The sequence below is a fragment of the Streptomyces sp. NEAU-174 genome, from assembly GCF_052665095.1.
In genome coordinates, this window is record NZ_JBQTCE010000014.1 from 1 (window position 1) to 57671 (window position 57671).

Sequence of the window (57671 nt, forward strand, 5' to 3'; positions counted from 1 at the left end):
CAGGCGAGCCGCTTGAGCGCCCACCGCGGCGGAATGCCGGTCCGTGACTTCGACCTCATCTCTGGGGCCAGCGGCGCCGCGGCCCCGCTTCTGACGCGCGATCCCCGCGGGACACTGCCGCAGCTGCTGGCCGCCCTCGTACGCCTGGTCGCCCCGAGGGACGGGCCACCGCTGTGGGCGACCCCTCCGGAGCTGATGAGCAACGAGGCCATGCGGCGCTCATACCCGGCCGGCAACCTCAACTGCGGTCTGGCACACGGGATTCCGGGACCGCTGAGCATCCTGGCCCTGGCCTTGGGGGAGGGGTACGAAGTGCCGGGCCAGGCCGATGCGGTGCGCCACGTGGCCGACTGGGTCGCGGGCCAGCGCAGTGACGATCGCTGGGGCATCAACTGGCCCTGCGCGATGCCCCTGCCAAACGGCCAGAACCCGCCGAACGGCCGGAAGGGGCGTGCGCTCGGCCACTCGGAGTCCAGCCGGCGGCCCGCTCCGCCCGTCCCGGCCCGCAGCGCCTGGTGCTACGGCGCTCCCGGCGTGGCCCGCGCGCTCTGGCACGCCGGACAGGCATTGGACGACGACGGCCTGCGCCGGCTCGCGGTCGATGCCATCGCCGCCGTACTCCGCCGCCCGCCAGGGGCCCGCGACATCGACTCGCCGACCTTCTGCCATGGCGTGGCGGGGCTGCTCCAGGTCGTCCTGAGATTCGCCGCCGACACCGGGCTGCCACTGCTGACGAAGGCCGTCGACCCACTCGTCGATCAACTGCTCGCCGCCTACGCGCCCGAGCGCCCCATGGGCTACGCCGACCTGGAGCAGGGACGGAACCCCGTGGATCGCGCCGGACTCCTGGACGGCGCGTCAGGCATCGCCCTGGTACTCCTCGCCGCCGCCACCGACACCGAGCCCACCTGGGACCGGTTGTTCCTGCTGTCATGACCTCCTGTGAGTACCGGCCGCTCGGGTGGGCGCTGGTCCGCGCCCCCCTGCTGCCGTTCCGCACCCCGGCCGTATCGGCGCCACCGGGTCCCGGTGGCTCTCTGCTCCCCACGGATCCACGGGCTCGCCTCGCGGTCCTGGTGGCCAGCCGTGACCTGACCGCGGCCCTGGAGCGCGCCCGCCCTGACGATGCCGCGGCGGCGCGGGTGCGGCGCAAGCTCATCCGATACCTCATCCGCATGAGCACCCGGCCGACCCCCTTCGGCCTCTTCGCCGGTGTCGGTCTGGCTCATTGGGCCGACGCCACCGACCTGGCCCTGACGGCGGAGCCGCCGCGTACCCGCACCCGTCCGGACATGGCGTGGCTGCTGGACCTGGTCGCCCACTTGGAGCAGGACCCCGTCGTCCGCGCCGAGCTCCGGCTGGTGGCGGACCCGGCGGTCACCGTACGCGGAGACCGCGCGTGGCTGACGGACGGCTCGGCCTCCGAGACCTCCATCAGGGCCACCGCGGCGGTTCTCCGGGTACTCGAGGCGGCCCGGCTGCCCACCCCGGTCGGCCACCTGGTGGAGGCGGCCGGACGGCTTCCCGGCGCGACGCCCGAGAGGGCCGCCGTACTGGTCGACCGCCTGTGGTCCCAAGGATTCCTGTTCTCGGAGCTACGGCCGCCGCTGACCGGTGGCGATCCGGCGTCCCATGTGCGGCGGTGCCTGCGGGGCGTTCCGGCCGCCCGGGACGTCACCGATCGACTCGCGGCGCTCACGGACGACCTGGCCCGATGGGACCGGCTTCACCTCGAGGCCCGCGCCCGGCCCTGGCCCGGCCTCCTGGAGCGCGCGAACAGCCTCCACCCCGTTCCGGACGGCGACCCGGTCTTCCAGACCGACATGGCGCTCCCACTGCGATGCGCCGGTCTGCACACGACCGTGGGAACCGAGGCGGCACGCGCCGCCGAACTCCTGCTCCGCCTGAGCCCGTATCCGGCGGGGAGCCAGGAACTGGACGGCTACCGGCGGGCCTTCCTCGCCCGGTACGGGCCGGAGCGTCAGGTCCCGCTGCTGGAGTTGCTCGATCCGGACACCGGGCTCGGCCCGCCCTGGGAGCACGCCCCGCACAGCTCGGTCGAGCCGGGAGAGCAACAGCGTGGCCGACTCCTGCTGGACCTGGCCCTGTGTGCCAACCGTGACCGCCGCGCGGTGCTGGAGCTGACCGACGAGCACATCGACGGCCTCACCATCGCCCCTCCGGCGCCCGCGGACTGTCCCCCGTCGCTCGACCTGTCGCTGCTGGTCGCGGCCACTTCACCCGCCGCCCTGGACGCCGGGGACTTCCAGCTGGTCGTCGGCCCCAACCCGGGAGCGCCCGCGGCCGGCCGCCACCTGGGCCGGTTCGCCGACCTGCTGGGCCCCGACGCCCACCACGCGCTGGAGGAGGCGGCTCGAGCCGAAGAGGAACTCCAGGCCGACACCCTTCCGGTCGAGGTCGTATACCAGCCGGACCCCGCCCGCTCGGCCAACGTCGCCATCAGGCCCGCCCTGCGGACCCATGAGACCGTCCTCGCCACCCAGCCCGGAGTGGAGCCGGAGCGCGTCGTACCACTGGAAGAACTGGTCGTCGGGGTCCGGTCCGGGCGCTTCGTCATCGGCTGGCCGCCCCGGCATGCCGAAGTGGCCGGAGTGCAAGGGCATATGCTCAACCCCTGGCGCGCACCCGCCCCGGCCCGCTTCCTGCTGGCGGCCGCCACCGATGGCCGCCGCCAGTTCGCCTCGTTCTCCTGGGGTCCCGCCGCCGGTTCGCTGTTCCTGCCCCGGGTCCAGCGGGGTCGCGTCGTCCTCGCACCGGCGCAGTGGCGTCTGGACCGCACCGGCTCGCTCGCGGTGGCGTCCGACGGCCGGTTCCACGCCGAGCTGGCCGCCTGGCGGGCCGACTGGCACGTCCCGCGCCATGTCTATCTGACGGTCGGCGACAACCGGCTCCTGCTCGATCTCGAGGAGCGCGACACCGCCGAGGTGCTACGGGAAGAACTGCGAAGGGACTCCGAGGGCCGGTCGATGCTCCTCCAGGAGGCGTTGCCGGGGCCCGAGCACGCCTGGCTGCCGGGCACCGCGGCCAGTGGCCACATCTGCGAGATCGTGGTGCCACTCGTTCGCCGTACGCGTGCTCCTCAGCAGGACCCGCTCGCATCGGCCGCACCGGCCGCGCCCGCCGTCCCGCCCGCTCACTCCGTTCCGTCCGAGGCCCGGCTGCGCCCTCCGGGCAGCGAGTGGCTGTATCTGAAGCTCTACTGCGGCTCCTGGCGGCAGGACGAACTAGTGGCCGGTCCGCTGCGCACCTTCGCGGAGACCGTCACCGCCGCCGGCTTCTGCGACGGCTGGTTCTTCCTGCGCTACGCCGATCCGGAGAGCCATCTGCGCATTCGCTTCCACGGCGACCCGGCGACACTTCTGGGACCACTGGTCGAGCAGGCCTGCTCATGGGCCGCCGACCTGATGCGCGCGGGCGACTGCGCCAGGTTCTCCTTCGACACCTATGAACCCGAGATCGAGCGGTACGGCGGTGAGGACGGCGTTCGCGCGGCGGAGATGGTCTTCGCGGCGGACAGCCCGATCGTCGCGCGCCTCCTGCATGCGAGCGGCGCGAACCGGCTCTCCCTCGATGCCCTGACCCTGGCGGTCGTCACCGTCGACGACCTGCTGGACGCTCTGGGAATGTCCGAGGAACAGCGCGTGGAGAACTACCGGACAACGGCCTCGGCGTCCCGGTCCGGCGGTGCCGTGTACCGGGAGCGGAAACAGGGACTGCGGCGGGCCCTCGGCCTTCCCGGGACGCTCGACCCCACCCTCGCCCCGCTCCTGGCCGCCCGCCGTGCGGCCCTGGCCCCCGCTGTTGATCTGCTGACAGCCCTGCGGGACATCAACCGGCTCCACCGCCCGTACGGAGATCTCTGCCGCGCCCATGTGCATATGCACCTCAACCGCCTCCTCGGCGCGGACCCCGCCGAGGAGCACACCGTCCTGGACCTTCTCCGCCGCACCCGCGAGGGTCTCGCCAGGTCACCGGTCGCCCGCTGACCCGGGCCCTTCGCCGGAGGCGGTGGTTCAGGCCGCCGGGGGGATCGGCACCGTGGCCATCTCGGTCGCCTGGCGCAGCGCCTCGACCATGCTGCCCGCCTCCGCCGTGCCCGTTCCGGCGATGTCGAAGGCGGTGCCGTGGTCGACGGAGGTGCGGATGACGGGCAGGCCCACGGTGAGGTTGACACCCGCCTCGATGCCCAGGACCTTGACCGGGCCGTGGCCCTGGTCGTGGTACATCGCCACGATCAGGTCGTAGTCGCCGCGTGAGGCGAGGAAGAAGGCGGTGTCGGCGGGGAGCGGGCCGCGGGCGTCGACGCCGTCGGCGCGCAGCTTCTCCAGGGCCGGGACGATCTTCTCGGCCTCCTCGCCGTAGCCGAACAGGCCGTTCTCGCCCGCGTGCGGGTTGATGCCGCAGACGCCGATCACGGGGTTCGGGGTGCCGGCGCGGACCATCGCCTCGTGGCCGCGGCGCACGGTGCGCTCGACGAGGCCGGGCTCGATGCGGTGGACGGCGTCGATCAGGCCGATGTGCGTGGTGACGTGGATGACCTTCACCTTCTCGGTGGAGAGCATCATCGAGACCTCCTCGGTCCCGGTCAGATGGGCGAGGAGTTCGGTGTGGCCGGGGTAGAGACGGCCCGCGGCGTGCAGGGCCTCCTTGTTGAGCGGTGCGGTGCAGATGGCGTGCACCTCGCCCGCCACGGCGAGCTCGGCGGCGCGCTCGATGTACGCGTACGCGGCGCCCCCCGCGACCGTCGACAGCTTGCCCCAGGGCAGCTCGGCGGGGAGCAGGCCGAGGTCGACCACGTTGACGCGGCCGGGGGTGAACTCCGCGTCGCGCGGGTGGTCGACGGCGGCGATCTCGCAGTCCAGGCCGAGGACGCGGGCCGCCTCGCGCAGCCGCCGGGCGTCACCGATGACGACGGGGCGGCAGCGGGTCAGGACGGCGTCGTCGAGCAGGGCCGCGACGACGACCTCGGGGCCGATACCGGCACCGTCGCCCATGGTGACGGCAATGAGGGGGAGGGGGGTGGACATGAGAGCAGCTCCTAGGCGGGAGGCGGGAAGCGGTGGCGGACGGCAGGAGAGGCGGACGGCGACGGGTTCGGGTGGCGGCCGTGGTGGCAGCCGGACGGGGCCGCGGCGCGACAGCGGTGCGCGGCGGCGAGTACCCGGCACCGTCGATGGACAACACGGTCGGGCCCAGTGAGGATCATGGCATAGGCTGCGTGAACTGCGCGATACATCTTGCGTGATTTACGCAACCGTGCGAGCGTTCCCATGGCGCCGACGGCCATCACCCATGGACCGTGTCGCCGTCGTGGGCGCGACGCTGACCGGCTGACCCAGCGGATCGCATCGCACCACACTCGGCCGCCGCGCGGCGCGTCGCCGGAAACCGCCGCGGCGACCGGTCGGGGCCACGGAGCCGCATGGCGCCATGCGCGCCATGCGCGCGATGCGCACATCACGCGTGTGATCGCCTATGAGCACGACCGCACCACCCGCGCCTCACCCGCACCACCGCCTCATCCGCACCACGCACCACCCGCGCCACGCACCACCGGCACCACCCGCACCACGCACCACCCGCCTCGGAAGGAACCCGCCCGTGACCGTCGGCCTCGCACTCCCGCATGTGCCCGTCCCGCTGTCCCCTCTCATCCTCGGGACGATGACCTTCGGCGACACCGCCGACCGCGCGACGGCGGCCGCCATGGTGGACGCCGCGCTCGACGCGGGCATCACCGGCGTGGACACCGCCAACGGCTACGCGGGCGGCGAGAGCGAGCGCATCCTCGCCGAGCTGCTGCCCGGCCGCCGCGACCAGGTGGTCCTCGCCACCAAGGCCGGTATCCCGCACCCCGACCAGGGCGAGCACGCGCCGCTCTCACCCGAGGGGCTGCGCGCCGCGCTCGACGGGAGCCTCAAGCGTCTGGGCACCGACCACGTCGACCTGTTCTATCTGCACCAGCCGGACCGCCGGACACCGCTCTCCGCGACCCTGGCGACCGTCGCCGAGTTCGTACGGGCGGGCAAGGTCCTCGCCCTCGGCGTCTCCAACTTCGCCGCCTGGCAGATCGCCGAGCTGAACCGGGTGGCCGACGAGGTCGGGGCGCCCCGCCCGGTCGTCGCCCAGCAGCTCCACAACCTCCTCGCGCGCCGCATCGAGGAGGAGTACGTGGAATTCGCCGCCAGTACCGGACTGCGCACGGTGGTCTACAACCCGCTCGGCGGCGGCCTGCTCACCGGCCGCCACCGCTTCGATCAGGTTCCGGAGGGCGGGCGCTTCGGCGACTCCAAGGTGGCCGCGATGTACCGCGAGCGGTACTGGAACGAGGAGGTGTTCCAGGCCGTCACCGACCTCGCCCGCATCGCCTCCGAGGCGGGGCTGCCGCTGACCGAGCTGGCCCTGCGCTGGCTGCTGTCCCGGCCCTCCACCGACGCGCTGCTGCTCGGCGGCTCCAAGGCCGAACATCTGAAGGCCAACATCGCCGCCGCGTCCGCGGGCCCGCTGCCCGCGGACGTCCTGACCGCCTGCGACGAGGTCGGCGCCCGGCTGCGCGGCCCGATGCCCGCCTACAACCGCTGACCCCGCCGCCCACCTCGCAACGTCGCAAGGGAGACACCCATGGCCACCGGCCGCACCTCCGCCCAGTTCATCGCCGCACTGCGCAATCGCGAGCAGCTCATCGGCTACTGGTCCCTGCTCGACTCGCCGATCGCCGCCGAGCGCCTGGCCCGCGTCGGCTACGACTACCTGGCCTTCGACGCCCAGCACGGCCTCTTCGGCTACCAGGGCATGCTGCACAACCTCCTCGCCACCGACACCAAGGGCAGTACCGCCGTCGGCATGGTGCGCGTCGAGGCCAACGACCTCACCTACATCGGCAAGGCGCTCGACGCGGGGGCGAGCGCCGTGATCGTCCCGATGATCAACACCGCCCAGGACGCCGCCGACGCCGTGGCCGCCGTCCGCTACCCGCCGCTGGGCCGCCGCTCGTACGGCCCGATGCGCGCCCAGCTCCGCATCGGCCCGAACCCGGCCGACGCACACGACCAGACCGCCGTCCTCGCGATGATCGAGACGGCCGACGGACTGGCCAACGTCGAGGAGATCTGCCGGACCCCCGGCCTGGACGGCGTCTACATCGGCCCGTCCGATCTGCGCCTGGCCATCGGCGGCGCGACGTCCACCGACCCCGCCGTACAGGAGGAGTTCGAGCAGGCCCTCGTCCGCGTCCGCGAGGCGGCCGAGGCGGTGGGCATCGCGGCCGGGATTCACAACGCCGACGGTGAGAGCGCCGCCCGTCGCCTCGCCGAGGGCTTCACGTTCGCGACGGTGGCGTCCGACGTCGTGCACCTCCAGCAGATCGCGACGTCCCACCTCCGGGCGGCGCGCGGCGAGGCCCGCTGATGCCGACCACGCTCATCACGACACCCACCTTCGCCCGGCATTCGGCGCGGCCCTGGCAGATCCTGGAGGCGGCCGGAGCGGGTCCCCTGCGCCCCCGCGAGGACACCGCGCTGCCCACCGCCGAACTTCTGTCGCACGCGGCCGAGGCGGATGCGCTGATCGTCGGCATGGACCCGATCACCGCCGAGGTGATGGACGCCGCGCCCCGCCTCAAGGTGATCGCCAAGCACGGTGTCGGCGTCGACACCATCGACGTGGCCGCAGCCCACGCGCGCGCGATCCCGGTGGTGTGCGCGCCGGGCAGCAACTCGCGTGCGGTGGCGGAGTACACCTTCGGCCTGCTGCTGTCCGCGGCCCGCTCGCTGACCGCCTCGCACACCGCGGTGGCGGCGGGCGGCTGGCCGAAGCTGTTCGGCCCCGAACTGCACGGCAAGACGCTGGGCATCGTCGGCTTCGGCCGCATCGGCCGCCTGCTGGCCGGCTACGCGCGCGCCTTCGGGATGGAGCTGCTCGCCCAGGACCCGTACGTCCCCGAGGCCGACGTCCGCGCGCACGGCGCGGAACCGGCCGCGCTCGACGCCCTGCTGGAGCGCGCCGACGCCGTCAGCCTGCACACCCCGCCCGACCCGTCCGGCGCGCCGCTGCTCGACCGCGCCCGCCTGGCGGCGATGAAGCCGGGAGCGATCCTGGTCAACGCCGCGCGCGGCGGCCTCGTCGACGAACGCGCGCTCGCCGATCTGCTCGGCTCCGGGCACCTCGGGGCCGCGGCCCTCGACGCGTTCGGCACCGAGCCGCTGCCGGCCGACCACCCGCTGCGCGGGGCCCCGCGCACCGTGCTCACCTCCCACATGGCCGCCTGCACCCCGGAGGCCAACCGGGCCATGGGCGCGATGGTGGCCGAGGACGTCGTCCGCGTACTGGCGGGTGAGGAGCCGCGCCACCCGGCGCGCTGAGACACCACGGCACACGGCATCACGGCACGCCCCCACACCACCCCTGCCCGCATTTTCCGGATACCGGCGACGACGCCGGAAGATCCTCTAAGGACCCGCTATGTCCACCACGACCGACGGCGCCACGGCGGCGCCGCCACCCGCGCAGGCCGACCCGTACGCGCTGCGCGCCGAAGACGCCCGCCCGGCCCCCGAGACCTTCCGCGGCCGACTGCGCCACCTCGGCCCCGGGCTCGTGCTGTCCGCCGCCGTCGTCGGCTCCGGTGAGCTGATCACCACCACCTCGCTCGGTGCGAAGGCCGGGTTCGCCCTGCTGTGGCTGGTGATCGTCTCGACCGCGGTCAAGGTGTGGGTGCAGATGGAGCTGGCCCGCTGGACCATCCTCAACGGCCGCCCCGCGCTCGACGGGTTCCGCGACGTCGGCCCCCGGATCGGCCCGCTGAGCTGGATCAACTGGCTCTGGATCGGCATGGACTTCGCCAAGATGTTCCAGCGCGGCGGCATCATCGGCGGCACCGCGGCCGCCTGCTCGATCCTGCTGCCGATCCGGGGCGGGTCGCTGAGCACATCGTCGCTGACAATCTGGGCGATCATCGTGACCGGCGCCGCCATTCTCATCCTCCAGACGGGCAAGTACCCCGTCGTCGAGCGGGTCGAGGTCGTCGGCATCACCCTCAAGACCATCATCACCTTCGGCCTGGCCCTCGCCCTGCCGTTCACCGCCTTCGGCTACGGCCCCGAGCAGTTCGCCGACGGGCTGAGCTTCCAGATTCCCGCGGGCACGGTCGGCATCGCGCTCGCCATGTTCGGCATCACCGGTGTCGGCGCCGACGAGATGACGACGTACACCTACTGGTGTCTGGAGAAGGGCTATGCCCGCTGGACCGGCCCCGACGACGGCAGCGAGCAGCGCGCCCGGCGGGCCGAGGGCTGGCTCAAGGTCATGCGGCTCGACGTGGCCGTCTCCTGGGTCGTGTGCACCATCTGCACCCTGTCCTTCTACGTGATCGGCGCCTCGGTGCTCCATCCGCAGGGCCTGGTGCCCGAGGGTAACGAGATGATCACCACGCTGTCGCACATCTACACCGACACACTCGGCCCCTGGGCGGAGTACCTGTTCCTGGCCGGTGCGATCGCCGTCCTCTTCTCGGTCACCGTCGCCTCGTCGGCCAGCGTTCCCCGTCTGTGGACCAACACCCTCGGGCTGCTCGGCGTGGTCGACTGGCACGACATGCGCATCCGCACGCGCACCATCCGCATCCTCACCTGCTGTCTGCCTCCGGTGTGGATGTGCATCTTCCTGTGGGTGCAGTCGCCGGTCCTGATGGTGCAGATCGGCGGCATCGGCGGTGGCATCTTCCTGCTCGCGGTCGTGGTCGCGGTCTGGCGCCTGCGCTACACCGGTGTCCCGCCCCGCTTCCGCGCCAACCCCTGGCTGACCGCCGCCCTCGTCATGAGCAGTGTGGCGATCGCCTTCCTCGGGGTGTACGGAGTGCTCGACACCCTCGAACTCACGCCCGGGAGCTGAACCGGCGACGGGACGTGCTCGTGCCGCCCCCGCACCGCACACCGCCCGACCCCTGTCGCCCCGCCATGCCGGTGCCCGCCCGCCTTCCGAAGGCGGCGGTGCCGGGCGAACACGGCGGGGCGTCGGTGGTGAACTGCCGCTTCCCCACGCCGAAGCACACGGGTCCTGGGCGCCACGGTACGCTTCGGACCATGTCAGCGTTCCGGCTCTCGACGACGTCGTACGTGGTTCTCGGGATGATCGCCATGCGTGGCCCGTCCACCCCCTACGACCTCAAGCGCGCGATCGGCCGGTCGGTGGGCTACTTCTGGAACTTCCCGCACGCTCAGCTGTACGCGGAGCCCAAAAGGCTTCAGGGGGCCGGGCTTCTGGATGTGCACGAGGAGGACACCGGGCGGCGGCGCAAGATCTACACGATCACCGAGGCGGGCGACGCCGCGCTGCGGGCCTGGCTGGCCGAGCCGGTCAAGGAGCACTTCGAACTGCGCGACATCGCGGAGATCAAGCTCTTCTTCAACGAGTTGGCGGAACCGGACGACGTGGCGCGCCTGGCCCGGGACCAGATCGAGCAGCATGAGCGGCGCATCGCGGAGTACGAGGAGATGCAGCGCCGTTACGGCGGGATCGAAGAGGTCTCCAGCCGTATGGTCACCCTCGAACTTGGTCTGGGCATGGAATACGCCGCTCGTGAGTTCTGGCGCGGTGTCCAGGAACGCGTCGAGCGCGGTGAGTTCTCGTCCATGAAGAGGCGGCCGACCGCCCGGTAACACCGGCGCACAGCACCCCGCCGCCATGCCCGCCGGGCATGGCGGCTTCTTGCGTGCGGGCATGCCCGGAAGCGCGGTCGGCGCGGGCGTCGTCTTCTCCGGACCGTTGACACCTTCCTCAGGTCGGCGTAGTTTCCAACCCCACGATGGTCCGAATCATACGGTGCGACTCGCACCGTTCGATTGGGAAGCTTCCGCCGAGCGCCGGCAGGCGCATGGGGAATGGAGAGGACCGCGATGGATCTGAGCACGGTTCTGCGCTGGACGGCCGAGCGCCATCCGCGTCGCCGGGCTGTCGGCGGCAGGACCCCGATGACGTACGGACAGTGGGACGCCCACACCAATCAGCTGGCACGGGCGATGGCCGAACTCGGGGTCCGCCCGCGGGAACGGGTGGTGCTCCTGAGCGCCGGAGGCGAACCACTGGCCAGCCTCCATCTGGCGGCGCAGAAGCTGGGAGCCGTCTCCGTGCCCCTGTCCTTCCGCTTCGCCCCCTCGGAACTCGCCTACTGCGTATCCGACGCGGAGCCGGCGCTGGTGATCGCCGACGAATCCACCTCGGCTCTCGCGCAGGAGGCGCTCGCCTCCGTCGAGGCGGTTCCGTGGATCCGCTCGGGAGACCCGGCCGAGGCGACCATCGAGCGCCTGGCGCGCGACCAGCCGGACGGCCCGCTCGACGTCCGGGTGTCCGAGCGGGACATCAGCGTCATGCTGTACACCTCGGGGACCACGGGCCGGCCCAAGGGCGTGCCGCGCACACATGGCGCCGAGTACCACGCCTCGGTCGCCCACCTGCTACAGAGCGGACAGTCGCTCTTCGACACGACGCTCGGCGTGATGCCGCTGTTCCACACCATGGGGCTGCGCACACTCATCGCCACCGTTGTCGCCGCGGGCACCTGGGTCCCCCAGACGAGGTTCGACGCCGGGGAAATGCTCGACCTCATCGCCCACGAGCGGATCAGTTCGCTCTACCTGGTGCCTACCATCTACTGGTCGCTGTTGCGCACCGGCCGCCTGGGACAGGCCACCTCCGTGCGCAAGCTGGCCTACGCCGGCGCTTCGATGACTCCGACGCTGGTGCGGCAGTTGGCGGACACGCTGCGGCCGGAGTCCTTCGTCAACCACTTCGGATCCACCGAGATCTACACCTTCACCGTCGGGACCGACGTCATCGCCAAGCCGGGATGTGCGGGCCGGGCGGGGGTCTTCTCCCGGGTCCGCCTGGTGGAGCCGTTCCCGGACGCCCCGCCCGATGCCGAGGTGGCGCCGGGCGAGCAGGGGCAGATCGCCGTCTCCATGCGCAACCCGGACGCCTTCGCCGGCTACTGGCACCGGCCCGACGCGAACACCAAGTCGATCCGCGGCGGCTGGTACTTCCCCGGTGACCTCGCCGTCGCCGACGAGGACGGCGACCTGTGGGTCACCGGACGCGTTGACGACATGATCAACTCCGGGGGCGAGAACATCTATCCGGACGAGATCGAGGACAAGCTGATCGGCTGTCCGGTGATCAGCGAGGTCGTTGTCGTCGGGCTTCCCGACGACCGCTGGGGACAGGCCGCCACCGCCTTCTTCGTCCCCGAGAGCGGGACGACCCCCGACCACGCGCTGACCGAGCTGCGCTCCTATGTGCGCGAGGGCTCCGGACTGCCGTCCCTCAAACGCCCCAAGCGCCTCATCGCCGTCGAGGAGATCCCGAAGTCGGGCGCCGGCAAGATCCTCCGCCGTCGGCTGAGCTCCGGCGACTACCACCCGCTGGCCGACAGCGACACCGCGACAGACAGGTGAACCACGTGACCGCGACCACGGAACGGCCGGGGCGGCCGACCGCACGGATCGAGGACCCCGCACTGCTCACCGGCCGGGGCCGCTTCCTCGACGATCTCGACCCGCTGCCGGGCACCCTGACCGCCGCGGTCGTCCGGAGCCCGCATCCGCACGCCCGCATCCGCGGCGTACGGCTCGAACGGGCGCGGCGGCACCCCGGCGTCGCCGCCGTGATCGGTCCCGATGAGGTCGCCGCGACACTGCGGCCGTTCCCGCTCTCTCTCAAGACGCCCATGCCGTACTACCCGACGGGCACCGACAAGGTCCGGTTCGTCGGTGAACCGGTCGCCGTGGTGGTGGCGGCGGACCGCTACCTCGCGGAGGACGCCGCCGAACTCGTCGAGATCGACTACGAGCCGCTGCCCCCGGTGGTCGACGCCGAGCAGGCCCTCCTGCCCGACGCCCCACGGCTGCACGAGGGCGCCGACAGCAATGTGGCGACCGACCGGACCTTCGAGTTCGGCGATGTGGACGGCCACTTCGCCACCGCCCACCACGTGGTGAAGGGCAAGTACACCTTCCCGCGGTACTCCTCCACCCCGATGGAGTGCTACGCGGTCGTCGCCCACTGGCAGGACGAGGCCGACGGACCGGGCGTTCAGGCGTGGGCCAACTTCCACGGGCCGTTCTCCATGGTCCCGGTCCTGGCCGGGGCGCTGGGCGTACCCGCCTCCCGCGTCCGGCTGATGATCCCCGCCGACAACGGCGGCAGCTTCGGCATCAAGGCCGGCATCTACCCCTACGTGGCCCTGATGGCGCTGGCCAGCAAGCACGCCGGCCGCCCGGTGCGCTGGACCGAGGACCGCATCGAGCACCTGCTCGCCAGCTCCGCCGGATCCGACCGTGTGATGTGGTTCGAGGCCGCGGTCTCCGCCGACGGCGAGGTGCGGGCACTCCGCGCGGATCTGGTGGACAACGTCGGCGCGTATCTCCGCCCGCCGGAGCCCAGCACGCTGTACCGCTGCTTCGGCAACATCACCGGCGCGTACACGATCGACGCCGTGCGGATCCGCTCCCGCGCGGTCGTGACCAACAAGACCCCCACCGGACTCAACCGTGGATTCGGCGGCCAGCAGTTGTACTTCGGCCTGGAACGGCTGATGGACAAGATCGCCGGGGTCTGCGGCCTGGACCCGGTCGAGCTGCGGCAGCGCAACCTCGTGGGCAGTGACGACTTCCCGTACACCACTCCGACCGGCGGCGTCTACGACTCGGGCGACTATCGGCGCGCCCTGGACATGCTGCTGAAGAACGCCGACTACCAGGCACTCCGGGAGGAGCAGCGCGCGGCGCGGGAGCGCGGTGAGTACTACGGCATCGGCGTCGCCACCATCGTCGACCCGTCGGCGACCAACATCGGCTATGTCAGCCTGGCCACCCCGGCCGAACAGCGCACGGCGGGGCGCGGCAAGTCCGGCTCCACCGAGCACGTACGCGTCAGCGTCGACCTCAATGGCATCGTGTCCGTCCTGCTGGGCACTGTGCCGCAGGGGCAGGGCCACGCCACGGTCGCCCAGGCCGTGATCGCCGAACAGCTCGGGCTGCCGCTGGACCAGGTCCGTCCGGTGGTCGAGATGGACACCGCCACCACCCCCTGGACGGTGACCTCCGGCAGCTATTCGTCGAGGTTCGCCCCCTTGCTGACCAGCGCGCTGGTCGAAGCCGGCGAAAGGCTGGCCGAGACGGTCAAGGTCGCCGGTGCCACCTTGCTGGACGTCCCGGCGGACCGGGTGGAACTCGCCGACGGCAGGGTCCGGGTCCGGGACCAGCTCGAGCGGTCGGTGCTGTTCCGGCACGCGGCCGGGCTGGTCCACTGGGACCCCGGAGCGCTGCCCGAGGGCACCACCGCGCGGCTGTACGAGGAGGCCGCCTTCACACCCCCTCAGTCGAAGGCCGCCAGCCGAGGCGACCAGATCAACTCGAGCCTGTGCTACGGATTCGTCGCCGAGCTCGCCACCGTACGCATCGACGCCGAGACCCGGCAGCTCCGGCTCGAGAAGGTGGTGACCGTCCACGACCCGGGCACCATCCTCAACCCCACGCTCCTCGAAGGCCAGATCCACGGCGCGCTCGCACACGCCATAGGCGGTGCGATGTTCGAGGAGATGCGCTACACCGACGCCGGGCAACCGACGGCCACGTTCATGGACTACTTGTGTCCCACGACGGCCGAGACACGGTACGCGCTCCACAGCGACCACCTCGAGACCCCCTCACCCCTCACCCGCCTCGGCGCGAAGGGCTGCGGCGAGGGCAGCAGCATGAGCCTCCCCGCCGCGATCGCGGGCGCCGTCGCCGACGCGCTCGCCCCGGCGGGCGTGGACATCACCACCCTGCCCCTGCACGGAAACGTACTCAACGAGCTGCTCAACGGCAGTGACAGCGAAAGGGATCTGTGACATGGCACTGACCGGAGGCCGGATCGGGCTGGACCACGGCCACGACGGACGTGTCGCCTACCTGACCCTCGATCACGGCACGTACAACATCGTCACCATGGAGACCCGCCAGGCGATGGCCGACCGCTTCGCCGAGATCGACGCGGACGAGAGCATCCAGGTCGTGGTCGTCCGGGGCGAGGGCGAGCACTTCACCTCGGGCGGCGACATCCCCGGCTTCATGGAGATGGAGCCCGTCGACTTCACCGATCTGGGCCAGAACATCACGGCTCCGTCCCGCAGCCCGAAGCCGGTCATCACCGCGGTCGACGGCTACTGCTTCGGCGTCGGCTTCGAGCTCGCGCTGTCCACCGACATCCGTATCGCCACCGAGCGCAGCGAGTTCGCCCTTCCGGAAATGCGCCTGGGCATGATCCCCGGCTCCGGCGGCACCCAGCGCCTCGCCCGGCTCATCGGTCTCTCCCGCGCCAAATACCACGTCATGACCGCGACCCGCATCACGGCGCGGCAGGCGGGGGACTGGGGTCTGGTGTCGGCCGTGCTGCCCGATCGCGCGGCGCTGGACGCGGAGGTCGAACGGGTGGTGAAGACCATGCTGGGCTACTCGCCGCTGGCCCTGCGCACCGCCAAGGAGGTGCTCGACAAGGGGATCGACGCACCGCTCTACTCGGGGATCGAGCTGGAGCGCAAGGCGTACGCGATGCTCCGGTCGAGCCACGACTTCGCCGAGGGCGTCGCCGCGTTCGGCGAGAAGCGGGCCCCGAAGTTCCAGGGCCGGTGATCTGATCCATGAAAGCCGCACCGTTCGCCTACGTCCGGCCCTCGCGCCTCTCCGACGCGATCGCCGAACTGGCGGAGACCCGCGGGGGCGGCAAGGTCATCGCGGGCGGGCAGTCGCTGACACCGGTGCTCGCCATGCGGCTCGCCCGCCCCGACACGCTGATCGACATCAACTCCATCGAGGAACTCGGCGCGCTGACCCGCTCCGGTCCCGCCCTGCACATCGGCGCGACCGTGACGCAGCGCCGGGTGGAGCGGGACCCGCTCGGCGCGAGCGTTCCCCTGCTGCGCCTGGCGCTGCCCTGGGTGGGCCACCGCGAACTGCGCAGCCGGGGGACGGTGTGCGGCAGCCTCGCCCACGCCGACCCGGCCGCCGAGCTGCCCGCCGTGGCCTGCTGCCTCGACGCGGAGCTGACGCTGACCGGACCCAACGGCGCCCGGCGCGTGTCCGCCCGGGAGTTCTTCCACGGCGCGATGACCACAGCGCTGACCCCCGACGAGATCCTCACCTCCGTACGGCTGCCCGTGGCCGCCGAGGGGGAGGGGTTCGGGTTCGCCGAAATCGCCCGTCGCCACGGCGACTTCGCGCTCGCGGGCGTCGCCGTGCGGGTGCGTCTGCGCGCGGGCCGCCCGGAGGCGACGATGACCGCCTTCGGCGTGTCCGACCGGCCGGTCACCCGCGATCTGTCCGAGCCGCTCGCCGCCGCGCTCACCGGCGGCGACGACGGCCTCGCGGACCGGCTCAGGGAGCGGCTCGCCGCCGTCGTCGAGGAGACCGTCGACACCGACGGCGACATCCACGCGTCCAGGGACTACCGGCGCCGGCTGCTGCTCGCCCTGACCGGCCGGGAACTGTCCAAGGCTTACGAGCGCGCCCGCGACGGCGCCGAGGAGGTGGCCACATGACCGTCGGCGAAGCCGGGTCCCGCGAGGCGGGACCCCGTACGCCGCGCCCGGTGAAGGCCGGTGCGGACGACCCGGTCGAGGTCCGGATGACCGTCAACGGGACGCCCACGGCGCTGAGCCTCCCGGCGCGGGTCACCCTGGCCGACGCGTTGCGTGACCACCTCGGCCTCACCGGTACGCATGTGGGCTGCGAGCACGGGGTCTGCGGTATGTGCACCGTGCTCGTCGACGGCGCGGCCGCCCGCGCCTGTCTGCTGTTCGCCGTGCAGCTGGACGGGACGGACATCGTCACCGTCGAGGGTCTGGGGCGGCCCGACTCCCTGCACCCGCTCCAGGAGTCGTTCGGCCGTCACCACGCCCTTCAGTGCGGCTTCTGCACGCCCGGCTTCCTGATGAGCTCCTACGACCTGCTGGTCAACAAGCCGGACGTCACCGAGGAGGAGCTGCCGGAGGAGCTGTCGGGCGTCATCTGCCGCTGCACCGGGTACCGGAACATCCTCACCGCGGTGGACGAGACCCGGCGCGCACACCCCGAGGGCATCCCCGGGCCGGGCAACCGCGTGCGTACGGCGCTGGTCGGCCGGGCCGGGCAGGGCGCGGACGCGTCCGGCGGTCCGGACGAGGCCGCGGACACGGCGTCGTCGGGCGTCCAGGACATCGTGCTGCCCAGCGGTGATCCCACCATCGCGGTGCGGATCACCACCGAGATCGACCTGTCCGAGGACCGGGTCTGGGGCGTTCTCGACGACATCTACCTGCTGGCGCGCTGCCTGCCGGGTGCGGAGCTCACCGACGACCACGGCGACGGACACTACGCGGGCAGGGCCCGGGTCTCCGTGGGCCCGATCAAACTGGCCTTCAACGGGGTGGCGCAGATCCTCGAACACGACCGCGCGGCCGGCCGGCTGCGGGCGATCGCACAGGGTCAGGACACCGGGGGAGCGCAGACACAGGCGGACATCACCCTGACCACCGAGGCCACGGAGACCGGCACCGCGATGCACGCCGACGCCAAGGTCTATCTCACCGGCCGCATCGCCCAGTTCGGCCGCGCTCTCGCCGGAGACGTCAGCCGCCGGATGTTCGAGCAGTTCGCCGACGCCGTCACCGAGGCGGCGACATCCGGGCAGGCGCCGTCCGGGCCGGTGAAGGCCCCCAGCGCCCTGAGCCTGGTGTTCGCGCCCCTGCTCGACCGGGTCAGGCGGCTGCTGCGCGGTGCCGGAAAGCGCGCCCGCCCCGAGCGCGGATCGTCCGACCCCGAGCACGGATCGTCCGACCCCGAGCGTGGATCGGCCGATCGTCGGCCGTGACGCACGAGCGTTGACAGCGTCTGATATCTCGCCTAGCTTCCAATATATTGATCGACCATCCTAAACATACGGTCCGTTGAGTATGGCGACGCGCCGTTCGCGAAGAGGTCCACGATGACCGGAACTTTCCACGCACGCATTCCCTACGAGTCGCTGGACCCGCTGACCATCGGCGTCATGGACGACGAGAGCAACGTCCGCCGCGAGGAGCTCGAACTCGCCATCCCCGAGCGGAACCTGCTCGCCGCGATCTATCCCGACGAACCCCCCGCGGTGAAGAACACCACCGACGAGGCGCGGCGCGCACTGGCCAATCCGGTGGCGGGGCCGAGTCTGGCGCAGTTGCTCGAAGGCGGCCGGAGCATCACGGTCATCATCGACAACCAGTTCCGGCCCACCCCCGCCTCGAAGATCCTTCCGGCGGTGCTCGACGAGATCGAGCGGGCCGGTACGACCAGGGCGACCGTTATCACCGGCAACGGCAAGGTCATATCCATGTCGCGGCGCGACATCGAGCAGAAGGTGGGCCGGGACAACCTCGCGCGCATGGCCCGGCTGGGTATCCCGCTGCTCCAGAACGACCCCCTCAACTACGACGCCTACACCCACCTCGGCATCACCTCGCGGGGTACGCCCGCCTGGGTGCATGAGTCCGTGACCAGCCACGACGTGGTGATCGCGATCGGACAGGCACAGGCCAATCACTGGGGTTACGGCGGAGGCGGCAAGCTGGTCATGCCGGGGGTGTGCGCCGACATCACCATCGAGGCCAACCACGGCAACTTCGTGATGTCGCCCCAGACGCATTACGGGGCCCTGGCCGGGCCGATGCGCTCGGACATCGACGAGATCGCCACGATGGCCGGTCTCACCGCGACCCTGGACGTCCTGCTCGACACCCGCGGCAAGGTGATCGAGATGAACTTCGGGGCACATCCGGTGTCGCACCGCAGGACCATCGAGCGGTTCAACGAGATCTACGCCTTCGACAGCCCGGTGGCCGAGAGCGGTCCGGCCGACATCGTCATCTGCGGGGTGTTCGCACCCACCGACCATCTGTTCTTCCACACCGGCTGGGGCTGTATGTCCGCCGACCACGTGGTGCGCGACGGCGGCACCGTCATCTACACCAGTCCCTCGCCCGGTGTGCGCACCGAGACGGGCTTCTTCCCCGGCCTGGCCCTGATGGACCTGATGAAGCCCTACATGCCACCCTCCGAGGCCGGTTACCACCGGCTGCTGGGGGACATCCACGCCCGTGAGATCCAGATGTGGGCGGGCTGCATCTGGGCCCCGATCTACGAGGTGATGGTGCGCAAACACCTGACCCTGGTCACCCTCGAAGAGAACCTCGCCATGGCGGAGGACATCGGCATCGACGCCACCACCTCGCTGGACGCGGCGTTCGCCGCGGCGATGGAGCGCCACGGCCCCGACGCCAAGGTGGCGATCCTGCCCTTCGCCCGGTACCAGTTGCCCCGGGAGCTGGTCCGGCTGGACGCCCAGCCGCTGCGTTTCCCGCAAGAGGCTCTCCGGCAAGAGGCTTTCCCGCACGAGGCGCCGAGGTGAATCCGGACGGGCCACCCCGGCCACCCGTCCGGGGCTCGACCACGATCACGGAACTGATCAGGAGGCATCCCGACGGCTCCGCGATGCGGTTGCTGTCCGCGATAGGCGTGGGCTGTGTCTACTGCGGTGGAGCCCCACGGGAGCCCATCACCCTGGCCGCCCGCCGCCATGGCCGTGATCCGGGGGCATTTCTGCGGGTGTGTCAGGCGCTCGACGACGGGTGGCCACCGGACGAGTTGATCGACGCCGCGAAGGCGAAGAAACCCAAGGAGGGCTGACCGTGCACACCACCACTCCGCTGGAGGCCCTGACCGCGCGCATCGGCGCCGTCGGCAGTGCCATCGTGGCCTTCTCGGGCGGCGTCGACTCGTCACTGGTGGCGGCGGTGGCGGCGCGGGCGCTCGGGTCACGGACGCTGGCCGTGACGGCCGTGTCGTCCGCGCTCGCCACCGGTGAGCTCGAGGGCGCGCGCGCCGTGGCCGCCTCGGTCGGCATCGCCCATGAAGTCGTCGACACCGCCGAGCTGGCCCGGGAGGGCTACCGCCGCAACGACCGTTTCCGTTGCTACCACTGCAAGTCCGAGCTCTACGACCGGCTGGACGAACTCGCCGCGCGGCGCGGCTACGCGGCGGTGCTGTCCGGCGCGAACGCCGACGACATCGGCGACTGGCGCCCGGGACTGCGCGCCGCGGCCGAACACGGCGTACGCCACCCCCTGCTGGAGGCCGGTCTGGGCAAGGAAGCCGTACGGGCGCTGGCCCGCGCCCTGGCCGTGCCCTCCGCCGAGAAGCCCGCCTCCCCGTGTCTGGCCTCCCGCCTTCCGTACGGCACGGCCGTCAGCGCTCCGGTACTCGCGCAGGTCGACCGGGCGGAGCTGGCGCTGAAGCGGCTCGGCTACAAGGTTCTGCGGGTGCGGCACCACGGCCCGCTCGGCAGGGTCCAGCTGGCCGCCGAGGAACTCGTCCGGGTGGGCGATCCCGGGGAGCGCGCCGCGGTGGTGGCGGCCGTGCGGGCCGCCGGCTACGACCAGGTGGACATCGATGAACAGCCCTTCCGCTCCGGCTCGTTGAACCTGCCGATCACCCCGGTGGAGCGGGGCCGGTGAGCGGGGCGGTCGGAGTCGGCGGCTACGCCCGGCTGGATGTGGACCGCAGGACGCGCACGGGCGTCCCCGAGGTGGTCTTCGGCGCGGGCAAGCCGCCTGAGCAGACGCTGCGGCTCCTGGCCGAGCTGCGGGCGCACGACCGCACCGGCCCGGCCCTGGCGACCCGCTGCCCGGAAGCGGTTCTCGACGCCGCGGCCGAGGCGTTTCCGGGCGAGGTGGTGAGCGTCGACCGGACGGCCGCGACGGTCACCGTGGGAGAGCCGCCACCACCGGCGGGGCACGCCCTGGTCCTGACCGCGGGCACGACCGACCTGCCGGTGGCCCGTGAATGCCTGGCCACGCTGACGGCCCTGGGAGTGGGCGCCGAGGTGATGGCGGACGTCGGAGTGGCCGGACTGCACAGGCTGCTGGCGAAGCTGGACGAGGTGCGCGCGGCGGACTGTCTCGTCGTCGTGGCCGGAATGGACGGAGCCCTGCCCAGCGTGGTCGCCGGCCTGGTCGCGGCCCCGGTCGTCGGCGTGCCCACCAGCGTCGGATACGGAGTGGCCACCGGGGGCGTCGCCGCCGCCATGACCATGCTGTCGTCCTGTAGCCCCGGGCTGGCCGTGGTCAACATCGACAATGGCTTCGGCGCCGCCGTGCATGTCGCGAAGATCCTCGAAGTGGCGTGCCGTGGCTGAGCGAGCCTGCTGGATCGACGCCACGTCCGGACTGGCAGGCGACATGCTGATGGCCGCTCTCCTCGACGCGGGCGCGGACCAGGAGCGGGTCGCCGCCGCGGTGGCGTCACTCGGCCTCGGCGTCGCCGTACGCGTCGAACCCGGCCGGCGCGGCGGATTCCGCTGTCTGCGCGCCCAGGTCGGCGTCCCTGCGGGACCTCCGGCGCACCGCCACCTGGACGACGTCCTGGCGCTGGTCGAGTCGGCGGAGCTGGACGCGGACGCCAGGAGCTATGCCAGGCGGGTGTTCGAGGTTCTCGCCCACGCCGAAGGCGGCGTGCACGGAATCGACCCCACGGCGGTGCATTTCCACGAGGTGGGGGCGCTGGACGCGCTGGCCGACGTCGTGGGCTGCGCGGCGGCGCTGGACGACCTCGGGCTGCTCACCGGAAACCCCGTGGTGACGACCTCGCCACTGGCGGCCGGAAGTGGCACCGTGCGCGCCGAACACGGCCGGCTGCCGGTGCCCACCCCGGCGGTGCTGGGCATCGCCGCGCGAGCGGGCCTGCCGCTGACCCAGGGAGATCTGGAGGGGGAGCGCACGACCCCCACCGGGGCGGCCCTGGTCGCCGCGCTCGCCCGGCCCGGGGCGTTCCCCGCCATGACGGTGCGCGGCGTCGGCATCGGCGGCGGCTCCCGGGACCCCGCCGACCGCCCCAACATCACCCGCGTCGTCGTGGGCACCGTCCAGGAGACCGTGCGCAGGCCGTCCGGCGAGGTGCTCGTGGTCGAAGCCACGATCGACGACCTGGACCCGCAGCTGTGGCCGTCGGTGCTCACCGCCGTCCGGGCCGCGGGCGCCTGGGACTGCTGGACGAGCCCCATCACCGCCCGGCACGGCCGGCCCGGACAGGTCCTCACCGCCCTGTGCGACGAAGGCGTGCGGGAGGCGATCGTCGACACGGTGTTCCGCCACACCACCACGGTGGGCGTGCGCTGGTCGTCCTGGCAACGGGCCACCCTGCCCCGCCGGTCGGTGACCGTGACCATCGGGCCCGAGGGGCGCCGGCAGCACATCGGCGTCAAGGTGTCCGAGATCGGAGACGGGAGCCGTACGGTCAAACCGGAGCACTCCGACGTGGAATCCGCCGCCCGGGCCCTGGATCTGCCACTGCGGGTGGTGGTGGATCAGCTGATGACCGAGTTCCGGCGCCGCGGCGGGTGAAGCCGGTCCGGAGTCAGTGGCGCTGGATCAGCGGGACGTCCTTGATGAACACGATCCCGTCGCTTCCGGCCAAGTGGGCCGGGTCGAGCGGGGAGTAGCCGAACCAGGGGGACACCCGGGGTGCGGGCCGTGTGTCACCGAGGGCGGTGGCCAGCCGCGGGGCGTCGATGACGCAGCGGTCCTCCGGGAGCGCGTACAGGAGCCCTTCGACGGTGTCCGGTGGCGGAGTGTCCACTCCCTGGTGGCGGACCGTGCCGAGGGCCGTGGCCACGAAGGCGTACCCCTCGCCGAGCCGGGCACTCACCAGAGCGCCGGCGCTCCACCACTTCACCGCCCCCTGCCACATCTGCATCGTGCTCTCCTCCCGCTGGAGATGGGAGTTGTGGGCGTGGACGAGTGCCGGGCCCCGAGCGGCGATGGCGAGGAGGTTGTCGGCCATCATCTGATCCCGCACGCCCACCAGCCGGGTCATGCGGGCCGGTGAGGTGTCGGCCAGATCCGCACCCATCAGGTCCGTGCGCCCGGTCGTGCCGTAGGAGGAAGCCTTCGTCTCCAGCGCCCTCACCGGACTTGAGCCCTATCCCACGTACTACAACCGGATGGCGCCCATCAACGCCGCCGGGCCGGTGCCCGTGGCCGCCCTCGCCTTCCGCCGCGCCCTGCGGGTCTTCGGCTTCGCCCGCCGCCACGCCCGCACCATCATGCGCATCGGCGGCGTCATGCTGATCGTCGTCGGTATCCTGCAAGTCACCGGAGCCTGGACGTACTTCATTGGCCAACTGCGCTACTGGGTTGCGGGCTACCAACTGCCCCTGGGAAGCCACGGAACGGCGCGGGCAGCGGGGGGACGTCAGAGAGCGGCGTTCCCGGCAGTTGTTGCCCCGGCGCAGCTAGGTGCTAGGTGGCGGCCCTTTCCAGGCGACCAGGGGGGCGCCGAACGCGATAAGGGTGGCAGCGACGGTGAGCGCTGTCCTACCTGCGGTCCTTGAGCATCCTCCGCATCTTGGTGATCTCGGCGGTCTGTGTGGTGACGATGTCACCGGCGAGGGCCTTGGCGGGGCCGTAAACCCCCCGCTTCTGCTCCGTCTTGGCCATGTGGATCGCGCCCTGGTGGTGCTTGATCATCATGGTCAGAAACATGGTGTCGAACGTCTTTCCTGAGGCGCGCATCATCTCGCGCATCTGCTGGTTGCTCATCATGCCGGGCATGCTGGGCATCGCGGAGGGGCTCCCTTGGCCCATGCGGTGCGTATCCACCCCCCGAGGAACCCTTTCTCCCCAGGACTTCAACCAGCGGGACATGGTCTTGATCTCCGGGCGCTGCTCTTTCTTGATCTTCGCGGCGAGGGCTTTCACGTCCTGGGAGGAGGCGCGCCGCTCGGCCATGTCGGCCATCGCGATGGCCTGGAGGTGGTGCGTGATCATCTGCTGGGCGAAGGTGACATCTGCCTGGTTGTGTTTGCCTGTGGCCGCCGCTGTCGGGGCGGATGCGGATGTGACGCTGTGAGCCACATCAGCGGTGTCATTGTCGCCGCAGGCGCCCAGCACCAGCATGGCTGCCGTAGCTGTGGTGGCCAGGGCGGTTCGGCACGGGAGGAGGCGAATCACGGTCGGGAGTCTCCTGACGCGGGGTCATGGCGCACGTGGCAATCGGTGAGGCCGGGGCCGCGGAGAAGCGGGAGTGGCTTGGCGGAGGCGGGCCCTGAGTTCAGACAGATGGTGCGGGTGTAGCCCATGGTCGCGCGTCTCGTTCTGCCTGGGGTGACGAGACTCGCGGGTCGGCTGACGGGCACCCGGGTGGACCAGTCACCCCCGGGGCCAGGCTGGACGTCCGTTGCTCGACGTCCGTACTCGCCCCGCCCCAGCAGGGGAATGCCGCTCGTTGCGCTCGCCGTTCCGCCAGCGCTGTCGCGGGCCGGGCCGATGACAGTCACCTAAGCCGCGGGCTACCAGCTGCCCTTGTGAAGCCGTAACACAGGGCAGCCGGCGCGGATGTCCCCGGAATGCTCTCCCCCTCGATGGATAGTCGTCAGGTCGGCAGGTCGGAGCGATGACCCCGTGGGGAAGGTGAAGGCCGATGCACGCGATCCTGCACGCGCTGTCGATCGCCGGGTCGATGACCTGGGAAATCACCTGGGCGCTGATACTCGGCTTCGCACTGTCGGCCGTAGTACAGGCGGTGGTGCGCAAGTCCACGATCGGGCGGCTGCTCGGCGATGACCGGCCCCGTACGCTGGCACTCGCCGCCGGACTGGGGGCGGCATCCTCCTCCTGCTCGTACGCCGCCGTCGCGCTCGCCCGGTCTCTCTTCCGCAAGGGCGCGAACTTCACCGCGGCAATGGCGTTCGAGATCGCCTCGACCAACCTGGTGGTGGAGCTCGGCGTGATTCTGGCCCTGCTGATGGGCTGGCAGTTCACCGTTGCCGAATTCGCCGGCGGCCTGATCATGATCACCGTGCTGGCAGTGCTCTTCCGGATCTTCCTCCGCGAGCGACTGCTGCGCGAAGCGCGGCAACAGGCCGGGCGCGGGACGGCCGGGGCCATGGAAGGCCACGCGGCGATGGACATGTCGGTGCGGCGCCAGGGATCCTTCGCGCGGCGGCTGTTCTCACGCGACGGCTACACCTCGGTCGCGCACGTCTTCGTCATGGAGTGGGCCGCGATCCTGCGGGATCTGGTGCTCGGCCTGCTCATCGCCGGAGCCATCGCCGCCTGGGTGCCCGACTCCTTCTGGCGCGCCTTCTTCTTCGAGGGGCACCCGCTCGCCGTGAAGCTGTGGGGCCCGCTGATCGGGCCGCTCGTGGCCATCGCGTCGTTTGTGTGCTCCATCGGCAACGTGCCGCTGGCGGTGGTCCTGTGGAAGGGAGGCATCAGTTTCGGAGGGGTGGTCGCGTTCATCTTCGCCGACTTGCTGATCCTGCCGATCTTGAACATCTACCGGAAGTACTACGGCCCGCGGATAACCGTCTTCTTGCTGGTCACCTTCTACGCCGCCACGGTCATCGCCGGGTACATCGTGGAGTTCGCCTTCGGCGGGCTGGGCCTGATCCCCGACCAGGCCGACGCCAAGGTCCCCATGGAAGGCGTCTCCTGGAACTACACGACCTGGCTCAACATCGCTTTCCTGCTCCTGGCCGCAACCCTGGCCGTACGGTTCTTGCGCACCGGCGGGATTGCCATGCTCCGCATGATGGGCGGTGCACCGGAGGATGACCATGACGGCGAGGGTAAGCATGGTGGCCATGACACCGGCCCGCACCGGCGTTGACGTTCCAGGCACACCTTCCTTTCACAGAACCGCGTGGGCGGGATCCGCGGAGCACTCGGCCGGACGCGTGGTGGGAGCTGTTCCGGCAGGAGGTTCCGGTGATCCCGTGCGACCGCAGGGATCCGAGGGCGGCCCCCTGCTGCACAGATTCGGGGCTTTGGTTCATGACTCCCTGAATTCAGGCTTCTGTGTATCTTGAGGGGCATGCTGACCGTTGCCCCCGACATCGAGGTGCTGGTCCGCTTCGGCCGCGCGCTCGCCGATCCGATCCGTTGCCGGCTGCTGCTCGCGCTGCGCGAGGGCCCGGCCCACCCATCCGACCTCGCCGAGAAGCTCGGCATCTCCCGTACGCGGCTGTCCAATCATCTGGCCTGTCTGCGTGACTGCGGGTTGGTCGTCACCGTGCCGGTCGGACGCCGTATCCGGTACGAGTTGGCCGACGAACGGCTCGGGCATGCGCTGGACGACCTGCGGGCGGCCGTGGTGGCGGTCGCGGCCGATCGGAGTTGCCCGGACGCGGAGACGGAGGGCCGCTGCTGATGACCGCGATATCCCTCGGGCCATCTCCGGCTCGCCGCGACGCGCTCACCCGTCGCATTCGACTGCTGGTCACCGCGACGATCACCTACAACGTCATCGAGGCCATCGTCGCGATCAGCGCCGGGACGGTCGCCTCCTCCACCGCGCTGGTCGGTTTCGGCCTGGACTCGGTCATCGAGGTCTCCTCCGCCGCCGCGGTCGCCTGGCAGTTCTCCGCCCACGACCACGCGGTGCGCGAGGCGCGCGAGAAGACCACGCTGCGGATCATCGCCGTCTCCTTCTTCGCCCTCGCCGTGTATGTGAGCCTCGACGCGGCCCGCTCGCTGGCCGGGACCGCGGAGGCCGACCGTTCGATTCCCGGCATCGTCCTCGCCGCCCTGTCGCTGGCGATCATGCCCTTCCTGTCAGCCGCCCAGCGCCGCGCCGGACACGAACTCGGTTCCGCCTCCGCGGTCGCCGACTCCAAGCAGACCCTGCTGTGCACCTACCTCTCCGCCGTACTCCTGCTCGGCCTCGTCGCCAACGCCACCCTCGGCTGGTCCTGGGCCGACCCCATCGCGGCCCTCGTCATCGCGGCGGTCGCGGTCAAGGAAGGCCGGGACGCCTGGCGCGGGGACGGGTGCTGCGCCGCTCCACCCGCCACCGCAGGCGTTCCCCTGCTCCAGACTGAGGGTGGCTGCGGATGCCGGCCGGGATGCGCCTGCTGCGGCCCGGTGCAGGAGACGGACCGGTGACCGGCTGGGTCGTGGCGGCACTTGCCCTATACACCGGGTGGGCCGGGGCCGCGTTCGGCATCCGGGCGGTTCTCCAGCGTCGTCGTACCGGTGACGCCGGGTTCCGGGGAATCTCCGGACGCCCGGGGACGGCCGCGTGGTGGGCGGGAGTGCTGTTCGTCCTGGCCCTGCTCGGCGGGGCTGCGGCCCCGCTCGGCACGCTGTCTGGCCTACCGGAGCTCCCCGGCATCCACGCAGCACTTGTCCGGTGGGCCGGGCTGGTCCTCACCCTGGCCGGTATCGCGGTCACATGGGTCGCCCAGACGAACATGGGCGCCTCCTGGTGGGTAGGCGTGGACGCGGCCGAGCGTACGGAGCTGGTAACCGACGGACTGTTCGCCCACGTGCGCAACCCGGTCTTCACCGCGATGACCATCACGGCGACCGGACTGGCCCTGATGGTGCCCAACCTGATCGCCGTGACGGCACTCGCGGCACTGGTTCTCGCGGTGCAACTACAGGTCCGTGTAGTGGAGGAGCCCTACCTCAGGGTCTCGCACGGCGCCGCCTACGCCGCCTACACCTCACGCGCCGGGCGTTTCCTGCCCGGCATCGGCCTCGGAGCCGCCGACAGGGCCTGACCCTGCTCCGGTGGCCGGTAGCCCGTCAGAGGAGGTCGACACCATTGTGCTGGCCACAGGCTACCGACCGGACCTCGGCTACCTCGCCCCTTGAGGGTTTTGGACCCACAGGGGCACCCCCGCCATCGCAACAGAATTGCCCACGTACATCCGGGCCTGGCGTTCGTGGGGCTGGACGGGGTCGGTCGCGACGCGGACCGCATGGCCCGGCACCTGGCCGCCTGTCTGGCCCGGCCCTGGCCCCGTGGCCATCGGCCGTGGACTCGCTTGGTTTGATGTATGTCAACATAGGCGCATGTCGAACGCGCAGGCGATGCCGCAGCTCGGTACGGAAGGCGGCCGGGCGGTGGCGCCGTGCTGTCCGCCGCTGACCGAGCGCCCTTTCACCGCCGAGGAGGCCGAGACGGCCGCGCGGATGTTCAAGGCGCTCGGTGACCCGGTCCGGGTGCGGTTGTTCTCCGCGGTCGCCTCGCATGCGGGTGGGGAGGCGTGCGTGTGCGACATCTCAGACGTCGGCGTCTCCCAGCCCACGGTCTCCCATCACCTGAGGAAGCTGATCGCGCTGCCGGCCGCTGCCTGACGGAAACCCGTTTCACAAGGGGGAGCGATGACGGGCAGAGCATCGAGCGTGCTGATCGTGCCGCTGGCGATGGAGCACGCCGAGCAGGTGCTGGCGATCTACCAGGCGGGCATCGACGAAGGCAACGCCACCTTCGAGACCACCGCGCCCGCCTGGGACACCTTCGACGCGGCCAAACTGCCCGACCACCGCTTCGCCGCCCTCGATGAACACGGGGCGGTGCTCGGCTGGGTCGCGGCCACCAAGGTCTCCGACCGGTGCGCATACGCCGGCGTGGTCGAACACTCTGTCTACGTTCACCCGGCAGCCCGTGGCCGGGGCGTCGCTTCCGCGCTGCTCAAGGCACTCATTGCCTCCACCGAGGCGGCAGGGATCTGGACCATCCAGTCCGGCATCTTCCCCGAGAACACCGCCAGCCTCGCCGTGCACCGGCGAGTCGGGTTCCGAGTCATCGGCACCCGTGAGCGCATCGGCCGCCACCATGGCACGTGGCGTGACGTGCTGCTCATCGAGCGGCGCAGCCCGGCCATTCTCTGATGCCGATCCGCGCATTCGGTGGCAAGGGGATGCACGGCTGTGGGGCGATGTGGTGTCGGTGGCTGGGTGGATGATGCCCGGATGAGCATCGACATCGACTGGGCTCGCGAGCAGTGCCCGCGTTTCCTGGAACTGACGGAGCTGTATCGGCCGCCCGATCCTCCGGGGACCACTATCTTGCGCAGCAGCCGTGCGAATCGCGGTCCGCAGGACGAGATCATCGCCAGTGCGCAGGTCGTGGAGCAGATTCTGGACCGCGTGCTGCCGCGATGGCGCACTGAAGTCCCCGACGAGAGCAACGAGCGTGTGAACCGCTGGTGCCAACATCGCGAGGCGGTTCAGCGGGCCGATGTCGTCCTCGTGCGTGACGCGGAGATCAGGGAACACCTCGGTGATGATGCGCCCCAGATCAGCGCCGCCACGATGCACCCGTGGGCGTGGGACGGGGCCCGCTCGCTGTGGCAGAGCGGCCACTTCCGCGAGGCGGTCACCGCGACTGCCAAGAAGGTCAACGCCGAGACCCAGAACAAGGTCCAACGCCGCGATGTGAGCGAGACCAACCTCTTCAAGAGCGTCTTCTCCCAGGACCCGCCCAAGCCTGGCCAGCCCCGGCTGCGGATCATGGCCAATGACGGCAGCGATACCTTCCGCAGCCTTCACCGCGGCGCCATGTCCTTCGCCGAGGGGTGTTACACGGGCATCCGCAATCCCAGCAGCCACGAGGACGGCCTGCCCGAGCTGCCGGAACACCAGGCGCTGGAGCAGTTGGCGGCCTTCAGCGTCCTGGTGCGCCTGTGATCAGGGTGTGGCAGGTGCGCTGAACTTCCGTCGCCAGGCAAGCGATACGTACACCAGCGCCACCAGCACCGGAACCTCGATGAGCGGACCGACAACCCCGGACAGGGCCTGGCCGGAGGTGACGCCGAAGGTGGCGATGGCGACCGCGATGGCCAGTTCGAAGTTGTTGCCCGCGGCGGTGAAGGCGAGGGTGGCGGTGCGGTCGTAGGCCAGGCCGATGGCCTTGCCGAGGGCGAAGGTGCCGAACCACATCAGAGCGAAGTACACCAGCAGCGGGAGGGCGATCCGGGCGACGTCCAGCGGCTGCGAGGTGATCGTCTTCCCCTGGAGGGCGAAGAGGATCACGATCGTGAACAGCAGCCCGCAGAGGGCGAACGGGCCGATCTTCGGCAGGAAGCCGATCTCGTACCGCTCGCGGCCGAGCTTGTTCTCCCCGATGCGGCGGGTGAGGAATCCGGCCAGCAGCGGGATGCCGAGGAAGATGACGACGTTCAGCGCGATCTTCCACATCGAGATGTCCAGGTGCTCGCCATCGCCCAGCCCGAGCCAGCCGGGCAGCAGGTCCAGGTAGAACCAGCCCAGCAGACCGAACGCGAGGACCTGGAAAACCGAATTCAGGGCCACCAGAACGGCGGCGGCTTCGCGGTCGCCGCAGGCCAGGTCGTTCCAGATGATGACCATGGCGATGCAGCGGGCCAGCCCCACGACGATCAGCCCGGTGCGGTACTCGGGCAGGTCCGCCAGGAAAATCCACGCGAGGACGAACATCACGGCCGGGCCGAGGACCCAGTTGATGACCAGCGAGGAGACCATCAGCTTGCGGTCGCCGGTGACGGCGTCGAGCTTGTCGTAGCGGACCTTGGCCAGCACCGGATACATCATGACCAGCAGGCCGACGGCGATCGGCAGGGAGATACCGCCGATCTCGACCTTGGACAGTGCGTCGTTCAGGCCGGGGATCGCCCGGCCCAGACCCAGCCCCAGGGCCATAGCGGCCAGGATCCACACGGCCAGGAAACGGTCGAGGGCGGAGAGCTTGCCGACGACACCGGCCGCGGTGCCCTCCGCGGGTCGGTTGGCGGTCTCTTCGGTGGTGCTCACGGGCAGGCCCTCTTGATGTCGGCGGCGGCGGTGGCGCGGGCAGTCTCGGCCAGCTCGGTGAACTGCCCGGCCACAGTGGCGAGGACATCAGCCTGGAGCCGGTAGTAGGTGAACCGCCCGCACGGCTCCGTCTCCACCAGCCCGGCCTCGCGCAGCACCCGCAGATGGTTGGAGAGGTTGGTCTGCTTGGCGCCGGTCTCCTCCACCAGGTGTGTGGTGCACAGCGTCTCGCGGGCGAGCAGGGTCACGATCTTCATCCTGATCGGGTCGGCCAGCACCCGGATCAGATCAGTGTCGACTGACGTCAGCATGGGCTGATACTTTCACATCAGTCGAGGCTGATACCAGCCCCGGCGCCTGACCGCCACCAGGACGTATCCGCCACCTGCACCGTGCGGAGCCCCTTTGAGAGGGTTCTCATGACCGCATCACCACCTTCTGTCCTGCCCGACGAGCGCCTGGCGGCCGAGCGGCTGGACGCGCTCGCCCACGCCCAGGCCATTACGGACAAGGCGCTGCCGCGGGTGCTGTTCGTGTGCAGCCACAACGCCGGACGCTCCCAGATGGCCGCCGCCCTGCTGGGGCTCCGGGCGGGCGGACGCGTGACCGTTTCCTCCGCCGGAACCGATCCGGCCGCCGAGGTCGAACCGGAAGTGGCACAGGTGCTGCACGATGCCGGGCGTAGCGCTGGAAGACGCTTCCCCCAAGCCGCTGACCGACGAGGTGATCCAGGCCGCGGACATCGTGGTCACCATGGGCTGCGGCGACGCCTGCCCGGTCGTGCCCGGCCGCCGCTACCTGGACTGGCCCGTCGCCGACCCGGACGGGGCACGATCACCGCTGTCCGGGCCATCCGCGACGAGATCGACGCCCACATCACCGAGCTGCTCACCTCCCTCCCGGGCGCCTGAGCTTCCCCCGTCCGCATCACCCGCTTGAACCGACCCGCGAAGGATGAACCGATGTCCTCCACCCCTGCCGCGTCCGTACTGTTCGTCTGCGTCCACAACGCCGGACGCTCGCAGATGGCCGCCGGATTCCTCACCCACCTCGCGGGCGACCGCGTCGAGGTCCGCTCCGCCGGGTCTATCCCGGCCGAGCAGGTCAACCCGGCCGCCGTCGAGGCCATGCTGGAAGTCGGCATCGACATCTCCGGCCAGCAGCCGAAGATCCTGACCACCGAGGCCGTCCAGGCCTCCGATTACGTCATCACCATGGGCTGCGGCGACGCCTGCCCGATCTTTCCCGGCAAGAAGTACCTCGACTGGGCCCTGGAGGACCCCGCGGGCAAGGGCGTGGAGTCCGTCCGCCCCATCCGCGACGAGATCAAGACCCGCATCGAGGCGCTGATCGCCGAGATCGACACCAAGCCGGAGGTCTGAACGCCGTGCCCGACAGCACCGACGCACGCGAGGCCATCGTCATCGGCTCCGGACCCGCCGGATACACCGCCGCCCTCCACACCGCCCGCGCCAGCCTCAGGCCACTCGTCTTCGAAGGAGCGGTCACCGCAAGCCGCGCCCCGATGGCCGCCACCGAGGTCGAGAACTTCCCCGGCTTCGCCGACGGCGACGTCGTCGACCACCCCTACCGCCAAGCCATCACCGCCTCCGGCACCGGCTGTGCCGCGGCACTGGACGCCGAACGCTACCTCGCCGCCCTGGACCACCAGGACGCCACCTCCGCGCAACCGCGGGCGGTCGCGGTCGCCTGAACACCAAGCGAGCAAACGGATCCCGGGCGGTGTGGCCACGTGTGACGCGGCCACACCGCTCTCATGCACAGGGTCTTCCGCCGCAGTCCCTGCCTTGCCAGGCGGCGCGCCCTTCACTGGGGGCGATGACCAGGGCGGCCGATCGGGGTGGCCCAGGACTCGCTGAGGGTGGCGTTGACGGGCCAAGCCAACCAGGAGCACGGAGGACAGGAACGGCGCCACCGCGAGGGGCAGGGCGGCGAAGATGGCCGGGGACGGCACGTTCGGCCTCGTCGGCGCTGATCAAGGCACGGACAGCATCGCCCCTGACGGACGCGGCGGGCACGACCCCGAACGCGCCCTGCGCCGCGTCACCTTTTCGGACCAGACCCGCACTGATCGGCGGTCTCGGTAGACTGCTGCCGGTTGGGGCGGGCGGAGGTGTTCGTGCGGGAGAAGTTGCTCGCGGCCGTGCGGGCGCGGACCGCGCACGCCATCGAGACCGGTCATTCGCGGTGGGTGCTGGCGCCGGAAGCGTTGGAGGAGGCGGGTGCCCTGCTGGCCCGGCTGCTCGGGTCCGACGAGGATCCCGACCTGGAGGTGCTGCGGGCCGTCGGCGAGCTGTACTGGCTGCGGGTTCAGGCGCTGCCGGTCGATGAATGGGACGAGGATCTGCGCATGGCTGCGATCCTCTACCAGCCGGTGTACCAGGCCGATCCAGATGCGGTGCCGGAACAATTGCGCAGCTTGTACGCCGAACAGGCCCGTCGCCCCAAGGAGCGCAAACGCAAGGGTGGGCGGGTGGATCCGGCCGCCTGTACCGACCAGGGCGCGGAATTGTTCGACCGGTTCCTGCACAACGGTGACCTGGAGGCGTTGGAGAAGGCTGTTCACCTGTTCCGGACGGCGTTGTCCGCCGTTCCGGAGGACCATCCGATGTACGGGCCGTGCCTGTCGAACATGCATGCTGCGGCGTCCGCGCTGGCCGACGAGACCGGCGACGCGGACGTGCAGCAGGAGGCGGTGAGCGCGGGCCTGACCCTGCTCGAGGTCATAGACGAACGCGATCCCGAGTACCCCGAACACGCCAGCGAGGTCGGGCTTTCGCTGCGGTCCCTGTTCGAGCGCACCGGGGTCGTCGGCGTGCTGCGAAAGTCGGTGGAGCTGGCCCGGTCCGCGGTGGCCGCGACCCCAGGGGACGGAGCCATCCGAGCCGGTCGCCTGTCCAATCTAGGCGTCGTGCTCCAGATGCTGCACGAGTACACCGGGGATGCGCGGGCCATCGACGAGGCGATCACCGCCGGGCGGGATGCGGTCGCCGCGATGCCGGTCGGCGATCCCGACCGGGCCACCTGCCTGTCCAACCTGGGAAACACCCTGCGCGTCGCGTTCGAAGCGAGCGGCGACACCGCCATGTTGCGCGAGGCGGTCGCGGTTGGCCGGGCGGCGTTGGAGAGCACGCCGGAGGATGATCCCGGTCGGGCGGGGAGCATGTCGAGCCTCGGCGGCACGCTACAGTTGCTGTACGAGCACACCGGGGACCGCGCTGCGCTGGCGGAGGCGGTCGCCGTCGGGCGCGCCGCGTCGGCCTCCCTGCCCGCCGACCACCCTGCCCGGCAGGCTGTCCTGGCCAACCTCGGCGTGAGCCTGCGGGAGCTGTTCGAGGCCGCCGGGGACGCGAACCTGCTCCACGAAGCGGTCGTCGCCCACCGCCAGGTCGACGCCGCCACCCCCGACGGACATCCCAGCCAGGCCAGCCGCCTGACCAACCTCGGGAACACGCTGCGCGCGCTGTACGACCATTCCGGGGATCGGCAGGCATTGGACGATGCCGTTGCGGCCGGTCGTCGTGCCGTCGCGGCGATCCCCGACGGCCATCCCATGCGGGCCGCGAGCCTGTCCAGCCTCGGGAGTTCGCTGCTGGCCCAGTTCGACGAGACCGATGATCTGCGGACGCTGGGCGAGGCCGTTTCGGCCAACCGAAAGGCGCTCGCGGCAATTCCGGTCGACCATCCGTGGCACGCCCGATTCCAGTCCAACCTCGGGATCAGCCTGCACATGCTGTTCAAGCGGACCGGTGATCTCGACATTTTGCGCGAGGCCATTGCGGCCGGTCGGGCCGCGGTCACCGAGGTGCCTGACGGCCACCCGGAACTGGTCAGCTACGTGACCGGCCTGAGTGCCACCCTGCGCACCGCGTTCACCAAATCCGAAGACCAGCAAGCACTTTCGGATGCCCGGAATGCTCTGGCGGACATCGCGGCCACCGGCGTCGGCGCACGAGATGGCTTGGCGGAAGACGATCCAGTCCGTTCGATGATCCGGTCCGATCTCGAGCCGGCCGCCCAGGATCCTGCCGAGGAGACCGGCTCGAAACAGAATCCGGACCCGGAGGTGGAACTCGACGAGCGGCCTGCACAGGGTTCGACGAGGGATCACCGGCTCCGGCAGGTCCGCGGTCGGGTCGACCGGTTCACCACTACTCGTACGCCGGAGGTCGTGCTCGGCTCCGACGCGATCGGCGAGGTGGTGGACCTGCTCTGCTCGGTGCCCGATCCGGTCCAGGACATCGAGGTCGCGCAGACCGCGGGCTGGCTGTTCTGGTCACGGTTCGCCGCCCGCGGCACGGTGGACGGCGAACCGGAGCTGATGATCGCGCTGGACCTGCTCGCCCCGCTGTACCCGTTGGGCGCCGGCGCCGTTCCGGAGCTGATCGGCGAACTGTGGGACGACAAACCGCCGGCCAAGCCGGACGGGGCCGCGGTGCTGGCCAAGCTCGGCCGGGCGCAGTTCCGGGAAGCGCGGGACAACGACGACGACGCGGTCGCGCTGAACCGGTCCGTCGACCTGCTGCGGCGGGCCGTCGCCGTGGCCGGATCCGACCACCCCGACTACGCCCAATGCCTGACCAACCTGGGCAGCGCGCTGCTGACCCGGTTCGAACGCGTCAAACTCCCGGCCGACTTGTCCGAGTCGATCGAGTTCTGCCGGGCGGCGGTCGGGGTAAGCCGACCCGACGAGCCCGCCCGCGCCATCTACCTGTCCAACCTGGGCAACGCCCTGCTGACCCGGTTCGAGCACCTGGCGAGCGAGGCCGACCTGGACGCCGCCATCGAGGCCGGCCAGGCCGCGGTCACCGGCTGGCCCGATCACCCCGACCACGCCGCGATAGTGTCCAATCTCGACCTCGCGCTGCGGACCAGGGCCGCGTTCGGCGACCAGGCGGCCGGGCTGGATCGGAGGATCGAGGAAGCGCGCATCGGCTCGAGCGCACCCGATGGGCCGGACGCGGTCGAACTGAGCGAGCTGCTGCTGGCCCGGTTCGAACGCGCCGGGGATCCGGCGGATCTGGACGAGGCGATCCAGGTGCGCCGGGACGCGGTCGCCACGGCGGTCGACGATTCCGGACGGGCCGCGCACCTGTCCGGCCTCTGCGACCTGCTGCGGGTCTGGTTCGTCCACTTCGGACACGAATCGGACCTCACCGACGCGATAGCGCACGGTCGCGCCGCGGTGGCGGGGACCCCGGCCGGGGATCCCGAGCTCGACGGGCGGCAGGCCAACCTCGCCAACGCGCTGAGCCGGTGCTACAAGAACACCGGCGATCTCGACGACCTGACGGAGGCGGCTGCGCTCGGCCGAAGCGCGGTGGCCGCCACACCCGTCGGCGACTTCAACCGCCCCAATTACCTGGCGAGCCTTTGCGACACCCTCCGCACCCTGTTCGAGCGCACCGACCGGCTCGCGGACATCGACGAAGCAGTCGAGGCCGGGCGGGGCGCGCTCGACGCCGCACCGCGGCATTCCCCGAACCTTCCGGCGTTCCTCGGCAACCTCGGGGCCGCGCTGCTGGCCCGGTTCCGGCATACCGGCAGCCAGACCGACCTGGACGAGTCGGTCGATCTGCTGCGGCGGGCGGCGCTCGCCGCGCAGGCCGCGAGCCCGGACCGGGCGCTGATGCTGGCGAACCTGGGCGCCGCCCTACAGATCCGCTTCGATTCGGTGCACGACCCCGAGGACCTGGACGAGGCGATCGACGTCTGCCGGGAGGCCGTGCGCACCACCCCGCTCGAGCACTCCGGCCGGGCGGCACGCCTGTCCAACCTCGCCGGGGCGTTGCAGGCGCGGTTCGGGATCGGCGGCGAGGCGACAGATCTGCACGAGGCGGTGGAGGCCGGCCGGTCCGCGGTCGAGGCGCATCCACCCGGTCACCCGGCCCGGGTGGCGGCGTGGTCGAATTACGCCCTGGTGCTGCGCGGGTGGTACGAGCACAGCGGCCGGCCGGCGGACCTCGACGCGGCGGTGGCGGCCGCGCGCGCCGCGGTGGCCGAGGCGCCCGCCGATCACCCGGGCCGCCCCGCGTACCTGGCCAACCTGAGTGCGGCGCTGCGCGACCGGCACGCCCGGACCGGTGCCGATGCGGACCTCGACGGTGCGCTCACGGCGGCGCGGGAAGGGGCGTCGGCCGAGATGGGTCCGCCCCGGGTCCGCGCGGTGGCGGCGGCGCGGTGGGGAAGCCTGGCCGCGGCGGCCGGCCGGTGGGCGGAGGCCGTGGCCGGATACCAGGCGACGGTCGATCTCTTGGCCCGGACCATTCCGCGCCAACTCGCCCGCCGCGACCAGGAGTTCCTGCTCGACGGCACGCACGAGATCGGGTCGGAGGCCGCCGCGTGCTGCGTGCGGGCCGGGTCGGTCGCCCAGGCCGTTGAGCTGTTCGAGCAGGGCCGCGGCCTGCTGCTGAGCCAGGCGCTGGACGGCCGCACCGACCTCACCGCGCTGGCCGAGCGCCACCCGGAGCCGGCCAGCCGGTTCACCGCGCTGTGCGCGGAGCTCGACTCCCACGGTCCTGCGGACGATGTGGTGGCGCGACGTGCGACGGCCACGTCGTTCGATCGGCTCGTCGCGGACATCCGGAAGCTGCCCGGGTTCGACCGCTTCCTGCGCCCACCGGCCGTAGCTGACCTCGCGCCGGACGAGGGCCAGGTAGTGATCGTCAGTGTGTCCCGGTACGGCTCCTACGCACTGATCCTGCCCGCCGACGGCGAGGTCACGGCCGTGCCGCTGCCCACGCTCACGCCCGACGCCGTGCTGGCCGAGGTCGGCGACTTCCTCCGGGCGGTCGAGGACACCACCGCCAACTCGGCGCGGACCCGGGCCGCCGCCCAGGATCGGATGGCGCGCACGCTCGGCTGGCTGTGGGACACGGTCGCCGGTCCGGTACTCGACGCCGTGGGCATCACCGGGACGCCGCGCGGCGGCGAGTCCTGGCCCCGGCTGTGGTGGTGCCCGTCGGGCCTGCTGTCGTTCCTGCCACTGCACGCCGCGGGCCACCACGACACGGCGTCCGATGCCGTGCCGCGCACGGTGCTGGACCGGGTGGTGTGCTCCGTCACCCCGACGCTTCGGGCGTTCGCCCATTCCCGGCGCGCGGCTGATTCGCCCCCGCCTCGTGCCGGTCGGGCGGTCGTGGTGGCGATGCCGAAGACGCCGGGTGGATACGCCGATCTGTCGGGTGCCGAAGCCGAGACGGCGGTGCTGCGTCGGCACTTCCCCGGCGAGGTCGACGTGCGCACTGGCACGGCCGCCACCCATGACGCCGTGCTCGACGCGCTGACCGGGGCCCGGTGGGCACACTTCGCCTGCCACGGGCACAGCGACCTGGCCGATCCGTCGGCCGGGCGGCTGGTGCTGGCCGACCACCACAACCGGCCGCTCACCGTGGTGGACCTGGCCAGGCTCCGGATGGATGACGCCGAACTGGCGTTCCTGTCCGCGTGCTCCACCGCGCGTCCCAGCGGTTGGCTGGCCGACGAGGCGATCCACGTGGCCTCCGCCTTCCAACTCGCCGGCTACCGGCACGTGATCGGCACGCTGTGGCGGATCGGCGACTGGCAGGCGGTGGACGTCGCCGACCTGGTCTACTCGGCGATCGCCGACGGCGCGGGCGTTGCCGAGGCGGTCCACAGCGCGACCCGCCGAATGCGCGACCGATGGCCGGATGACCCATCGGCGTGGGCGTCGCACATCCACGTCGGCACGTAGCCGGAGGGTGTCAGGCAGGCCGTCCCAACAGGAACGTCGCGACACAAGCCGCATGATCATCGTCGTCGGCGGATAGCACCAGGTCCCGCGAGCCCGCCCCACCGCTGCAAGGCGCCACGAACGTGGGGCGCGCGGTCGCGGTGTCCCTGGTCGTGAACACGAAGCGGCTCTCCGTGACCGTCACCAAAGCAATACCATGCGCTGCCGCGAACTCGACCGCACCGCTCTGGTACGGCGAAGTGGCGACCATTACACCCTTATGCGCGCCGACGCTGTGGATCTTCTGGTGAAGCACCTGGACGAGTTCACGCTTGATCGGATTCCGGTGCAGCTTGGCCTCGACGACCACCAGAAAGGCCATTCCCGCGAACCGGTACCGGACGGTCGCGTCGAAGTCGTACGTACCATCGGCGCCAACGATTTTCTCGCGCACGGTGACCACGAGGTCGTCCACCTCCGACCCCGCCGCGCCCAGCAGTTCCCCCGCGACGAATTCCTCGAACTCCCCAGGGGTGATCGCCGGGTGCGGGTAACGCATGGTGCGGTTGTCCTCGGTCACGCGCCGACATTATTCCAGGCCGTCACATTGTCGACTGCCTCGGCGCCGGAGCCCGTCGCTGGGCCATGTCCGGGCCCTTGATCGGTTTACCAGTGGCGCCGCACCTGGAGGAAGGGCGGACGCGAGGCGCTGCGCTCCAAAGGCTCCTGCGACTACAGACTGAGAGCGCCGGTGTCCTCGGTGGCCGTGGCCGGGGTGTCGGTGATGCCGAGCCGTAGGTGTTCGACGTGGTACAGGGCCTGGTCGAGGAGTTCGGCGACGTGGTGGTCGTACAGGGCGTAGACCACGGACCGGCCCTTGCGGGTGCCGGTGACCAGGCCGAGGTTGCGCAGCAGGCGGAGCTGGTGGGAACAGGCGGACTGCTCCATGCCGACCTCGGCGGCCAGCTCGGTGGCGGGCAGCGCCCCCTCGCGCAGCCGGGCGAGGATCAGCAGACGGGAGGGTGTCGCCAGCGCTTGCAGCGTGGTGGCGACCTTCGCGGCGTCGTCCGCGTTCAGGCGCGTGCGCGGGACGCTGCTGGCAGACGGTGCGGCTCCATGACCCATGGGCCCAGGGTAGCCGAATGTATACATGAAGGTGTGTTCATGTGTTCCTGTATGGTGGTGGAGTTGGACCGAATCGACCCCCGTGCGCGTAAGGATCACCACCGCATGTCTTCGCCCCTGACCCGTCCGGCGGCCCCACCGGCTGTCCGTGACGCGGTAACGCCCCGGCGCCGCACACGGATCTTCGCGCTGCCCGAGGCCCGCTGGGCGTTCGCGGCTCTGGTGCTGTTCCTGATCGCACTGCCGCTTCAGCTGCTCGGCGCCCCAGCGTGGGCGTGGGGCCCGCTGTACACGCTCACCTACATCACCGGTGGCTGGGAGCCCGGCTGGGCGGGCCTTCAGGCCCTGAAGGACAAGAGGTTGGATGTGGACCTGCTGATGGTCGTCGCCGCGATCGGCGCCGCCGCCATCGGGCAGGTCCTCGACGGCGCGCTGCTGATCGTCATCTTCGCCACCTCCGGTGCCCTGGAGGCCATCGCCACCGCCCGGACCGCGGATTCGGTGCGCGGCCTGCTGGACCTGGCCCCCACGACCGCGACCCGCCTGGCCGACGACGGCAGCGAGCAGACGGTGGCCACCGAACAGCTGACGGTCGGCGACACCATCCTGGTCCGGCCCGGCGAGCGCATCGGCGCCGACGGCCGCGTCCTGGACGGCGCCGGCGAGGTGGACCAGGCCACCATCACCGGCGAGCCGCTGCCGGTGGCGAAGGAAGTCGGGGACGAGGTGTTCGCCGGGACTCTCAACGGCACCGGCGCGCTGCGGGTGAAGACCGAGCGCGACCCCGCCGACTCGGTCATCGCCCGCATCGTGAAGATGGTCGAAGAAGCCTCCGAGACCAAGGCGCCGACCCAGCTGTTCATCGAGAAGGTGGAACAGCGGTACTCCATCGGCATGGTGGCCGCCACGGTGGCCCTCTTCGTCCTGCCCCTGCTCTTCGGCGCAGCGTTGCAGCCCACCCTGCTGCGGGCGATGACGTTCATGATCGTCGCCTCGCCGTGCGCGGTGGTGCTGGCCACCATGCCGCCGCTGCTGTCCGCGATCGCCAACGCCGGACGCCACGGCGTGCTGGTCAAGTCCGCCGTGGTCATGGAACAGCTCGGGCAGGTCGACGCCGTCGCACTGGACAAGACGGGCACCCTGACCGAAGGCACCCCCTACGTCACCGACGTGCGCCCGCTGTCCGCCTCCGGCCTGGACGAGGATGCGCTGCTGCGGCTCGCGGCCGCCGCCGAGCACCCCAGCGAGCACCCCCTCGCGCGGGCCGTCGTGGACGCCGCCCGCACCCGCGGCCTGGACGTCCCCGTGGTGGAGGACTTCACCTCAGCGCCCGGTACCGGCGTGACGGCCACCGTCGACGGCCGCGCGGTCGCGGTCGGCAGCCCCGCCCGGCTGCTGGACGGCCGTGGCACCGACGCCACCGCTGTGGTGGCCGGGCAACTGGAAGAGGAGGGCCGTACCGCTGTCCTGGTCCAGGTGGACGGCGCCCCGGCCGGGGTGCTCGGCATCGCCGACCGGCTCCGTGAGGAAGCCGCCGCCACCGTCACCGCCCTGACCACGCTCACCGGCAGCACGCCCGTGCTGGTCACCGGTGACAACCCGCGCGCCGCCGCCCGCCTCGCCGGCGAGGTCGGCATCACCGACGTCCGCGCCGGTCTCCTACCCCAGGACAAGGTGGCGAGCGTCAACGAACTGGAGCAGGCCGGACGCAAGGTGCTCGTGGTCGGCGACGGTGTCAACGACGCCCCCGCCCTGGCTGCCGCCCACACCGGCATCGCCATGGGCCACGCAGGCTCCGACCTCGCCCTGGAGACCGCCGACGCCGTCGTCGTGCGCGACGAGCTGGCCACCATCCCCACCGTTGTGGCCCTCTCCCGCCGGGCCCGCAAGCTGGTCATGCAGAACCTGGTGATCGCCTCGGTGTTCATCACCGGCCTGGTCATCTGGGACCTGGTCGGCACCCTGCCGCTGCCGCTCGGCGTCGCCGGCCACGAGGGCTCCACCGTCATCGTCGGCCTCAACGGACTGTGCCTGCTGGCCGATACCGCCTGGCGCCGCGCCCGCACCGGGAACGACCAGTGAGCCGCCGCACCCGCAAAGCCACACCCGCCACGGCGGGAGCGGCCCACTGCCTGACCCGCCCCACACGAAGGCTCCACTCGAGCATCACGGGCGGAACCTTGGTCCTCCTGGAGCCCTGCGAGGCCTTGGCGAGAAGGCGCGGCCGGCACGGCCACCGCCGTCACCCCCTGATGTGGCGTCCACGTACGCAGGCGCCCGCCTCTCTGCCGTTACCATTGCTATTAAACTACTTAGTAGGCTGTTCCTACGCCCGAACCACACGGCATGATCCGGTCCGCTTCGGTAGTGTCGGACGGCGAAGCGACCACGGATGGAGCCACGAACATGCATGTGAGCCGATGCGCACGAATGGGAGGCGCCCTCGGGCACCTCCTGCTCGTCGTCGTGCTCGCGATGGGCGTTTTCGTGATGCACTCGATGGGCCATCCCGACAGCGCCGCCGACACGAGCATGGGAGCGGCTCACGCATCGGCCACGACCGCCCACCCAGGCGGCGGCATGTCCTCGCCGCAGGGCGTTGTCGTCTCCTCGCACACGTCGGACCCGCATCAGGACGGCAAGACGTCTTCCCACTCCCCGGCCATGGGGATGGACATGGCCTCGCTGTGCGTGGCCGTGCTCGGCACGTGGATTCTCGCCAGTCTTCTCCGGGCGGTTCTGAGCCGCGGGACGGACTGGCCGGCACGGCTTCGCGATGCCGCCGTGGCGGTCCTGCGCCCCAACCCCCCTCCGCTCAGACCACCTGACCTCGCTCAACTGTCAGTCCTGCGGATCTAGGCCGAACGCCACCGCGGGCGGCTCGCGCTGCCCGCGTACCCCGTTCGACAGGCTTTCCGCAGAACAGACAACACGAGGTTTTCGACATGACCGCCATCAAGCGCAGCACGCTGCGTCCGCGCGCCCGCCGCATCGCTCTCGTCAGCACCGTCGCCGCCGCAGGCCTGGTCCTCGCCGCCTGTGGCAACGACGACGACATGAGCGGCATGGACCACGGGAGCAAGAGCAAGACCTCCGCCTCGGCGAGCGCGACCACCGGGGAGAACCCCGCGCCGGGCACGTTCAACGACGCGGACGTGAAATTCGCGCAGATGATGATCCCCCACCACGAGCAGGCCGTCGAGATGTCCAAGCTCGCCGACGAGCAGGCGGAGGACGCCAAGATCAAGACCCTCGCCGGGGACATCGAGAAGGCTCAGGATCCCGAGATCAAGAAGATGAAGTCCTGGCTCAAGGCATGGGGCAAGCCCGAGTCGGGCAGCAGCATGCCCGGCATGGACCACGGCTCCGACAGCAGCATGCCCGGTATGGATCACGGTTCCGGCAGCTCTGACGACTCGGGCATGCCCGGGATGATGTCCGACAAGGACATGAAGGAGCTGAAGGCCGCCAAGGGCGCGGACTTCGACAAGATGTTCGCGCAGATGATGATCGGCCACCACAACGGGGCGATCGACATGGCCAAGGACGAGCAGAAGAACGGGAAGAACGCCACGGCGAAGAAGCTCGCCGACGATGTGGTGAAGACCCAGACCGCCGAGGTCAAGCAGCTCCAGGGCATGCTCGACAAGCTCTGATCCGATCACCCGCTGACCGTTCCGGGCTCAGCCGGTCACTCCGGTGAGCCCGGGGCGGTCACGCCCACACACTCCTTACTCGGGCCGCGCCCGGTCATGTCCCGGCCCGCCCCCACCATGCAACGAGGACCCATGAAGACGCACCGCGCTGTCCAGGCGGCCACCGCCGTCGCCCTCGGCCTCACACTGGCCGCCTGCTCCAGCGGAGACGGCGACACGGACTCGTCCGATGCCGTCACGACCGTCAGCCACATCCACGGACTCGGGCTGGACCCGTCCGACCAGCGCCTGTACGTCGCGACCCACGAAGGCATCTACACCCCCGGCCCCAAGGGCAATCCCAAGCTGGTGGGCGACAGCAAGGACGACTTCATGGGCTTCACGGTGGCCCAGGGCAAGACCTTTTACGCCAGCGGCCACCCTGCCTCCGGAGCGGACGGTCCCGGCAACAAGGGACTGATCAAGAGCACCGACGCGGGCAGGAGCTGGAGGTCGCTCTCCCTCTCGGGGGAGTCCGACTTCCACGCGCTGGACTACGCACACGGCACCGTCTACGGCTACGACTCCACAGGCGGCCTGCTCCGCACCAGCAAGGACGGCACCACCTGGAAGGACCGAGCGACCCTCCAAGCGCTCGACATCGCGGTCAACCCGGATGACGCCGACCTCGTGCTCGCCACCACCGCGGAAGGAGTCGCCCGCAGTACGGACGGCGGCAAGACCTTCGCCGAGGGCAAGCAGCCAGTGATGGCCTTCCTCTCCTGGAAGGCCAAGAACGCCCTCTACGGCATCGACACCTCCGGCAGGCTGAGCCGCAGCACCGACGGCGGCGCCACCTGGAAGAGGCTCGCCACCGTCCCTGGCGGACAGCCTCAGGCGCTCACCGCCGTCGACGCCCAGCACGTCCTGGCCGCGACACAGAGCGGCGTCTACGAGTCGAAGGACGGCGGCAAGACGTTCACCAAGCGCCTCGCCGTCGAAGCGAGCGGCGGCCACTGACCCCTCGGCGAAACGCCATGTCGGCGCGTGCGGCCTCGGGCCGCCCACCGCCGAAGCGGTGAGCGGCCCGGGCCCTGCGATCTTGATATGGGGTCAGCCGAGGGTGACCGAGCGGGCGAAGGTGGCGTCGGTCTCCTGGGCGATTTCGTTGAGTACGTCGGCGGGGACGTCGCTGTCGACGTTCAGGACGGCGAGCGCCTCACCGCCCGGCACGGACCGGGAGACCTGCATGCCGGCGATGTTCAGGCCCGACTCGCCGAGTACGTGGCCGACGGTGCCGACGATGCCGGGCCGGTCCTTGTACCGCAGGAAGACCATGTGGTCGCTGACCGCGAGGTCGATGGTGTGCTGACCCACCGACACGATCTTCTGGATGTTCCTGGGGCCGGCCAGCGTGCCGGAGACCGCGACCTGCTCACCGCTGTTCAGGGTGCCACGGACGGTCACCACATGGTGGTGGTCGGGGGACGTCGAGCTGGTGGTGTGGCGCACGTCGACCCTGCGTTCCTGTGCGAGCAGTGGTGCGTTGACGTAGGAAACCGCCTGGTCGACGACGTTCTCGAAGACGCCCTTGAGTGCGGAGAGTTCCAGCACCTTGACGTTGTGCCGGGTGATGTCGCCGTAGACCTCGACATCGAGCCGGACCGCGACCTCGCCGGCCAGGGCGGTGAAGATCCGGCCGAGGTTCTCGGCGAGCGGCACGCAGGGGCGGACGTCCTCGGCGATGACACCGCCCTCGACGTTGACCGCGTCCGGGACCAGCTCTCCCGCGAGCGCCAGCCGCACCGACTCGGCGACGGCGATGCCCGCCTTCTCCTGGGCCTCATCGGTCGAGGCGCCCAGGTGCGGGGTGGCCACGACGTTGTCGAACTCGAAGAGCGGGGAGTCGGTGCACGGCTCCTGGGCGAAGACGTCCAGTCCCGCGGCGGCGACGCGGCCCTCCTTGAGCGCGCTGGACAGTGCCTGCTCGTCGACGATCCCGCCGCGCGCGGCGTTGACGATCCGCACCTCCGGCTTGACCTTGTGCAGTGCCTCGTCGCCGATCAGACCGACGGTCTCGGGCGTCTTCGGAAGGTGGACCGTGATGAAGTCGGAGACCTCCAGCAGCTCATCGAGCGAGAGGAGCTTGACGCCCAGCTGCGCGGCGCGCGCGGGCTGAACGTACGGGTCGTAGGCGACGACCTTCATCCCGAAGGCGGACATCCGCTGGGCGACCAGCACGCCGATGCGGCCGAGGCCGACCACACCGAGGGTCTTCTCGCTCAGTTCGACGCCGGTGTACTTGCTGCGCTTCCACTCGCCGTTCTTCAGTGCGGCATTGGCCTGCGGAATGTTCCGCGCGGTGGCGAGGAGCAGGCCACAGGCGAGCTCGGCGGCGGTGACGATGTTGGATGTGGGGGCGTTGACGACCATGACGCCGGCCTTGGTGGCGGCGGAGACGTCGACGTTGTCGAGGCCGACCCCGGCGCGGGCGACGACCTTCAGCTTCTTGGCGGCGGCGATGGCCTCCGCGTCGACCTTGGTCGCGCTTCGCACCAGGATCGCGTCCACATCCGCGATCGCGGGGAGGAGTTCGGCTCGATCGGCGCCATCGCAGAGCCGGATCTCGAAGTCCGGGCCCAGGGCGCCGACAGTGGCGGGCGACAGCTTTTCAGCCAGGAGTACGACAGGTTTCGAGCTCACGGTGGATTTCCATCCCTACTGGTTCGTTGAGGAACGGCCGCCCCGGCGGCCGCATACGGTGCCAGTTCCGGCGCATGGCCGACAGGGAGGACGAAGGAAAGCTCGTCCCCCCTGCCGCGGGACCATGGGTCAGGCAGACACCGACTCGGGCTGTGTCTCGCGCACCGGCGGCGCGAGGCGGCCGGTGCGGTGCAGTCCGTACAGGGCGGCGGCACAGGCCAGGCCGAGTGCGCAGAACGCGATCCACGGGAGCGCGGAGACGCCGGCCGCGCGGGCGGCGTCCAGAGAGGCCCCGGTCAGCAGGTTCCCGAGCGTGATGCCGACGCCGCAGATGGTGTTGTAGAGCCCGTAGTGGGTGGCGACCAGGCGGTCACCGGAGAGCCGGACGATGGTGTCCATCTCGAACGGGTAGGCGATCATCGTCCCCACCGCCAGGAGCAGAGCGGAGAGCGCGGGCGGTACGGCCGCGAGCAGCCACCGCCCCATGCCGCCCTCCGGCACGGGCACGGCCGTCGGTACCAGCAGGGGCACGAACGCCACGCCCATGGTGAGCAGGCCCCAGGCAAGGGCCCGGCCCGGCTCCATGCGGGCCTTGCACCACGCGGTCACCTTGGTCTGGAAGAGGATCGTGCTCAAGCCCGAGACAGCGAAGAGCATCGCCACCGCCGCTGTCCCGGACGTTCCGTCGCCGCCCAGGCGCCGCACTTCCAGCGGCAGGGCGAGATAGACCTGGAACTGCATGACATAGAAGCCGATCATGGCGACCGAGAACAGCAGGAACGGCCGGTTGGCCACGATGGTGCGCCACTGGGACAGCACGCCGTCCTGTTGGCCGCTTCCCTTGGTGGTCGGTGCGTCATGTGCGCGGCGGGCGGGGAGACTGCGGAGCTGCACGATGCTCAGCAGCGCGAAGATCCCGGCCGACACCAGGCAGGCGACGCGGAAGTCGACACCGGTGAGCACCATGCCGACGAGGGGGCCGAGCAGGATGCCGGCCTGGTAGAAGATGTTGAACAGCCCGAACGCTTCGACCCTGCGCTCCCCGGCGTCCGCCGCCAGATAGGCCCTCACCGCCGGGTTGAACAGGGCGCCCGCCAGCCCGGTCGCCGCGGATGCGGCGAGCAGCGCGGGCAGCGCGTCCACCAGACCGAGGGTCGCGAAGCCGACGATGCGGAGCATCAGCCCGGCGATGATCAGCGGCTTGTAGCCGAGCCGGTCGGCCAGGGTTCCGCCGACCAGGAACATCCCCTGCTGGCTGAAGTTGCGTATGCCGAGCACGAGCCCGACGGCCCAGCCGGCCAGCCCGACCGTGCCGGACAGGTGCGCGGCCAAGTACGGCATCAGCATGTAGAAGCCGAGGTTGATGGAGAACTGGTTCACCATCAGCAACTGGACGCTGCGCGGGTAGGAGCGCATCTGCGCCCAGGTTCCCCCGGAACGTGACTGCCGGTCCATCACCGGTCTCCCTCCTCCTGGGTGTCGAACCCGGGGAGCTCTGCGGCGTCGTGCACCTGCGCCGGGTCGGACAGGGTGAGCGGGTCGACCACGGTGGTGCACCGGGTCCAGCGGCTGACTTCCTTTTCGTCCAGGCGGCCGATCGTCTCCGGTTCGACGGGCGGCGGGGAGTCGAGCAGACCGTGGGCGGCGCAGTAGTCGTCGTCGTAGACCGTGCCGAGATAGCGTTGCGGGCCGTCGGGGAAGATGGCCGCGATCTTCGTGTCCGCGGGCAGGGTACGGGCCAGCCAGCCCGCCACCAGGGCGACCGCGCCGACGCTCCAGCCGCCGGTGGCGTAGTGGGAGGTGGCGAGCCGGCGGCAGGTCCACACCGCTTCGGCCGGTGCCACCCAGTGCACCTCGCTGAAATTGTCGTAGGCGACGTTGCGGGGGTAGATGCTTGAACCCAGGCCGCGCATCAGCCGGGTGCGGGCCGGCTGCCCGAAGATGGTCGACCCGATGGTGTCGACGCCGACGAGCTTCAGCTCCGGGTACAGGGCCTGCAACGCTCGGGAGACGCCAGCGGAGTGGCCGCCGGTACCCACGCTGCACACCAGCACGTCGATATGGCCCAGTTCGGAGGCCAGCTCCAGCGCGAGCGGGGTGTAGGCGGTGGTGTTGTCGGGATTGTTGTACTGGTCGGGGCACCACGAGCCGGGGTGCTGCGCCATGAGCTGAGCCACTCGCTCGCGCCGCGCCTGCTGCCAGCCGCCGGTGGGGTGGGGTTCGGAGACGACGTCGACCTGGGCTCCGTAGGTGGTCAGCAGCTGGGTCATGGACCGCTCCAACCCTGGGTCGGTGACCAGGGTGACGGGGTGGCGGTAGACCATGCCGGCCAGAGCCAGTCCCAGGCCGAGGGTGCCGCTGGTGGATTCGATGATCCTGGCGCCGGGGCGCAGATCACCACGGGCGCGGGCCCGCTCGACCATGTACAGGCCGGGCCGGTCCTTGATCCCGCCGGGGTTGAAACCCTCCAGCTTCGCCCAGAACCCCCGGTCAGCGGGGGTGAGGGGATCGGAGATCCGGAGAACCGGGGTGTTGCCCACGAGCCCGGACAGGGCCGAGCGGGCGGGAAGTGTGATCTCGGTTGTGGTCTGCGGGTTCATCTTCCGCTCTCATCGGTGGTGTGACGGGGTTTCGTCGGGCGCGCCGTCCGGTCCAGGAAGAGGCATCCGCCTCGATGACCTGGTGGCAGCACGCGCGGCCCGTGTCGATGGCCGCGAAGGCCCGTCTAGATCCGCCACCGGCAGACGACGGTAAGAGTGGTGCGTCCTGAACGCCGTATCCGGGGTCTGCTTCCTCCGTGTCGAGCGACCCACTGCCGACCGGTCACGGCGGCGGTCACTCCCGCCGCCGCTCCGGCGAGGACGGCCGGGGCCGCGGTGTCCGTGAACAACTGCCGGGCCTGCGGCGGGGCTTGGCTGACCACGTGCGGCGCGCAATGCGCACCGGAGTGTGGATGCGGTCCGTGGGGCATCGCACGCTCGGTGGCCGCCGACGCGAGCGGGGGGAGATCGGCCGAGGCCGAGGGCCGGCCCTGCGTGTGGTTGTCGTCAGCGTGCGAGGCAGAACAGCCGAGCGCCCACAGCAGCAAGACTCCGAGGACGAGGACCAGCAGCCGCAGCAGCCGAGTCCTGGTAGCCGGGCGGCTGATGTGAGCGCGAGAAAGGGGGCGTAACGGCACGGTTCCTCCGGGGAGCGGCCGCCGCTCCCACGGCGTGGGGTGAGCGGCGGATCGGGATCAGCAGGCATCCGAGCAGGCAGGCGCCGAGGAGCGGTCCGTTCAACGCGAGGAAGCGTGGCCACGGACGTCCAGGGAGCCGGGATTTGACCCCATGTGGCCGACCCGTCCCGCAGGGCGGGCTGTCATCTCTCGGGAGAGTGGCGGCCAGTCGGGGACGCCGGAATCTAGACCTGCTGCACCATGGAGACTCCCGAATCCGTCAGCGAAGGAACGGTCGGCTTCGACCGGAAGGGGTCGGGCTTCCCCCATGCAAACGGGTGCGTCGTTGGCACACGGCCCCGTGTGGACAGACTTGGAGCGGCCAGATACAGGTCCTGCTGGGGCTGGCCGGAGACGCAGCCTTCAGCCGGGTGGGGCGGGCCGTCACCCTCGTGCTGGCCGTCGGCTGCCGCAGCGTCAGGCGACGCGCTCGCGACAGCGCCGCCCCCTCCGGACCCGCTCGTGTGACCTTCCTGCATCACGGCGGACGCGTGTGCGGGCGCGGTTGCACCGACCCCTGCGTGCCCCTGGGCGCTCTCCGCGCTCGCGCCGTGCGTGACCAGGACGCCGAGCACCAGCACGGCCAGCCACAGCAGACGCAACGGCCCCGCGGAGCGGGGCCGCGGCATGCCCGAGCGCAACCAAGCCGTAACCATGCCGTGATCGTAACCATTGCCCGGCGGTGCGGCGCAAACTTCCCTCGGAAACACCGCGTTAACATCTGTACACACATTTCACGCAATGGATCAGGCTGATGCTTCGGGTCTCGTGAAACGACAGGTCGTCCCACCCTCGGCACCCATTCGCACGAGCCGCGACCACCTGGCCTCCGCCAGACGTGATCCGCCTCACCCTCAACTGGGGAGAGGCGGACAACGTTATCCATCGATCAGGATCTGACGGGTTGGCTCACCAACGCCCCGATCCGATCCATGTGGGCGTATCCCCATTCGCACAGCGGGCGCAGCGCTTCAGCCAGGCTGGAGCCGTACGGCGTCAGGGAGTATTCGACGTGAGGGGGAAGCTCCTGGAAGTCCTTGCGGACGACAATGCGGTCTGCCTCAAGGTCTTTGAGCGCACCGATCAGCACTTTCTCGGTAACGCCGTCGACAAGGCGGCGCAGCTGGCCGAACCGCTGGGGACCGTGCATGGCGAGCTGCCACAGCACCAGAAACTTCCACCTGCCCCCGACGACGGACAGTGCGGCGTCCAATCCGCAGTAGAACCCACGCTCAGTCATCTGGACATATCCTTCCGTCCGCCACCTACATCAATCCGCTTCGGCGTCAGTGCAGGGTGGCGACCTGGTCGACGGTGAACGGGATCAGCGCCTCCGTGTCCCCGGTGAGGACCTTGCGAGCCCACTCCGGGTCGGCGATCAGGGCCCGGCCGACCGCGATCAAGTCGAACTCGTCCCGCTCCAGCCGGTCCAGCAGGTTCTGGATGCCCGCCACCCCGGTCCGGCTCCCGCTCTCGAACCCCGGCTTGAACGCCTTGTCCAGGCCGACGGAGCCGACGCTGATGGTGGGCTTGCCGGTGAGCTTCTTGGTCCAGCCCGCGAGATTCAGGTCCGAGTCCTCGAACTCCGGCACCCAGTACCGGCGGGTGGAGGAGTGGAAGGCGTCCACCCCGGCCTCCGCGAGCGGGATGAGGACCGCCTCCAGCTCCTGCGGGGTGGTGGCCAGCCGCGCGTCGTAGTTGCCCACCTTCCACTGCGAGGTGCGGAAGACGATCGGGAAGTCGGCGGAGACGGCCTTCCGGCAGGCGGCCACGATCTCGGCGGCGAACCGGGTACGGGCGACCGGGTCACCGCCGTAGCCGTCGGTGCGGCGGTTGGTGCGCTCCCACAGGAACTGGTCGATCAGAAGGCCATGGGCGCCGTGCACTTCGACGCCGTCGAAGCCGGTGCGCTCGGCCGCGGCGGCGGCCTCGGCGAAGGCGGCGATCACCGCGTCCAGGTCGTCCTGGGTCATGGCCTTACCGGCCGGGGCGCCGTCCAGCCCGATACCCGACGGGCCGACCGTCGGGGCGTCGGGGAACGGGCCCGCGCCCTCGGGGCGCTGCACCCCGACGTGGCAGATCTGCGCCAAGATCCGGCCGCCCGCGCGGTGCACCTCCGCCACCACGTTCTTCCAGCCCGCCAGGGCGTCCTCGCCGTGGAACAGCGGCGCCGTGACGCTGTCCCCCGCCGCGTCGTGACGGATGTACGTTCCCTCGGTGACGATCAGCCCGACCCCGCCGGCCGCCCGGCGCGCGTAGTACCGCGCCACATCGGCACCGGGGACGCCGCCCGGCGAGAAGTCGCGCGTCATCGGCGCCATGACGATCCGGTTCGGGACGGTGAGCCCGCGCAGGGTGAACGGGCGGGACAGGGTCTGAGCCGCGCGGTCGGTGGCAGCGCTGCTGGCAGGCACGTGAATGCTCCTCGAAGTAGGACGACGTTTCCAAGGCTCGTGCGCCCGGAGTCGGGACGGGGCTTGACGGCTAGGCCGGTTGCCTACGCCAGAACCGAGGGAACATGCAGTTCCTTCCCGTGGACAAGTACCTACTTTTTTGTAAGTGCCCCCCAGTGTGGGTGTTTTACCTGGTCGTGTGGCAGCTCGCCTCGGAAGGGCTCGCTGTGCAGGATGCAGCCTGCTTTCAGGCCGCTGCGGCCGTGGGCCGTCCTCAGGGCCCGGGCGGCCGCCGGCCGTCTCATCGGCTTCTGCGGACTGCTCCGTGTTCCCAGGCCCAGGCCGCTATCTCGACCCGGTTGCGGGCGTTGAGCTTGGCCTGGATGCGTGCCAGGTATGTTTTCACCGTCGACAGCGACAGGAACAGCTCATTGCCGATCTCCTGGTTCGTGCGGCCCACGGCCACCAGCCGGACGATGTCCCGCTCCCGTTCGCTGAGGCCGGCGTCATCGGACGCCGCGGGCGCCTGCGCCGTCCCGCGTTCCGTCGCTTCCAGCTTCCGCAGGAGCCGCACGGTGACCGCGGGGGAGACGAGGGCGTCTCCCCGCGCTGCCGCCTGGACCGCTTCCACCAGAAGGGCGGGAGAGGCGTCCTTGAGCAGGAAACCGCATGCGCCGTTGCGCAGTGCGGTTCGCACATAGTCGTCCTGGTCGAATGTGGTGATCACGACGACGTTCATCGGGTCGGCCACGCCGGGACCGGCCAGCTGTCGCACAACCTCCAGCCCGTCCAGCCGCGGCATACGAATGTCGACCAGCACGACCCGGGGACGCAGACGACGCGCGAGTTCGATGCACTCCACACCGTCTGCCGCCTCACCGACCACCGTGATTCCTGGCTGCACACCAAGGATCAGGCTGAATCCCATCCGTACCAGTTCCTGGTCGTCGGCGATGACGACGTCAATCTGGGGTTCGTGCACTGACCGTTCCTGTCATCACGGGGCTGGGCTGCGTCGAGACGGCCCAGGTCGCTTCGTCGGAGCCCGGCTCCGGCAGGGCTCGGCCCGGGGTCATGACGGTGCGAGCGGGAGGGCGGCGGAGACTTCCCAGCCGCCGTCGGGCAGCGGCCCGGCGCGCAGGGTGCCGTCGAGGGCCTCGACGCGTTCTCGGAGCCCGAGCAGGCCGAAGCCGCCCCGGCCCCCGGCCGGCGTGAGCGCCCTGCGGTGAGGTGGAGTGTTGGTGACGGTCACGCGCAGCCGCTCGGTGTCGGCATCCAGGCGGACGACGGTGTGCGCGTTCGATGCGTGGCGGCGTACGTTGGTCAGGGCTTCCTGGACCACGCGGTGGGCGGAGGTCTCCATTTCGGGGCTCAGTCGGACCACCCGCGCTGCCGCTGTCGCTTCGAGGCGTGCCGTCTCGGCTTCGGTGGGCCCGGAGCCGGGCGACGCGGCGGCGCAGTGGGCGGACACGAGTTCACCGAGATCGGTGAGCAAGTCGCCGGGCCGCAATGACGTGTTGCTCTCCTCGCGCAGGACGCGGACCAGACGGCGCGTGGATTCCAGGGTCTCGGCACCGGTCCGGGCGATGTTGTGCAGAATAGGCTCGATCTTGTCCGGTGCGGCGGCCTGGATGGACAAGGCGGCGTTGGCCTGCACGATGATGCCGGTCATGTGATGGGCGATGAGATCGTGCAGATCGCGGGCCAGGGCGAGGCGCTCCCCGTAGCGGACCTCGCGGGCCGTACGCTCTCTCCGCGCTTCCAGGGCTCGGATGGTATAGCCGAGCGTGATGAAGATGGCGAGGGCGACGGTCAGCACATAGCCGCCGCCGGTGAACGCCTGCCACGACCCGGCCCGCAGGGGAAGCAGAAGTACGGTCACGCTGATCAGGACGGTTTCCGCCACCGCGGCGGCCGGTCGGCCGGGTTGGGCTGAGGTGCGCAGGGCCATGCACAGCAGGCCCAATGTCTCCAGTGCTCCCCACCACGCCATGGTGCTCTGCGCGATCAGGCTCCAAGCGGTCAGCGCCAAGGACGGTGAGACCGCGACGGCGACGCACGTGCCCAGCGACGGCGACCAGGGGGTCTCGGCGACAGCCAGGGCGATCAGGGGGCCGGTGGCCACGACGGGCAGCCAGGCGGTTCCGGACGTCATGGAAGCGCTCGTGACCACGGCGATGTCCGCCAGCCAGGTAAGAGCGAACGCGAACAGGCCGCTGACGGTGATCAGCCGTCTGACGTGCGGAGTACGCGGAAGATGTCGATCCACGATGCTCAGCGTAGGAGGACGGATGGGCGCGCGGCTGTCGGCCGAACGACCGACAGCCGCGCGCCCACCCGGTACGTAGGGCTGACGTGCCGCCCCGGGCGCCGGGCCGACGATGGTGATCGCGGGCGGTCGGCGACATCCATCAAGGGTCGGCCTGTGACCAGCGCGCCGTCCCAGGAAGCGGCGTGTGCGGCACTGCCCTGTCCCGACTTCCCGTCCCAACATCGCATAAGTAGAAAGTTCTCCGCACCCTCATGGCCACCTTCTTGCACTGGATCGGTCGGACCGCTTTCAAGCGGCGCTGGCTGGTGCTTCTCTTCTGGGGCATCGTCGTTGCCGCGGTGGGCGGCGCCGCCGCGCAGACCACCAGCGGTTCGTCGTCCGCCATCACCCTGCCCGGCACCGAGTCACAACGCGCGAACGACCTGCTGGGCGACAAATTCCCCGAGGTCAACGCGAGCGGCGCCACCGCCCGCGTGGTGCTGCGGGCCCCGCACGGGGAAAAGATCACGAGCAAGGGCAACCATGCCTCGGTGGCCACGACCCTGAAGAACCTGGCGGCCTCCTCTTCCCGGGTCAGCACCGTCAGCGACCCCTTCAAGAGCGGAACCATCAGTAAGGACGGTGCGACCGCCTACACCACGGTCACGTACCGGATCACGGCCGCGGAGCTCACCGATCGTGACCATGAGCGATTCGACGACGCTCTGAGCGAGGGCAGGAAGACCGGGCTGACGGTCGAAGCCTCCGGCAACGCGGTCGCCACGGAAGAGGAAGGCAGCTCGGCCGAAGCCATCGGCTTCGCTCTGGCGGCGGTCATCCTCCTCATCACCCTCGGCTCATTGATCGCCGCGGGTCTTCCGCTGCTGACGGCCGTGGTCGGAGTGGGCATCAGCCTCTCCGCGATCACAGCGCTGAGCTCCGTCTTCGATCTCAACAGCAGCACGTCGGCACTCGCCTCGATGCTGGGCATCGCGGTCGGGATCGACTACGCGCTGTTCATCGTCTCCCGCTACCGCTCCGAACGTGCCGCGGGCCACGACGCCCGCGAGGCAGCGGGCCGGGCGAACGGCACCGCGGGGTCGGCCGTCGTCTTCGCCGGCCTCACCGTCATGATCGCCCTCGTCGGCCTGGCCGTGGTCAACCTCCCGGTGCTGACCGCCATGGGCATCACCGCCGCCGGAGCCGTCGCCGTCGCCGTCCTCGTCGCCATCACGCTGATCCCGGCCATGCTCGCCTTCGCCCCCGAACGCGTCCGCGGACGTTCCCGCGACCGCGCGGAGGGCCGCGACAGCCGTGAGACCAGGGCGCGGTTCGGCCGACGGTGGGTCACGGCGGTGGTGCGCCGACCGGTGCGGGTTCTCGTCCCCGCTGTGGCGGCACTGATCGTGGTGGCGCTCCCGGTCACCGGGCTGGAACTCGGACTGCCCGACGACGGCTCCAAGCCGCCGTCCACCACCCAGCGCAAGGCATACGACATGCTCGCGCAGTCCTTCGGAAAGGGCTTCAACGGCCCCCTGACCGTGGTCGTCACCGACCAAGCCGCGGCCACCGCCAAAAAAGCCGCCGCCACCATGGGCTCGAAGATCCGCGAACTGGACGACGTGGCCGTGGCGACCCCCGCCGTGTTCAACACCTCCGGTGACACGGCCATCATCACCGTCATCCCCGACAGCGCGCCGTCCGACGACGCGACCAAGGACCTCGTCGCCAACATCCGCTCCCTGGCAACGACCACGGAGCGCTCCATCGGCGCCCAGAGCATGGTCACCGGCACCGCCGCGCTGAACATCGACGTCTCCGACAAGTTCAGCGCCGCCCTGATGCCCTACCTCCTGGTCGTCGTCGGACTGGCCTTCCTGGTCCTGATCCTCGTCTTCCGCTCCCTGCTCGTGCCGTTGAAGGCGGCACTGGGCTTCCTGCTGTCAGTCCTGGCCTCGCTCGGTGCCGTGGTCGCCGTCTTCCAGTGGGGGTGGCTGGAGGACCTGTTCGGCGTCGAACAGCCCGGGCCGATCATGAGCCTGATGCCCATCCTCACCGTCGGCATCGTCTTCGGCCTGGCCATGGACTACCAGGTCTTCCTGGTCACCCGCATCCGTGAGGCATACGTCCACGGCGCCGATCCGCGTCAGGCCGTCGTCACGGGGTTCGAGCACAGTGCCAAGGTCGTCACAGCCGCGGCCCTCATCATGATCTGCGTGTTCGCGGGCTTCATGAGCTCCGCCGACTCCGTCATCGCGGCCCTGGGACTCGGTCTCGCGGTCGCGGTCGCCCTCGACGCCTTCATCGTCCGCATGACCATCGTGCCGGCGGTCCTGGCTCTCCTCGGCCGCCGGGCGTGGTTTCTGCCCGCCTGGATCGACCGCGTCCTGCCCATCGTCGACATAGAAGGCGAAGGGTTGGCCAAGTCCCCGGCGGTCGGCGTGCGGCCAGAACCCGCGACCGAACTCAGCCCCCGGCACTGACCCGATCCGCGGATGACAGCGGCGCACACCAGCCGGGGCAGCGGATCGCAGACCTTTGGGGTGGGCCCCATGGGTTGCTGACCGTGCCGAACACTTCGATCTCCGGCCGGTTCGTACCGCCGGCCGCTCAGGCGCGCCGCAGCGTCGTGGTGGCGATCTCCAGGAAGTCGCGCAGCAGTTGGTTCTCGCGCCGGTCCGCGGCGACGGCCAGACAGGTCTCGGCCCCCGGGGCGTCCGTGACGGGAAGGTGGACAAGGCCGGGGCGGGAGTAGGAGCGCGCGGCGCTGATGGAGATGAGCGCGATGCCGTGCCCGGCGGCGATGAGCTCGAACTTCTCCTCGATGGAGGACATCGGCCGTGTCGTCGCGGTGATCATCTTCTCGCCGTCCAGGTCGGCGCAGGTGAGCTTCTCGCGGCGCGCCAGCGGATGCGTCGCGGGCATGCAGGCGACCCTGGGCTCGTGGCCGATGGGGATGGTGCGCAACCCCGAGTCGTCGAAGGGCTGTCGCAGGTATGCGACCTGGGCCCGGCCGTCCCGGAGCGGCGCGTCCGCCTGCCACCAGTGGGCCGGGACGACGTCGGTCTCGACGTCCGGGTGGCGCGAGGTGAAGGCCCGGATCGCGGCCGACACATGCAGCCCGGGGGAGAAGGCGACAACGAGGCGCTGGGCGCCCCGCTCGGCGTCGTGTACGCGCCGCACCGCCGCGTCGACCGCCCCGAGGATCCGCTGCGCCTCCTCGTGGAGCTGCTTCCCGGCGGGGGTCAGCTCCACGCTGCGGGTGGTCCGTATGAGCAGGGCGCACTCCAACTCCCGCTCGAACGCCTTGATCTGGCGGCTGAGGACCGGCTGGGCGATGAAAAGCTGCTCCGCGGCCCGGCCGAAGTGGCGGTGCTCGGCCACCGCGGCGAAATAGCGGAGCTTGCGCAGATCGAGATCCATGCCCTTAAGGTATCAATCGCCGGAGAAGGTATTGGACGCTACGGGTCGCCCGCGCCGAGACTCATCACATGATCGTGATTACCGCTCCCACCGGCCAGATCGGCGGCCGGGTCCTGGGAATCCTGCTCAACGAGGCCCCCGAGCGCGGCGAAGAGCTGCGTGTCATCGTGCGCGACCCGGGGAAACTCCCCGACGCCGTCCGCGACCGCGTCGACGTCGTCACCGGATCGCACGGTGACGCCGAGGTCGTCGACCGGGCCTTCGCCGGCGCGGACGCCGTCTTCTGGCTGGCCCCGCCGCACCCCCAGGCACCGAGTCTGGACGACGCCTACTCCGGGTTCACCCGCGCCGCCGCGAAGGCGTTCACCGTCCACGGGGTCGGACACGTCGTCGGCGTCTCGGCGCTCGGCCGCGGCACTCCCGCCGCCGGCCGCGCCGGGCATGTGACGGCGTCGTTGGCCATGGACGACCTCATCGCGGGGACGGGCGTGGCCTACCGGGCGCTCGCCTGCCCCAGCTTCATGGACAACCTGCTGCGGCAGGTGGCCTCGATCCGCGACGACGGCGTGTTCA

The 57671-nt window shown here is 70.8% G+C and carries 47 protein-coding genes and 3 pseudogenes (1 of these 50 running past the window's edge); 35 read left to right on the plus strand and 15 right to left on the minus strand.

The window, feature by feature from the left end; genetic code table 11:
• Positions 1-936: lanthionine synthetase C family protein (locus ACT2CW_RS34140; RefSeq protein ID WP_445519391.1), on the plus strand; the 936-nt coding region annotated here is incomplete at its 5' end.
• Complete coding sequence (locus tag ACT2CW_RS34145; protein WP_445517470.1) at positions 933-4007, plus strand: lantibiotic dehydratase; 3075 nt, start codon at positions 933-935, stop codon at positions 4005-4007. The genes ACT2CW_RS34140 and ACT2CW_RS34145, both read left to right, overlap by 4 nt.
• 27 nt (positions 4008-4034) lie before the next feature.
• Here the strand turns inward: ACT2CW_RS34145 and pdxA are convergent, their stop codons facing one another.
• Positions 4035-5048 carry a 4-hydroxythreonine-4-phosphate dehydrogenase PdxA gene (pdxA, locus tag ACT2CW_RS34150; protein WP_445517469.1) on the minus strand — a complete coding sequence of 338 codons (1014 nt, stop codon included), beginning with the start codon at positions 5046-5048 and terminating at the stop codon, positions 4035-4037.
• Positions 5049-5622: 574 nt separating this feature from the next.
• Between pdxA and ACT2CW_RS34155 the strand changes: the two genes are divergently transcribed.
• From ACT2CW_RS34155 to larC, 15 genes are all read left to right on the plus strand, one after another.
• On the plus strand, positions 5623-6603 hold the full coding sequence (locus ACT2CW_RS34155) for an aldo/keto reductase (RefSeq protein WP_445517468.1): 981 nt from the start codon (positions 5623-5625) through the stop codon (positions 6601-6603).
• Between the two features lie 39 nt (positions 6604-6642).
• Entirely contained in the window at positions 6643-7428 is a 786-nt protein-coding gene (locus tag ACT2CW_RS34160) for an HpcH/HpaI aldolase family protein (protein WP_445517467.1), read from the plus strand.
• On the plus strand, positions 7428-8381 hold the full coding sequence (locus ACT2CW_RS34165) for a phosphoglycerate dehydrogenase (protein WP_445517466.1): 954 nt from the start codon (positions 7428-7430) through the stop codon (positions 8379-8381). The genes ACT2CW_RS34160 and ACT2CW_RS34165 overlap by 1 nt, the downstream gene beginning before the upstream one ends.
• A 100-nt stretch (positions 8382-8481) precedes the next feature.
• Positions 8482-9909 carry an Nramp family divalent metal transporter gene (locus ACT2CW_RS34170; RefSeq protein ID WP_445517465.1) on the plus strand — a complete coding sequence of 476 codons (1428 nt, stop codon included), beginning with the start codon at positions 8482-8484 and terminating at the stop codon, positions 9907-9909.
• Between the two features lie 191 nt (positions 9910-10100).
• Positions 10101-10676, plus strand: a complete 576-nt coding sequence (locus ACT2CW_RS34175) for a PadR family transcriptional regulator (RefSeq protein WP_164422860.1) — start codon at positions 10101-10103, stop codon at positions 10674-10676.
• Between the two features lie 237 nt (positions 10677-10913).
• Positions 10914-12467, plus strand: coding sequence for a class I adenylate-forming enzyme family protein (locus tag ACT2CW_RS34180; protein ID WP_445517464.1), 1554 nt, complete (start codon positions 10914-10916; stop codon positions 12465-12467).
• A gap of 5 nt (positions 12468-12472) precedes the next feature.
• Complete coding sequence (locus ACT2CW_RS34185) at positions 12473-14905, plus strand: xanthine dehydrogenase family protein molybdopterin-binding subunit (protein ID WP_445517463.1); 2433 nt, start codon at positions 12473-12475, stop codon at positions 14903-14905.
• A gap of 1 nt (position 14906) precedes the next feature.
• The gene (locus ACT2CW_RS34190; protein WP_445517462.1) at positions 14907-15686 is read left to right on the plus strand and encodes an enoyl-CoA hydratase/isomerase family protein; all 780 of its coding nucleotides are present in this window, start codon (positions 14907-14909) and stop codon (positions 15684-15686) included.
• 8 nt (positions 15687-15694) lie between these two features.
• Entirely contained in the window at positions 15695-16591 is an 897-nt protein-coding gene (locus ACT2CW_RS34195; RefSeq protein WP_445517461.1) for an FAD binding domain-containing protein, read from the plus strand.
• The gene (locus tag ACT2CW_RS34200) at positions 16588-17901 is read left to right on the plus strand and encodes a 2Fe-2S iron-sulfur cluster-binding protein (protein WP_445517460.1); all 1314 of its coding nucleotides are present in this window, start codon (positions 16588-16590) and stop codon (positions 17899-17901) included. Before ACT2CW_RS34195 ends, ACT2CW_RS34200 begins: the two co-directional genes overlap by 4 nt.
• A 114-nt stretch (positions 17902-18015) precedes the next feature.
• Positions 18016-19470, plus strand: a complete 1455-nt coding sequence (locus ACT2CW_RS34205) for a lactate racemase domain-containing protein (RefSeq protein WP_445517459.1) — start codon at positions 18016-18018, stop codon at positions 19468-19470.
• 83 nt (positions 19471-19553) lie between these two features.
• Positions 19554-19748 carry a hypothetical protein gene (locus tag ACT2CW_RS34210; RefSeq protein WP_445517458.1) on the plus strand — a complete coding sequence of 65 codons (195 nt, stop codon included), beginning with the start codon at positions 19554-19556 and terminating at the stop codon, positions 19746-19748.
• A gap of 2 nt (positions 19749-19750) precedes the next feature.
• Positions 19751-20575, plus strand: a complete 825-nt coding sequence (gene larE, locus ACT2CW_RS34215; protein WP_445517457.1) for an ATP-dependent sacrificial sulfur transferase LarE — start codon at positions 19751-19753, stop codon at positions 20573-20575.
• Entirely contained in the window at positions 20572-21255 is a 684-nt protein-coding gene (gene larB, locus ACT2CW_RS34220; RefSeq protein WP_445517456.1) for a nickel pincer cofactor biosynthesis protein LarB, read from the plus strand. The genes larE and larB overlap by 4 nt, the downstream gene beginning before the upstream one ends.
• Positions 21248-22459: a nickel pincer cofactor biosynthesis protein LarC gene (gene larC, locus ACT2CW_RS34225; protein ID WP_445517455.1), complete on the plus strand. Its 1212-nt coding sequence runs from the start codon at positions 21248-21250 to the stop codon at positions 22457-22459. Before larB ends, larC begins: the two co-directional genes overlap by 8 nt.
• Before the next feature lie 13 nt (positions 22460-22472).
• On the opposite strand, the pseudogene ACT2CW_RS34230 reads toward larC, so the two are convergent.
• A pseudogene (locus tag ACT2CW_RS34230) lies at positions 22473-22955 on the minus strand (erythromycin esterase family protein); the annotation flags it as partial.
• A gap of 103 nt (positions 22956-23058) precedes the next feature.
• Here ACT2CW_RS34230 and ACT2CW_RS34235 point away from each other — a divergent pair.
• Positions 23059-23448 carry a hypothetical protein gene (locus tag ACT2CW_RS34235; protein ID WP_445517454.1) on the plus strand — a complete coding sequence of 130 codons (390 nt, stop codon included), beginning with the start codon at positions 23059-23061 and terminating at the stop codon, positions 23446-23448.
• On the opposite strand, the gene ACT2CW_RS34240 is transcribed toward ACT2CW_RS34235, so the two are convergent.
• Positions 23432-24013 (minus strand): DUF305 domain-containing protein, encoded by a 582-nt coding sequence (locus ACT2CW_RS34240; protein ID WP_445517453.1) that lies wholly within the window; start codon positions 24011-24013, stop codon positions 23432-23434. The genes ACT2CW_RS34235 and ACT2CW_RS34240 overlap by 17 nt on opposite strands.
• A gap of 523 nt (positions 24014-24536) precedes the next feature.
• On the opposite strand from ACT2CW_RS34240, the gene ACT2CW_RS34245 reads away from it, so the two are divergent.
• The 7 genes and pseudogenes from ACT2CW_RS34245 (at position 24537) to ACT2CW_RS34275 (ending at position 29536) form a co-directional block, all read left to right on the plus strand.
• Positions 24537-25727, plus strand: coding sequence for a permease (locus tag ACT2CW_RS34245; protein ID WP_445517452.1), 1191 nt, complete (start codon positions 24537-24539; stop codon positions 25725-25727).
• Between the two features lie 204 nt (positions 25728-25931).
• Positions 25932-26267: an ArsR/SmtB family transcription factor gene (locus ACT2CW_RS34250; protein ID WP_445517451.1), complete on the plus strand. Its 336-nt coding sequence runs from the start codon at positions 25932-25934 to the stop codon at positions 26265-26267.
• Positions 26267-27001, plus strand: a complete 735-nt coding sequence (locus tag ACT2CW_RS34255; RefSeq protein WP_445517450.1) for a cation transporter — start codon at positions 26267-26269, stop codon at positions 26999-27001. Before ACT2CW_RS34250 ends, ACT2CW_RS34255 begins: the two co-directional genes overlap by 1 nt.
• Positions 26998-27621: a methyltransferase family protein gene (locus tag ACT2CW_RS34260; RefSeq protein WP_445517449.1), complete on the plus strand. Its 624-nt coding sequence runs from the start codon at positions 26998-27000 to the stop codon at positions 27619-27621. The genes ACT2CW_RS34255 and ACT2CW_RS34260 overlap by 4 nt, the downstream gene beginning before the upstream one ends.
• Positions 27622-27916: 295 nt before the next feature.
• Positions 27917-28177, plus strand: a pseudogene (locus ACT2CW_RS34265) (ArsR/SmtB family transcription factor); the annotation flags it as partial.
• Positions 28178-28228: 51 nt separating this feature from the next.
• Entirely contained in the window at positions 28229-28738 is a 510-nt protein-coding gene (locus ACT2CW_RS34270; protein ID WP_445517448.1) for a GNAT family N-acetyltransferase, read from the plus strand.
• Between the two features lie 81 nt (positions 28739-28819).
• Positions 28820-29536: a TIGR02391 family protein gene (locus ACT2CW_RS34275; RefSeq protein ID WP_445517447.1), complete on the plus strand. Its 717-nt coding sequence runs from the start codon at positions 28820-28822 to the stop codon at positions 29534-29536.
• Here the strand turns inward: ACT2CW_RS34275 and arsB are convergent, their stop codons facing one another.
• Together arsB and ACT2CW_RS34285 are read right to left on the minus strand one after the other, a co-directional pair.
• A complete protein-coding gene (gene arsB, locus ACT2CW_RS34280; protein WP_445517734.1) occupies positions 29537-30643 on the minus strand; it encodes an ACR3 family arsenite efflux transporter in 1107 nt (368 codons plus the stop codon). It lies immediately after the preceding gene.
• Positions 30634-30948, minus strand: a complete 315-nt coding sequence (locus tag ACT2CW_RS34285; protein ID WP_164422905.1) for an ArsR/SmtB family transcription factor — start codon at positions 30946-30948, stop codon at positions 30634-30636. The genes arsB and ACT2CW_RS34285 overlap by 10 nt, the downstream gene beginning before the upstream one ends.
• Positions 30949-31056: 108 nt before the next feature.
• Between ACT2CW_RS34285 and ACT2CW_RS34290 the strand changes: the two genes are divergently transcribed.
• From ACT2CW_RS34290 to ACT2CW_RS34305, 4 genes and pseudogenes are all read left to right on the plus strand, one after another.
• A complete protein-coding gene (locus ACT2CW_RS34290) occupies positions 31057-31548 on the plus strand; it encodes an arsenate-mycothiol transferase ArsC (RefSeq protein WP_445517446.1) in 492 nt (163 codons plus the stop codon).
• A 51-nt stretch (positions 31549-31599) separates the two neighbouring features.
• Entirely contained in the window at positions 31600-32019 is a 420-nt protein-coding gene (locus ACT2CW_RS34295) for an arsenate reductase ArsC (RefSeq protein ID WP_164422907.1), read from the plus strand.
• Between the two features lie 5 nt (positions 32020-32024).
• Positions 32025-32237, plus strand: a pseudogene (locus ACT2CW_RS34300) (FAD-binding protein); the annotation flags it as partial.
• A gap of 540 nt (positions 32238-32777) precedes the next feature.
• Entirely contained in the window at positions 32778-38372 is a 5595-nt protein-coding gene (locus ACT2CW_RS34305) for a CHAT domain-containing protein (RefSeq protein WP_445517445.1), read from the plus strand.
• Between the two features lie 10 nt (positions 38373-38382).
• Here ACT2CW_RS34305 and ACT2CW_RS34310 read toward each other — a convergent pair whose 3' ends face one another.
• Together ACT2CW_RS34310 and ACT2CW_RS34315 are read right to left on the minus strand one after the other, a co-directional pair.
• The gene (locus ACT2CW_RS34310; protein ID WP_445517444.1) at positions 38383-38931 is read right to left on the minus strand and encodes a restriction endonuclease; all 549 of its coding nucleotides are present in this window, start codon (positions 38929-38931) and stop codon (positions 38383-38385) included.
• Between the two features lie 152 nt (positions 38932-39083).
• The gene (locus tag ACT2CW_RS34315) at positions 39084-39476 is read right to left on the minus strand and encodes an ArsR/SmtB family transcription factor (protein ID WP_445517443.1); all 393 of its coding nucleotides are present in this window, start codon (positions 39474-39476) and stop codon (positions 39084-39086) included.
• Positions 39477-39581: 105 nt separating this feature from the next.
• Here ACT2CW_RS34315 and ACT2CW_RS34320 point away from each other — a divergent pair, with 105 nt between their 5' ends.
• The 4 genes from ACT2CW_RS34320 (at position 39582) to ACT2CW_RS34335 (ending at position 44131) form a co-directional block, all read left to right on the plus strand.
• Positions 39582-41558 carry a heavy metal translocating P-type ATPase gene (locus ACT2CW_RS34320; RefSeq protein WP_445517442.1) on the plus strand — a complete coding sequence of 659 codons (1977 nt, stop codon included), beginning with the start codon at positions 39582-39584 and terminating at the stop codon, positions 41556-41558.
• Between the two features lie 324 nt (positions 41559-41882).
• Positions 41883-42335 (plus strand): DUF6153 family protein, encoded by a 453-nt coding sequence (locus ACT2CW_RS34325; protein ID WP_445517441.1) that lies wholly within the window; start codon positions 41883-41885, stop codon positions 42333-42335.
• Positions 42336-42421: 86 nt separating this feature from the next.
• Positions 42422-43132 carry a DUF305 domain-containing protein gene (locus ACT2CW_RS34330; RefSeq protein WP_445517440.1) on the plus strand — a complete coding sequence of 237 codons (711 nt, stop codon included), beginning with the start codon at positions 42422-42424 and terminating at the stop codon, positions 43130-43132.
• Positions 43133-43264: 132 nt separating this feature from the next.
• Positions 43265-44131, plus strand: a complete 867-nt coding sequence (locus ACT2CW_RS34335) for a F510_1955 family glycosylhydrolase (RefSeq protein WP_445517439.1) — start codon at positions 43265-43267, stop codon at positions 44129-44131.
• 93 nt (positions 44132-44224) lie between these two features.
• On the opposite strand, the gene serA is transcribed toward ACT2CW_RS34335, so the two are convergent.
• From serA to ACT2CW_RS34370, 7 genes are all read right to left on the minus strand, one after another.
• Entirely contained in the window at positions 44225-45814 is a 1590-nt protein-coding gene (gene serA / locus ACT2CW_RS34340) for a phosphoglycerate dehydrogenase (protein ID WP_445517438.1), read from the minus strand.
• Between the two features lie 129 nt (positions 45815-45943).
• A complete protein-coding gene (locus tag ACT2CW_RS34345) occupies positions 45944-47269 on the minus strand; it encodes an MFS transporter (RefSeq protein WP_445517437.1) in 1326 nt (441 codons plus the stop codon).
• Positions 47269-48414, minus strand: a complete 1146-nt coding sequence (locus ACT2CW_RS34350; protein ID WP_445517436.1) for a PLP-dependent cysteine synthase family protein — start codon at positions 48412-48414, stop codon at positions 47269-47271. The genes ACT2CW_RS34345 and ACT2CW_RS34350 overlap by 1 nt, the downstream gene beginning before the upstream one ends.
• A gap of 1506 nt (positions 48415-49920) precedes the next feature.
• Positions 49921-50271: a winged helix-turn-helix transcriptional regulator gene (locus tag ACT2CW_RS34355; RefSeq protein ID WP_445517435.1), complete on the minus strand. Its 351-nt coding sequence runs from the start codon at positions 50269-50271 to the stop codon at positions 49921-49923.
• Between the two features lie 46 nt (positions 50272-50317).
• On the minus strand, positions 50318-51445 hold the full coding sequence (locus ACT2CW_RS34360; RefSeq protein ID WP_445517434.1) for an NADH:flavin oxidoreductase: 1128 nt from the start codon (positions 51443-51445) through the stop codon (positions 50318-50320).
• A gap of 280 nt (positions 51446-51725) precedes the next feature.
• Positions 51726-52406 carry a response regulator gene (locus ACT2CW_RS34365; RefSeq protein WP_164422930.1) on the minus strand — a complete coding sequence of 227 codons (681 nt, stop codon included), beginning with the start codon at positions 52404-52406 and terminating at the stop codon, positions 51726-51728.
• 90 nt (positions 52407-52496) lie between these two features.
• Positions 52497-53693 (minus strand): sensor histidine kinase, encoded by a 1197-nt coding sequence (locus ACT2CW_RS34370; RefSeq protein ID WP_445517433.1) that lies wholly within the window; start codon positions 53691-53693, stop codon positions 52497-52499.
• A 254-nt stretch (positions 53694-53947) separates the two neighbouring features.
• On the opposite strand from ACT2CW_RS34370, the gene ACT2CW_RS34375 reads away from it, so the two are divergent.
• Positions 53948-56158, plus strand: a complete 2211-nt coding sequence (locus tag ACT2CW_RS34375) for an MMPL family transporter (RefSeq protein ID WP_445517432.1) — start codon at positions 53948-53950, stop codon at positions 56156-56158.
• Between the two features lie 127 nt (positions 56159-56285).
• On the opposite strand, the gene ACT2CW_RS34380 is transcribed toward ACT2CW_RS34375, so the two are convergent.
• On the minus strand, positions 56286-57098 hold the full coding sequence (locus ACT2CW_RS34380) for a LysR family transcriptional regulator (RefSeq protein ID WP_445517431.1): 813 nt from the start codon (positions 57096-57098) through the stop codon (positions 56286-56288).
• A 68-nt stretch (positions 57099-57166) separates the two neighbouring features.
• Between ACT2CW_RS34380 and ACT2CW_RS34385 the strand changes: the two genes are divergently transcribed.
• Positions 57167-57671: the 5' portion of an NAD(P)H-binding protein gene (locus tag ACT2CW_RS34385; protein WP_445517430.1), read on the plus strand. Its footprint extends 392 nt past the window's final position; only the first 505 of its 897 coding nucleotides appear in the window; it begins with the start codon at positions 57167-57169; the stop codon falls past the right edge of the window.

Bases quoted from the DNA above. Each gene is read 5' to 3' on its own strand.
- ACT2CW_RS34245 (WP_445517452.1), top strand. From the start codon at position 24,537: ATGCACGCGATCCTGCACGCGCTGTCGATCGCCGGGTCGATGACCTGG.
- ACT2CW_RS34190 (WP_445517462.1), top strand. From the start codon at position 14,907: ATGGCACTGACCGGAGGCCGGATCGGGCTGGACCACGGCCACGACGGA.
- ACT2CW_RS34200 (WP_445517460.1), top strand. From the start codon at position 16,588: ATGACCGTCGGCGAAGCCGGGTCCCGCGAGGCGGGACCCCGTACGCCG.
- ACT2CW_RS34295 (WP_164422907.1), top strand. From the start codon at position 31,600: ATGTCCTCCACCCCTGCCGCGTCCGTACTGTTCGTCTGCGTCCACAAC.
- ACT2CW_RS34355 (WP_445517435.1), bottom strand. From the start codon at position 50,271: ATGACTGAGCGTGGGTTCTACTGCGGATTGGACGCCGCACTGTCCGTC.
- pdxA (WP_445517469.1), bottom strand. From the start codon at position 5,048: ATGTCCACCCCCCTCCCCCTCATTGCCGTCACCATGGGCGACGGTGCC.
- ACT2CW_RS34350 (WP_445517436.1), bottom strand. From the start codon at position 48,414: ATGAACCCGCAGACCACAACCGAGATCACACTTCCCGCCCGCTCGGCC.
- ACT2CW_RS34285 (WP_164422905.1), bottom strand. From the start codon at position 30,948: ATGCTGACGTCAGTCGACACTGATCTGATCCGGGTGCTGGCCGACCCG.
- ACT2CW_RS34335 (WP_445517439.1), top strand. From the start codon at position 43,265: ATGAAGACGCACCGCGCTGTCCAGGCGGCCACCGCCGTCGCCCTCGGC.
- ACT2CW_RS34330 (WP_445517440.1), top strand. From the start codon at position 42,422: ATGACCGCCATCAAGCGCAGCACGCTGCGTCCGCGCGCCCGCCGCATC.
- ACT2CW_RS34250 (WP_445517451.1), top strand. From the start codon at position 25,932: ATGCTGACCGTTGCCCCCGACATCGAGGTGCTGGTCCGCTTCGGCCGC.
- ACT2CW_RS34160 (WP_445517467.1), top strand. From the start codon at position 6,643: ATGGCCACCGGCCGCACCTCCGCCCAGTTCATCGCCGCACTGCGCAAT.
- ACT2CW_RS34145 (WP_445517470.1), top strand. From the start codon at position 933: ATGACCTCCTGTGAGTACCGGCCGCTCGGGTGGGCGCTGGTCCGCGCC.
- ACT2CW_RS34175 (WP_164422860.1), top strand. From the start codon at position 10,101: ATGTCAGCGTTCCGGCTCTCGACGACGTCGTACGTGGTTCTCGGGATG.
- ACT2CW_RS34165 (WP_445517466.1), top strand. From the start codon at position 7,428: ATGCCGACCACGCTCATCACGACACCCACCTTCGCCCGGCATTCGGCG.
- ACT2CW_RS34255 (WP_445517450.1), top strand. From the start codon at position 26,267: ATGACCGCGATATCCCTCGGGCCATCTCCGGCTCGCCGCGACGCGCTC.
- ACT2CW_RS34195 (WP_445517461.1), top strand. From the start codon at position 15,695: ATGAAAGCCGCACCGTTCGCCTACGTCCGGCCCTCGCGCCTCTCCGAC.
- ACT2CW_RS34240 (WP_445517453.1), bottom strand. From the start codon at position 24,013: ATGCTGGTGCTGGGCGCCTGCGGCGACAATGACACCGCTGATGTGGCT.
- ACT2CW_RS34170 (WP_445517465.1), top strand. From the start codon at position 8,482: ATGTCCACCACGACCGACGGCGCCACGGCGGCGCCGCCACCCGCGCAG.
- ACT2CW_RS34325 (WP_445517441.1), top strand. From the start codon at position 41,883: ATGCATGTGAGCCGATGCGCACGAATGGGAGGCGCCCTCGGGCACCTC.
- ACT2CW_RS34270 (WP_445517448.1), top strand. From the start codon at position 28,229: ATGACGGGCAGAGCATCGAGCGTGCTGATCGTGCCGCTGGCGATGGAG.
- ACT2CW_RS34180 (WP_445517464.1), top strand. From the start codon at position 10,914: ATGGATCTGAGCACGGTTCTGCGCTGGACGGCCGAGCGCCATCCGCGT.
- ACT2CW_RS34380 (WP_445517431.1), bottom strand. From the start codon at position 57,098: ATGGATCTCGATCTGCGCAAGCTCCGCTATTTCGCCGCGGTGGCCGAG.
- ACT2CW_RS34210 (WP_445517458.1), top strand. From the start codon at position 19,554: ATGCGGTTGCTGTCCGCGATAGGCGTGGGCTGTGTCTACTGCGGTGGA.
- ACT2CW_RS34315 (WP_445517443.1), bottom strand. From the start codon at position 39,476: ATGGGTCATGGAGCCGCACCGTCTGCCAGCAGCGTCCCGCGCACGCGC.
- ACT2CW_RS34275 (WP_445517447.1), top strand. From the start codon at position 28,820: ATGAGCATCGACATCGACTGGGCTCGCGAGCAGTGCCCGCGTTTCCTG.
- ACT2CW_RS34320 (WP_445517442.1), top strand. From the start codon at position 39,582: ATGTCTTCGCCCCTGACCCGTCCGGCGGCCCCACCGGCTGTCCGTGAC.
- ACT2CW_RS34205 (WP_445517459.1), top strand. From the start codon at position 18,016: ATGACCGGAACTTTCCACGCACGCATTCCCTACGAGTCGCTGGACCCG.
- ACT2CW_RS34235 (WP_445517454.1), top strand. From the start codon at position 23,059: ATGGCGCCCATCAACGCCGCCGGGCCGGTGCCCGTGGCCGCCCTCGCC.
- ACT2CW_RS34375 (WP_445517432.1), top strand. From the start codon at position 53,948: ATGGCCACCTTCTTGCACTGGATCGGTCGGACCGCTTTCAAGCGGCGC.
- ACT2CW_RS34345 (WP_445517437.1), bottom strand. From the start codon at position 47,269: ATGGACCGGCAGTCACGTTCCGGGGGAACCTGGGCGCAGATGCGCTCC.
- ACT2CW_RS34290 (WP_445517446.1), top strand. From the start codon at position 31,057: ATGACCGCATCACCACCTTCTGTCCTGCCCGACGAGCGCCTGGCGGCC.